Annotated in this window: 33 protein-coding genes and 32 pseudogenes (1 of these 65 running past the window's edge); 41 read left to right on the forward strand and 24 right to left on the reverse strand. The window is 49.2% G+C overall.

What is annotated here, in order from left to right; translation table 11 throughout:
- The 3 genes and pseudogenes from ACEPLT_RS22350 (at position 1) to ACEPLT_RS22360 (ending at position 2,873) form a co-directional block, all read left to right on the forward strand.
- The gene (locus tag ACEPLT_RS22350; protein WP_447088386.1) at positions 1–126 is read left to right on the forward strand and encodes a CPBP family glutamic-type intramembrane protease; all 126 of its coding nucleotides are present in this window, start codon (positions 1–3) and stop codon (positions 124–126) included.
- Between the two features lie 906 nt (positions 127–1,032).
- Positions 1,033–1,353, forward strand: a pseudogene (locus ACEPLT_RS22355) (IS3 family transposase); the annotation flags it as partial.
- Between the two features lie 119 nt (positions 1,354–1,472).
- Complete coding sequence (locus ACEPLT_RS22360) at positions 1,473–2,873, forward strand: ISNCY family transposase (protein WP_447088387.1); 1,401 nt, start codon at positions 1,473–1,475, stop codon at positions 2,871–2,873.
- Here the strand turns inward: ACEPLT_RS22360 and ACEPLT_RS22365 are convergent.
- From ACEPLT_RS22365 to ACEPLT_RS22380, 4 genes and pseudogenes are all read right to left on the reverse strand, one after another.
- Positions 2,854–3,303, reverse strand: coding sequence for an NUDIX hydrolase (locus tag ACEPLT_RS22365; protein ID WP_447088388.1), 450 nt, complete (start codon positions 3,301–3,303; stop codon positions 2,854–2,856). The two genes, ACEPLT_RS22360 and ACEPLT_RS22365, sit on opposite strands and share 20 nt — an antisense overlap.
- 91 nt (positions 3,304–3,394) lie before the next feature.
- A pseudogene (locus tag ACEPLT_RS22370) lies at positions 3,395–3,526 on the reverse strand (GrpB family protein); the annotation flags it as partial.
- Positions 3,523–3,591, reverse strand: a pseudogene (locus ACEPLT_RS22375) (type II toxin-antitoxin system RelE/ParE family toxin); the annotation flags it as partial. The pseudogenes ACEPLT_RS22370 and ACEPLT_RS22375, both read right to left, overlap by 4 nt.
- Positions 3,592–3,693: 102 nt before the next feature.
- A pseudogene (locus tag ACEPLT_RS22380) lies at positions 3,694–3,828 on the reverse strand (type II toxin-antitoxin system ParD family antitoxin); the annotation flags it as partial.
- A gap of 399 nt (positions 3,829–4,227) precedes the next feature.
- Here ACEPLT_RS22380 and ACEPLT_RS22385 point away from each other — a divergent pair.
- Positions 4,228–4,931: pseudogene (locus ACEPLT_RS22385) on the forward strand (IS6 family transposase).
- A gap of 92 nt (positions 4,932–5,023) precedes the next feature.
- On the opposite strand, the gene ACEPLT_RS22390 reads toward ACEPLT_RS22385, so the two are convergent.
- Positions 5,024–5,644 (reverse strand): DUF2913 family protein, encoded by a 621-nt coding sequence (locus ACEPLT_RS22390; RefSeq protein WP_447088389.1) that lies wholly within the window; start codon positions 5,642–5,644, stop codon positions 5,024–5,026.
- 122 nt (positions 5,645–5,766) lie between these two features.
- Entirely contained in the window at positions 5,767–6,672 is a 906-nt protein-coding gene (locus ACEPLT_RS22395) for a hypothetical protein (RefSeq protein WP_447088390.1), read from the reverse strand.
- Positions 6,673–7,109: 437 nt separating this feature from the next.
- Here ACEPLT_RS22395 and ACEPLT_RS22400 point away from each other — a divergent pair.
- The 6 genes and pseudogenes from ACEPLT_RS22400 (at position 7,110) to ACEPLT_RS22425 (ending at position 13,845) form a co-directional block, all read left to right on the forward strand.
- A pseudogene (locus ACEPLT_RS22400) lies at positions 7,110–8,278 on the forward strand (IS91 family transposase).
- A gap of 767 nt (positions 8,279–9,045) precedes the next feature.
- The gene (locus tag ACEPLT_RS22405; RefSeq protein WP_447088391.1) at positions 9,046–10,305 is read left to right on the forward strand and encodes a class-III pyridoxal-phosphate-dependent aminotransferase; all 1,260 of its coding nucleotides are present in this window, start codon (positions 9,046–9,048) and stop codon (positions 10,303–10,305) included.
- Positions 10,305–11,378 carry a zinc-dependent alcohol dehydrogenase gene (locus ACEPLT_RS22410; protein WP_447088392.1) on the forward strand — a complete coding sequence of 358 codons (1,074 nt, stop codon included), beginning with the start codon at positions 10,305–10,307 and terminating at the stop codon, positions 11,376–11,378. The genes ACEPLT_RS22405 and ACEPLT_RS22410 overlap by 1 nt, the downstream gene beginning before the upstream one ends.
- A complete protein-coding gene (locus ACEPLT_RS22415) occupies positions 11,375–12,013 on the forward strand; it encodes an HAD family hydrolase (RefSeq protein ID WP_447088393.1) in 639 nt (212 codons plus the stop codon). The genes ACEPLT_RS22410 and ACEPLT_RS22415 overlap by 4 nt, the downstream gene beginning before the upstream one ends.
- A 62-nt stretch (positions 12,014–12,075) precedes the next feature.
- Complete coding sequence (locus ACEPLT_RS22420) at positions 12,076–13,221, forward strand: MFS transporter (protein WP_447088394.1); 1,146 nt, start codon at positions 12,076–12,078, stop codon at positions 13,219–13,221.
- 45 nt (positions 13,222–13,266) lie between these two features.
- On the forward strand, positions 13,267–13,845 hold the full coding sequence (locus ACEPLT_RS22425; RefSeq protein ID WP_447088395.1) for a DUF1349 domain-containing protein: 579 nt from the start codon (positions 13,267–13,269) through the stop codon (positions 13,843–13,845).
- 84 nt (positions 13,846–13,929) lie between these two features.
- Here ACEPLT_RS22425 and ACEPLT_RS22430 read toward each other — a convergent pair.
- Positions 13,930–14,013 (reverse strand): annotated as a pseudogene (locus ACEPLT_RS22430) (IS6 family transposase); the annotation flags it as partial.
- Positions 14,014–14,351: 338 nt separating this feature from the next.
- Between ACEPLT_RS22430 and ACEPLT_RS22435 the strand changes: the two are divergent.
- Positions 14,352–15,046: pseudogene (locus ACEPLT_RS22435) on the forward strand (IS1 family transposase).
- Here ACEPLT_RS22435 and ACEPLT_RS22440 read toward each other — a convergent pair.
- From ACEPLT_RS22440 to ACEPLT_RS22455, 4 genes and pseudogenes are all read right to left on the reverse strand, one after another.
- A complete protein-coding gene (locus tag ACEPLT_RS22440) occupies positions 15,021–15,647 on the reverse strand; it encodes a hypothetical protein (RefSeq protein ID WP_447088396.1) in 627 nt (208 codons plus the stop codon). The pseudogene ACEPLT_RS22435 and the gene ACEPLT_RS22440 sit on opposite strands and share 26 nt — an antisense overlap.
- A 980-nt stretch (positions 15,648–16,627) precedes the next feature.
- Positions 16,628–17,413, reverse strand: a pseudogene (gene repA / locus ACEPLT_RS22445) (incFII family plasmid replication initiator RepA); the annotation flags it as partial.
- A 3,203-nt stretch (positions 17,414–20,616) separates the two neighbouring features.
- Positions 20,617–21,026: pseudogene (locus ACEPLT_RS22450) on the reverse strand (replication initiation protein); the annotation flags it as partial.
- Between the two features lie 210 nt (positions 21,027–21,236).
- A pseudogene (locus ACEPLT_RS22455) lies at positions 21,237–21,460 on the reverse strand (restriction endonuclease); the annotation flags it as partial.
- A gap of 429 nt (positions 21,461–21,889) precedes the next feature.
- Between ACEPLT_RS22455 and ACEPLT_RS22460 the strand changes: the two are divergent.
- A complete protein-coding gene (locus ACEPLT_RS22460; RefSeq protein WP_447088444.1) occupies positions 21,890–21,988 on the forward strand; it encodes a hypothetical protein in 99 nt (32 codons plus the stop codon).
- Positions 21,989–22,205: 217 nt separating this feature from the next.
- Here ACEPLT_RS22460 and ACEPLT_RS22465 read toward each other — a convergent pair whose 3' ends face one another.
- From ACEPLT_RS22465 to ACEPLT_RS22495, 7 genes and pseudogenes are all read right to left on the reverse strand, one after another.
- Positions 22,206–23,321 (reverse strand): CfaE/CblD family pilus tip adhesin, encoded by a 1,116-nt coding sequence (locus tag ACEPLT_RS22465; protein ID WP_447088445.1) that lies wholly within the window; start codon positions 23,319–23,321, stop codon positions 22,206–22,208.
- Positions 23,322–23,331: 10 nt separating this feature from the next.
- Positions 23,332–26,040, reverse strand: a complete 2,709-nt coding sequence (locus ACEPLT_RS22470; RefSeq protein WP_447088446.1) for a TcfC E-set like domain-containing protein — start codon at positions 26,038–26,040, stop codon at positions 23,332–23,334.
- A gap of 57 nt (positions 26,041–26,097) precedes the next feature.
- Positions 26,098–26,601, reverse strand: coding sequence for a CS1 type fimbrial major subunit (locus ACEPLT_RS22475; protein WP_447088447.1), 504 nt, complete (start codon positions 26,599–26,601; stop codon positions 26,098–26,100).
- Positions 26,602–26,637: 36 nt separating this feature from the next.
- Positions 26,638–27,339 (reverse strand): fimbrial protein, encoded by a 702-nt coding sequence (locus ACEPLT_RS22480; protein ID WP_447088448.1) that lies wholly within the window; start codon positions 27,337–27,339, stop codon positions 26,638–26,640.
- Between the two features lie 1,037 nt (positions 27,340–28,376).
- A pseudogene (locus ACEPLT_RS22485) lies at positions 28,377–29,276 on the reverse strand (IS3 family transposase); the annotation flags it as partial.
- Positions 29,277–29,297: 21 nt separating this feature from the next.
- Positions 29,298–30,332: pseudogene (locus ACEPLT_RS22490) on the reverse strand (transposase); the annotation flags it as partial.
- A 29-nt stretch (positions 30,333–30,361) separates the two neighbouring features.
- Positions 30,362–30,541 (reverse strand): annotated as a pseudogene (locus tag ACEPLT_RS22495) (integrase core domain-containing protein); the annotation flags it as partial.
- A 43-nt stretch (positions 30,542–30,584) separates the two neighbouring features.
- On the opposite strand from ACEPLT_RS22495, the pseudogene ACEPLT_RS22500 reads away from it, so the two are divergent.
- Positions 30,585–30,731: pseudogene (locus ACEPLT_RS22500) on the forward strand (integrase core domain-containing protein); the annotation flags it as partial.
- Between the two features lie 125 nt (positions 30,732–30,856).
- Here the strand turns inward: ACEPLT_RS22500 and ACEPLT_RS22505 are convergent.
- Positions 30,857–31,492, reverse strand: a complete 636-nt coding sequence (locus tag ACEPLT_RS22505) for a LuxR C-terminal-related transcriptional regulator (RefSeq protein WP_447088449.1) — start codon at positions 31,490–31,492, stop codon at positions 30,857–30,859.
- A gap of 475 nt (positions 31,493–31,967) precedes the next feature.
- Here ACEPLT_RS22505 and ACEPLT_RS22510 point away from each other — a divergent pair, with 475 nt between their 5' ends.
- Entirely contained in the window at positions 31,968–32,645 is a 678-nt protein-coding gene (locus tag ACEPLT_RS22510; RefSeq protein ID WP_447088450.1) for a transcriptional regulator domain-containing protein, read from the forward strand.
- A gap of 591 nt (positions 32,646–33,236) precedes the next feature.
- Here ACEPLT_RS22510 and ACEPLT_RS22515 read toward each other — a convergent pair.
- Positions 33,237–33,985: pseudogene (locus tag ACEPLT_RS22515) on the reverse strand (IS3 family transposase); the annotation flags it as partial.
- Between the two features lie 954 nt (positions 33,986–34,939).
- Between ACEPLT_RS22515 and ACEPLT_RS22520 the strand changes: the two are divergent.
- The 8 genes and pseudogenes from ACEPLT_RS22520 to ACEPLT_RS22555 form a co-directional block, all read left to right on the forward strand.
- Positions 34,940–35,107 (forward strand): annotated as a pseudogene (locus ACEPLT_RS22520) (inverse autotransporter beta domain-containing protein); the annotation flags it as partial.
- A 162-nt stretch (positions 35,108–35,269) separates the two neighbouring features.
- Positions 35,270–35,833, forward strand: a pseudogene (locus tag ACEPLT_RS22525) (inverse autotransporter beta domain-containing protein); the annotation flags it as partial.
- Positions 35,763–36,961 (forward strand): annotated as a pseudogene (gene mgtA, locus ACEPLT_RS22530) (magnesium-translocating P-type ATPase); the annotation flags it as partial. The pseudogenes ACEPLT_RS22525 and mgtA, both read left to right, overlap by 71 nt.
- A gap of 18 nt (positions 36,962–36,979) precedes the next feature.
- Complete coding sequence (gene mgtR, locus ACEPLT_RS22535; protein ID WP_447088451.1) at positions 36,980–37,072, forward strand: protein MgtR; 93 nt, start codon at positions 36,980–36,982, stop codon at positions 37,070–37,072.
- A gap of 10 nt (positions 37,073–37,082) precedes the next feature.
- Positions 37,083–37,169 (forward strand): magnesium transporter protection protein MgtU, encoded by an 87-nt coding sequence (mgtU, locus tag ACEPLT_RS22540; protein ID WP_251009858.1) that lies wholly within the window; start codon positions 37,083–37,085, stop codon positions 37,167–37,169.
- A 217-nt stretch (positions 37,170–37,386) separates the two neighbouring features.
- Positions 37,387–39,044 (forward strand): annotated as a pseudogene (locus ACEPLT_RS22545) (peptidase domain-containing ABC transporter).
- A gap of 559 nt (positions 39,045–39,603) precedes the next feature.
- On the forward strand, positions 39,604–39,912 hold the full coding sequence (locus ACEPLT_RS22550) for a hypothetical protein (RefSeq protein ID WP_447088452.1): 309 nt from the start codon (positions 39,604–39,606) through the stop codon (positions 39,910–39,912).
- 562 nt (positions 39,913–40,474) lie between these two features.
- On the forward strand, positions 40,475–40,834 hold the full coding sequence (locus ACEPLT_RS22555) for a resolvase (RefSeq protein ID WP_447088453.1): 360 nt from the start codon (positions 40,475–40,477) through the stop codon (positions 40,832–40,834).
- A 281-nt stretch (positions 40,835–41,115) separates the two neighbouring features.
- On the opposite strand, the pseudogene ACEPLT_RS22560 reads toward ACEPLT_RS22555, so the two are convergent.
- A pseudogene (locus tag ACEPLT_RS22560) lies at positions 41,116–41,605 on the reverse strand (transposase); the annotation flags it as partial.
- 87 nt (positions 41,606–41,692) lie between these two features.
- Here ACEPLT_RS22560 and tnpA point away from each other — a divergent pair.
- From tnpA to ACEPLT_RS22575, 3 genes and pseudogenes are all read left to right on the forward strand, one after another.
- A complete protein-coding gene (gene tnpA / locus ACEPLT_RS22565) occupies positions 41,693–42,022 on the forward strand; it encodes an IS66 family insertion sequence element accessory protein TnpA (RefSeq protein ID WP_447088454.1) in 330 nt (109 codons plus the stop codon).
- Positions 42,009–42,296: pseudogene (tnpB, locus tag ACEPLT_RS22570) on the forward strand (IS66 family insertion sequence element accessory protein TnpB); the annotation flags it as partial. The gene tnpA and the pseudogene tnpB, both read left to right, overlap by 14 nt.
- Positions 42,295–42,788 (forward strand): annotated as a pseudogene (locus ACEPLT_RS22575) (IS66 family transposase); the annotation flags it as partial. The pseudogenes tnpB and ACEPLT_RS22575, both read left to right, overlap by 2 nt.
- Before the next feature lie 282 nt (positions 42,789–43,070).
- Here the strand turns inward: ACEPLT_RS22575 and ACEPLT_RS22580 are convergent.
- The 3 genes and pseudogenes from ACEPLT_RS22580 to ACEPLT_RS22590 all read right to left on the reverse strand — a co-directional run.
- Positions 43,071–43,261: pseudogene (locus ACEPLT_RS22580) on the reverse strand (IS91 family transposase); the annotation flags it as partial.
- A gap of 79 nt (positions 43,262–43,340) precedes the next feature.
- Positions 43,341–43,622: pseudogene (locus ACEPLT_RS22585) on the reverse strand (IS3 family transposase); the annotation flags it as partial.
- A gap of 328 nt (positions 43,623–43,950) precedes the next feature.
- Positions 43,951–44,142: a hypothetical protein gene (locus tag ACEPLT_RS22590; RefSeq protein WP_447088455.1), complete on the reverse strand. Its 192-nt coding sequence runs from the start codon at positions 44,140–44,142 to the stop codon at positions 43,951–43,953.
- A 172-nt stretch (positions 44,143–44,314) separates the two neighbouring features.
- Between ACEPLT_RS22590 and ACEPLT_RS22595 the strand changes: the two are divergent.
- From ACEPLT_RS22595 to ACEPLT_RS22670, 16 genes and pseudogenes are all read left to right on the forward strand, one after another.
- Positions 44,315–44,630, forward strand: a pseudogene (locus ACEPLT_RS22595) (FtsX-like permease family protein); the annotation flags it as partial.
- Positions 44,618–44,749 (forward strand): annotated as a pseudogene (locus ACEPLT_RS22600) (IS91 family transposase); the annotation flags it as partial. The pseudogenes ACEPLT_RS22595 and ACEPLT_RS22600, both read left to right, overlap by 13 nt.
- A gap of 939 nt (positions 44,750–45,688) precedes the next feature.
- Positions 45,689–46,240: a fimbrial protein gene (locus ACEPLT_RS22605; RefSeq protein ID WP_447088456.1), complete on the forward strand. Its 552-nt coding sequence runs from the start codon at positions 45,689–45,691 to the stop codon at positions 46,238–46,240.
- A gap of 71 nt (positions 46,241–46,311) precedes the next feature.
- On the forward strand, positions 46,312–47,031 hold the full coding sequence (locus ACEPLT_RS22610) for a fimbrial biogenesis chaperone (protein WP_447088457.1): 720 nt from the start codon (positions 46,312–46,314) through the stop codon (positions 47,029–47,031).
- On the forward strand, positions 46,988–47,578 hold the full coding sequence (locus ACEPLT_RS22615; RefSeq protein ID WP_447088458.1) for a fimbrial protein: 591 nt from the start codon (positions 46,988–46,990) through the stop codon (positions 47,576–47,578). The genes ACEPLT_RS22610 and ACEPLT_RS22615 overlap by 44 nt, the downstream gene beginning before the upstream one ends.
- A 114-nt stretch (positions 47,579–47,692) precedes the next feature.
- A complete protein-coding gene (locus ACEPLT_RS22620) occupies positions 47,693–48,346 on the forward strand; it encodes a fimbrial biogenesis chaperone (RefSeq protein ID WP_447088459.1) in 654 nt (217 codons plus the stop codon).
- Positions 48,343–49,116, forward strand: coding sequence for a fimbrial biogenesis chaperone (locus ACEPLT_RS22625; RefSeq protein ID WP_447088460.1), 774 nt, complete (start codon positions 48,343–48,345; stop codon positions 49,114–49,116). Before ACEPLT_RS22620 ends, ACEPLT_RS22625 begins: the two co-directional genes overlap by 4 nt.
- Before the next feature lie 34 nt (positions 49,117–49,150).
- Complete coding sequence (locus ACEPLT_RS22630; protein ID WP_447088466.1) at positions 49,151–51,763, forward strand: fimbria/pilus outer membrane usher protein; 2,613 nt, start codon at positions 49,151–49,153, stop codon at positions 51,761–51,763.
- Between the two features lie 44 nt (positions 51,764–51,807).
- Complete coding sequence (locus tag ACEPLT_RS22635) at positions 51,808–52,923, forward strand: adhesin (protein ID WP_447088461.1); 1,116 nt, start codon at positions 51,808–51,810, stop codon at positions 52,921–52,923.
- A gap of 201 nt (positions 52,924–53,124) precedes the next feature.
- Positions 53,125–53,561, forward strand: a pseudogene (locus ACEPLT_RS22640) (helix-turn-helix domain-containing protein); the annotation flags it as partial.
- A pseudogene (locus tag ACEPLT_RS22645) lies at positions 53,561–54,040 on the forward strand (IS3 family transposase); the annotation flags it as partial. The pseudogenes ACEPLT_RS22640 and ACEPLT_RS22645, both read left to right, overlap by 1 nt.
- Before the next feature lie 16 nt (positions 54,041–54,056).
- Positions 54,057–54,281 (forward strand): annotated as a pseudogene (locus ACEPLT_RS22650) (integrase core domain-containing protein); the annotation flags it as partial.
- Between the two features lie 721 nt (positions 54,282–55,002).
- Complete coding sequence (locus tag ACEPLT_RS22655) at positions 55,003–55,614, forward strand: hypothetical protein (RefSeq protein WP_447088462.1); 612 nt, start codon at positions 55,003–55,005, stop codon at positions 55,612–55,614.
- Positions 55,615–55,827: 213 nt separating this feature from the next.
- Positions 55,828–56,007, forward strand: a complete 180-nt coding sequence (locus ACEPLT_RS22660; protein WP_447088463.1) for a hypothetical protein — start codon at positions 55,828–55,830, stop codon at positions 56,005–56,007.
- A 201-nt stretch (positions 56,008–56,208) separates the two neighbouring features.
- Positions 56,209–57,327: pseudogene (locus ACEPLT_RS22665) on the forward strand (IS3 family transposase).
- Between the two features lie 47 nt (positions 57,328–57,374).
- Positions 57,375–57,671: pseudogene (locus ACEPLT_RS22670) on the forward strand (IS3 family transposase) (its annotated part continues 743 nt past the right edge of the window); the annotation flags it as partial.

A 57,671-nucleotide genomic window follows, 5' to 3' on the forward strand; every position in this document is an offset into this window, starting at 1 on the left:
ATGACACTGATAGTACCCTACTATGAGGAGATCATATACAGAGGTTGTGCCTTCGGGATTATACACTCAATTTATAGAAAGAATCTGATCATTCCTTACGTGGTCACGTCTCTGTTTTTTGTCTAATGCATGAACAATATTATGATAGATTGGGTAAAGTTGTTGTTATTGTTGTGTTGAAAAGGGGTTAGACATGGTTCCGTTATCAGTACTGCCATACTGTATATGACCTACCAGTAATATCTGATGGACGGGCATTCACTGAATAAGTGTTTCGCCCGAATCTCGTCCCATCATGCAAACGTTTTATAACTTTCGCAGGGGCTTCTTCAGGTGCGCTAATGTCAGATTAATGGTAGACCATGAATCAGAGAATAAATTATGCTATTGCGAACACTTATCCTCGCTGCACTACTTATTACAGTTTTTACCCCCGCACATGCTTCTTGGACGACAATCGGTGCGATAGGGCCCATCCACTTGGTCAAAGCTGCCTAATCTAAATTCTGGATCATCAGGAAACAACAAAAAACAACCATGACGTTTATTCCGCAGACTCCCGAAGCATATGGGATAGTCCTGAGCTTGTATTATGCATATGAAAGGATGACGGTCATCTGTGATGGGACAACACAATCTCGTTCGTTTGGGGGGGAGGAGCGGGGGCATATGTCACGGTCTCTGTGAAGAATCCACCGCAACTAAAAGAATCCACTTCACTTGTAGTTGAGGATAAGGTAACTGACATAACTTCTGACGATATCGTCCTCTCAACTTATGGGCCTTACCTTATGTAACGAACAACGCTAACAATTCTGTGAAAGTATATGTGCCTGAAAATACATTGCCGGGAAAATATTCTGGAACTGCAAATGTGGTTGCATCATGCGAGTGAAAATACGCTGTTGTCGTTTATAAAATAGAAATGGGTTTGATGTAGCCCCCTGAAAAAGCAGGCAGTAGCTGTATCACCAGATAAGAAAACCAGTATTATCAATGGTTCGGAAGTGTCTAGATTATCGGTGGCGATTCAAGCGACGTCATACAGAGGGGCTGTCACAGGTAAATGCCAAACGGCTTTACAGGATAATGAGCGAGCATGACCTGTTGTTACTGCATGACAAACCGGAACGGCCGAAACCTAAGCATAAGGGTAAAATCGTGGTAGCGGAAAGCGATATGCGCTGGTGCTCAGACGGCTTCAAGTTCGGTTGTGACAACGGAGAAAAACTGCAGCTCACGTTCGCGCTAGACTGTTGCGACCGTGATGCCATAAACAGGGCAGCAAGCACAGGAGGTTATGACAATTCTATGATACAGGATGTGATGCTGAGGTCTGTGGCAAAGCGCTTTATTTAACATAACAATGATTGCACGAACTAAGTATGTAACAGCAAAGTTGTAATGTCCGCCTTGGGCTAAGTTAAGATGTACGTCATGTATAATCAACAAGAAGATCACCATGACGGCTCATGCAGCGGAGTTTTTCTACATTGGATGAAGTTAACCGACTCAAAATCATTCAGGATGTTGTTGATCGCCGTCTGACAACTCAAATAGCAGCTCAGCGTCTTGGCATCTCGGATCGCCAGTGCAGACGCCTTCTGTCGCGTTACCGTGAATCTGGCCCACTGGGTATGGCTAATCGTCGTCGCGGGAGACCCAGCAATAATCAGTTGCCTGATGGTCTTGCCCGGTATGTACTCAGTATTATACGTGAGCGCTATACCGACTTTGGGCCGACGCTGGCGTGTGAAAAGCTTGCAGAACTGCACGATGTCCACCTGTCCAAAGAAACTGTCCGGTCGCTCATGGTTAAAGCCGGTCTCTGGGTCCCCCGTAAGCAACGTGCGCCAAAAATTCAGCAGCCACGCTATCGCCGGGCCTGTTGTGGCGAACTGATACAGATAGATGGCTGTGACCACCACTGGTTCGAGAACCGTGCTCCAGCCTGTACCGCGCTGGTTTACGTTGATGATGCAACGAGCCGACTGATGCAGCTCCGCTTTGTAAAATCGGAATCAACATTCACCTATTTTAAGGCCACACGAGGCTACTTGGAAAAGCATGGTAAACCGCTGGCGTTATACAGCGACAAAGCCAGTGTATTCAGAATAAACAACAAAAATGCCACTGGTGGCGATGGCTATACCCAGTTTGGACGTGCGATGCATGAACTGAATATCCAGACTATCTGCGCGAATACCAGCTCTGCCAAAGGCCGCGTGGAACGCGCTCATCTGACGCTTCAGGACCGACTGGTAAAAGAACTCCGGCTCAGGGGAATTTCTTCTGTTGACGCTGCCAATGAGTATACTGATGAGTTTATGGACGATTATAACCGGCGCTTTGCCAAAGTTCCCCGACATGACTTTGATGTGCATCGGCCACTCGAACATGATGATGATCTGGCTGCCTTTTTCACATGGCGGGAACCGCGCCGCGTTTCAAAATCTCAGACGGTTCAGTATGACAAAGTGATCTATCTTATTGAAGACAGTGAAATCAGTCGCAAAGCCATCGGGAAATACATCGAGGTCTGGCACTATCCGGATGGCCGAAAAGAACTCAAGCTTAACGGTGTTGCTCTTCCCTACTCCACTTATGATCGTCTGTCGGAAATCGACCAGGGAGCTATCGTGGACAACAAGCGTCTCGGTCGTACACTAGAATATATTAAACTGGTTCAGGACAAACGCGACAATAATCGTTCTCAGGCAATACCTGCTGGCGATGGGCCTTCACGGCGTCGCAGGAAACCAACTGAAAAGAAATCCCAGCGGTCACTGAACGGCGACGATATGCTGGAAGCTTTGAAGGTTTTACAGAGTCGTTCTGATGAAATATTTGGATCTAATACTCAAAAGACATAGGGATTAATTCAGTAATATTACCAGGATATATTATATCCTGAGTCCTGGAAATCTCATCAATACTCCACCAATGGTGGCGACTGATAAGGGATTTTTCATTATCAGTCCACCCGTGAATGTGGATCTCTTCTTTATTGGAAAATATGACAAAAAAATGCTCTTCTGCCAGAGCAGTTTCCCCACTTGGAAGTGTCATTTCAAAAGTTCTTTGCGCCACACATTCCCCAACATCATCCCTGATAATACCTGTTTCTTCTTTTAGTTCTCTGATAGCAGCCTGTTCAAAAGATTCACCGTGCTCAACACCACCACCAGGCGTGGCCCAGTATGACTTACCTGCCAGTGCATCATTTGTATGAACAAAACGAAACAACAGTACTTGCCTGAAAGAGTTGATGATAAGTAATCGGGCTGAACACCGAATGCGCATATCTTACGTCCATAGTTAGCTAAAGAGATATATTCAGTTTAAAAAATAAGTTACAGATGTAAACAGAAACAGATGTAGTTTATTTAAGGTGCTAGTTCAGATGCTCCGCACCAATAAGCGCCATACGAAGATGTTTTTGAATGAAATCTGCTTTATAAATGCTGTATTGGTGGGGATCATTTTCACATAATAGCATCGCGTTTTTTTTCATTAAAGCGTACTGAGTGTATTGTCTCCCAGCTCCGCGCGATGCGTGCCGATGTCATGCATGGCCAGAACGTCAAACACCGCGGCTATACGCCCGATATACACATCCGCCTGAACAATCCCGAACTGTCGGAAGCCGTACTCTCAGATTGCTTCAAAATCTTCTTCTGTTTCGGTGTCAGCTCAATCTCTTTCATTTGCCACCCTGGCCCTGACATTATTCAGGAATGCATCCTTGCTCCATGGTTTCGCCTCGCCGCTGCTGATCCCTTCGGCCAGCAGATCGCGCAGTTCCTGAAGGCGCGACTCAGCCTGCTCAAAGTTCTTCAGCTGTCCATACCTGATCCCAGCCCACTCCTCGCAGCCATATTCGCAGTTCAAATCTGCTCACAAAAAACCTCAAAAAGTGCCAAAATCAGACGATCTTTAGCGCCCAACGTGAGTTTTCGTTCGACTGAGCATCAGACCTCAAGAAGAGAGGCCTGAAACTCACCTAATGGCTGATGGAGGCCTCAGAGTGGCTCTACAGCGAATTCTGATCCGCGCTACTAACCGCGCCGGTGGCTACCGGGAAAGAGGCAACAATGTCGAAGAAACGCAGAGCGAAAAACTACTTAACTCCTGAGCAAATTGCAGCACGTAAGCAGGAAGAACGGCACTGTTGCAAATATCAGGCAGTGGTAAACTGAACACCATCTTTTGCTGACGGAGCAGCACATGAATCCATTCAAAGGCCGGTATTTTCAGCGTGACATCATCTTGTGGGCAGTTCGCTGGTACTGCAAATACGGCATCAGCTATCGTGAGCTCCAGGAGATGCTGGCCGAACGCGGCGTGAATGTCGATCACACCACGATTTACCGCTGGGTCCAGCATTATGCGCCTGAAATGGAAAAACGACTGCGCTGGTACTGGCGTAATCCCTCCGATCTCAACCCGTGGCACATTGACGAAACGTACGTGAAGGTGAATGGCCGCTGGGCTTATCTTTACCGCACCGTCGATAGCAGGGGCCGCACCATCGATTTTTATCTCTCTCCGCGTCGTAACAGCAAAGCTGCGTACCGGTTCCTGGGTAAAATCTTCAACAACGTGAAGAAGTGGCAGGTTCCGCGATTTATAAACACGGATAAAGCGCCCACCTATGGCCGTGCACTTGCGCTGCTCAACGCGAAGGTCGATGCCCGTCTGACGTTGAGCACCGGCAGATTAAATACCTGAACAACGTGATTGAATGCGACCATGGTAAGCTGAAAAGAATAATTGGCGCCACACTGGGATTTAAATCCATGAAGACGGCTTACGCCACGATAAAGGGAATCGAAGTCATGCGAGCATTGCGCAAAGGTCAGGCAGAATCATTTTATTTTGGGCATCCCCTGGGCGAGATGCGTCTGGTGAGCAGAGTCTTTGAAATGTAGGGCCTTTTAATGAGACAAAAGGCTACCTCATCGCGAACTTTGCAACAGTGCCCTCTCCTCATGGTGTCCTTTAAATACCTGAAACAATCATATCATGCGGTTTTGTTAAGGTGCGCTCCGGAAACCTGACGGGCTACCAGCATAAACTGATGGGGCAGGGAGGCATCCTGTGCTGACTCTGCCTGCCAGCTACACCGGTTAAACAGCTTTACCACGCCCCCAACATTACCGGTCAGGCGCGTCAGCAGTGGATTTATCTGTCGTCCATCGTCGTCAAACGCCGCGTCGAGGTTAGTCCGCGAGAGATAAATGCCGTTCACGCCGGCGTTCAGCGCAACGGCATACCGGCCTGACCATTCCCGATCGCTCAGCAGGCGGTAATTCCACCTCATGTCTTTCGCGGTTTCCAGGGCATACGTCAGCCGGAACAGGTCGTTTTGCTCAGACAGTTCGCCGGTGCAGGAGCGCCAGAGATAATTCAGCTTGCTTGCCAGCTTCGCGCTGACGCCCAGCTGGCGTCCCTGTTTCAGAAGCCACTCGATATCGGGCGCCACATCACGCGAAAAACGTCGTTGCTTCAGCGCGGTCGCCAGCCAGCGGGTAAGAAAGAGATTTTCCTGTGCCGGTGACAGCGCATCTCCGTTCTGTCTGGCCAGCGCAAGCGCCACCAGGGCACACCATGCCAGATGGCCCGATTTTTCTGTCAGCGTCACTGAGTGCCCTTCTCCTTCTTTACTCTGTCCACAAAATTCTGGCGGGTTCCCGCTTACTGTCATACTGAGAGTATTTTAACCGGAACAAAAACAAAGTGGCATCCGGAACCGTCTGCATCCGCTCAGCGCATGGCCCAGCCGTAATGTTTTTCCGCATAATCGTACAGCCGGTAAGAGTTCTGCTCGTCGCCACCGATAAAAATACCGTTATCCATTATCCCCTCTGCCAGCCGCTGCGTGTACCGGTGCGCAGCCTCATCCAGCTCTGCCCGGCTTCCCCATGCCCCCTGTTGCTTACGCCAGTTCAGCCTCACGGCTTTCAGCAGGCGGCACATCTGCTGGCAGATAAAGTAGCAGGCAACGACGTTGCGCGCATCGCCCACAAAGACCACGTCGCTGTCCGGCCGCATCATTTCGTTCCACAGGTAGATATCGTAGCAGCCCAGCATCATGGCCACGCGTTTTGCCACGAAACCGCCATACCAGTAATACGCGGTGCGGGGAATGTTCAGCCGGCGGCTCCCGGCAATATTACCGGTATGGAATGTCAGCAGGCCGGACTCCGTCAGTTCCCGGACCAGCCCCTCCAGCACCCGGTGCCAGGTACCGGTTTCGCTGTGCTCAGACAGTGCTGAAAAGTACCGGCTGACAATGCCGGCAATCTGCTGCTCCGGCACCGCGGCATCACTTTCCGTCTGAAGGGACAGTTTACGACACAGTTCCTCGCGCTCCACCAGGGCATTCAGCATGGCATCCGTTGTCACGTTCTGTGCGGTGGCCAGTGACGCGACACGTTCACGCAGATCATCAGAGAGAAAGACGCCCGCCCCGACGGCGACCGCCGACGGTATCCTGACGCGGCGTATTACGGGCTTGTAGATTTCGCCGGTCTCTGGCCTGATTTTCAGGCCAGCCTTAAGCCAGCGGCTCAGCTCCTGGGGAAGGATATCCGGATTGTCCTTCAGAAAACGCGCCCGGTTTCCGCGCGTCGTTCCGTACACGCTGTCAATGTAATCGGTCAGCAGCACAACGATATCCACAGAAGTGTTTATAAACACTATCGCTTATATCATATGCATACAGGACTGGCGAGCAGTGCGCAGCCGGTCCACTGAATGACGCGGAGCGTCATGGAGGCGCCAGCAGGTGTTGAATATGGCTCTGTGAGTGAATGGCGCCGTAGCCCGGCGCAGCCGGTTACATTGTTGACAGGTTCCACCAATCCATCCCTTCCCCCTGGAACGTAGCGCCCCTTTGGGGCGAGCACGGCAGCGCTGCTGCCTCAACCGTCTTTTAGGTCCTGCCTCACCTCAACGCCGGTGCCGTCTGACAGCCCGACCGGTCGCTAGGTGGGACATGCCCCACCGCCGCGTTGACACACGCATAAAATGAGCACGCCTGTGGCGTGAGCCGGCTGGCGCCGACGCACTTTTCCTGCCCGATAACGCCCTGTAGACTCTGCACCATGTATATTCCGCGACCCGCAAAGCTGCCGTTCCAGCATGACGACGGCTGGAGCCGCTATCTCGACAAACACGGTGATACCCTCAGCGACTGGACCAAACTCGCCGTCGAGCGCATGCTCGCCTGCGGCACTTGTACCATGGGTGTTCGCCGCTACTGCTGTGCCTCACCGGATTGCACCCATGCCCGCTTTTTCTGCCAAAGCTGCAAATCCAGGGCCAGCAGTAGTTGTGGCCTCAAGGCCACCGAACAGTGGATCGCCGAACAGCAGCACATTCTGCCCGACTGCGACTGGCAACACATCACCTTCACCATGCCGCACCTGCTGTGGCCGTTCTTCAATAACAACTGGCTCCTGCTCAACGATCTGTTTCGCTGCGCCACCCGCGCCATGCTACGCTGGGCGCGCCAACAGGGGATCGAAGTCGGTATCTTCTGTGCGCTCCATACCTACGGCCGGCAGCTCAATCAGCACCCGCATATCCACGTCCCCGTCACCCGCGGCGGCCTTGACATCAAACACGGCACCTGGCGGCAGCTGTTCTTTAAAAAGAAAGAGGTAGAGCAAATCTGGCGCAACGCCGTGGTTTACCTGCTGCGCGACAACTACGCTCAAATCAACCCTGGAGGCCTGCCGGGCCTCGGTCATATCCGTAATGAAGATCGGTGGCACCGTTATCTGCATGCGCAATATCGCCGCGCCTGGAAAGTGCATTTTGCCAAAAAGACGCGCGGTGCCTGCGCAGCGTGAAATACCTCGGCCGGTACCTGAAGCGCCCGCCGGTGGCCGCTTCTCAGCTGCGCCACTACCGCGGCGGTGCCGTGGTCCATCAGTATTACGATCACCGCACGCAGCAACACAAACGCCAGAAAATCAGCCAGGAGGAGATGCTGCAGCGTTACGTCAGCCATATCCCGGCCCGACACTTTAAAATGGTGCGCTACTACGGCTTTCTGGCCAACTGCAAGCGCGGTTCGCTGCTGCCGAAGGTCTACGACGCGCTGGCGATGACGGTACGGGAAAAACCGAAGCGCCCCGGATTTGCAGTGCTGATGAAAGGCTTCCTGGGTACCGATCCGTACCAGTGCATCCTGTGCAAGGGCCGGTTGCGTTTTACCGGTGCCGTGGCGGTCGAGCATGCCACCAAACTGCTTTCTGACCGGCTGTAGCGGATGGCGAAAAAACGATGGCTTCAAACCCCTTCTCTGGATAAGTGCGCCTGAAAAATAGGTTTTAGCTTAAAAATACGGCAAAACTTGCATTTTCCCGTATTACTCTGCGACAGGCCGCACCATATGAGGTTCTTCCTTGACACAATGCATGGTTAGGAAACCCAATAAGGGTCCCATCAAGGTTCACATAGGCCACAATGTTAGACACGACATATCTCCTTTCGTCAATGAAGAGTCATTGAAAATCCTGAAGTGTCAACACCTATTGATTGTAAAAAATCGTATAAATAAAGTAAAAAAACAATTTTAAATGTGTGGTTAATCACATATACTGTTAAAAAAAAGTGGTTTATGTGAATGAAATTATGAAGGGAGAGATTGCGATGAAAAAAAGACCATGCACCAAGTAAAGAAGATTTAATTAATGGTACTGATTTATCTTCACTATCTATCCTCTTTTCACGTCAGAAAGCGTGACTGCAAATTCGCAACGCCCAGACCAGCGCGATCTGGGCGTTGTTAACCCTACTAACGCGGCGACTAGCTTAAGTACAGTCTTCAGTAAGAATGTGGCTATAATATCAAGCTTATCTGCCGCATTAAGTTAGCGCTTCAGGTCAATTGCGTTTGATAATAAATATTAACATCTAAGTTCATTGAATAATATAAATCCAAAAAAATATAATGCGCTAATACGGCGCCTTCCTTATCTTTTGTCCTGCAGGTAAACAATGTTAAGAATATAATCATATGGGAGAGTTAATATGAGCAGTAATCGTGATAACTTTGATGCAATGATCGGCCGTTTTAAAGGGGATGGTCCCTATTTGCATGATGGTGAAACTACTTTAATTGATGCGGCTTCAGGAACGTTCAACCTGCCCTTTGGATACACACACCCGCGATTGGTTAATAAGCTACAAGAGCAAATAGAACGCTGCGCTCATTTAAGTTCAGCCTATACTAAGCCGATGGCTGAAAATATTCTTACGCGATTAAAACCCTATTTACCAGCCGAAATAAATCGTATCTGGCTGAGGGATGTATCGGGCTCGGGGGCGGTAGAGGGAGCCATCCGCATGGCACAAAAGTATACCGGCCGCTCAGGCGTAATCTCTCTGTTCGCCTCACATCACGGCCAGTCGCTGGCTACGGCAAGCATCTCCGGAAATGCTTTTCGCCTGGAACATTTTGCTAACAATATCGAAGGGTCATATAAAATCCCGACGCCTGATAGCGTACTGGCCGACGCGGCCGATGCCAAAAGCGCGAGTGAAGAATTTATTACTAAGCTGGAGGATTCTTTCTGCTACGGCTCTACTGGGAAAGTGGCATGTCTGATCATGGAGCCCATACTGGGCAATGGCGGTAATATCGTCCTGCCGGAAACGTTCTATCACCAGATCCGCAAGTTTTGTACCCGACATGACATTGTCCTGATTGCAGATGAAGTTCAGACCGGATTTGGTCGCACGGGTACATTCTTTGCCAGCACAGGCTACGCCAACGCGCTTCAGCCCGACATAATTGTTTTTGCCAAGGGCGCCGGCGGAATCGGTATTCCGACGGGGGGCATCCTGATGAAAGAGAAGCTCGACGTCCTGGCCGCTTATGAGCACTCTAATACCTCCGGGGCTAACCCGCTGTCGCTGACGGCGCTACATGAAACCATTGCGATCATTGAAGACGAACAGCTGTTAAACAATGTGCAGCGTCACGAAGCCTATCTGCGCAATGCTCTGCTTGATTTGCAGAAAAAGCATCCGTTAATCAGCCGCTTGCGTGGATTGGGGTACATGTTTGGTTTTGATACTCCCAGCCCGGAAATCGCCGCTCAGGCGATTGAGCTGGCAGCCAGTCAGGGGTTGATCATTCGGGGATCGCGCTACGGTAAAGGCTGCGCCATTAAGATTCGCCCGCCGCTTGTCTGCGAACGCCGTCATCTTAACGAAATTATTCAAAAACTTGACCTCGCTTTCACCGCATTGGAAAGCGCGGATCGCCCTATGCAGGAGACCATTTGATGAAAGCCCTGAAATTTAACGCCGTGTGGGATATTACTCCCGTTGAAGTACCCTCACTTTCATGCATTGATGGTGATGACGTCATTGTCGCGATTGAAGTCTGTGGTATATGCGGTACCGACGTAGGTATCATCACCGGTGACTACCCGGTTGCCGTACCTGGCACCACAATGGGGCACGAATCAACCGGCACAGTCCTGGCGATCGGACCCGATGTCAGCCGTTTCAAACCCGGTGATCGGGTGGTGATCAATCCGACCTACTCCTGCGGTACCTGCCGCATGTGCCAGATTGGCAATATGAACCACTGTGAGCAAAAACACGGCACAGAAGCCGGTGTGTCTTACGATGGTACGTTTGCCGACCAGTATCGCACCAAAGAGAGCGCCTTGCTGGCGCTGGATGAAAACGTCAGCTTTGAGGCGGGTGCCCTGACTGAACCCCTGAGTTGTACCCTGACTGGCGTGGATAAATTAGATATCAAGCACAGCGCCCTGCGCGCCGCCGTTATCGGTGCAGGCCCAATGGGGCTGCTATATCTCTGGAGTCTGCACTTGCGCGGCGTCACTGCATTTATGGTAGAAAAAAACTCTCATCGCCTCGCGTTTGCTAGCCGCGTTTTACCCGATGGATGCCGCCTGTACACGGACTTTGCCGAAGCAATGGTCAGCGAATATGGCAACGACGCGCTGCTGGATCTCTGCGTCGATACCACGGGTTATCTCGCTGAAACCGTTTTTGCCCGACTGGCTCCGGGAGGAAAACTGTTGAATGTTGCGCTGAAAGACGCGACGGCAAACCTGGATGTTTTGAAAATCGCCGATAAAAGCCTCTCGATAATCGGATCGATCGACTCGCTAAATAACAGCTTTGAACGCGCCTATGCGTTAATTCGAGATGGCAAAATTCCGGCTGAGAGGCTGGTCAGCCACCGCTTTGCTTTTGATGACTATCAAAAGGCGTTTGCCACCGTCGGATGCGATATCTACGGAAAAACGTTGCGATCTATTACCGAACCAGGCTGCAAAGTGATGTTGCGCATTCGTTCCCAGGCAAAGGAGGAACAGGTATGAGTACCCTAGGTGTTATTTTCGATATCGACGGCGTTGTGGTCGACAGCGAACAACTGCACTTTGACGTCCTCTCCGAACTGCTTCCTGACCACACCTGCGGGGTAACGGCAGAGCAGCTGATCGGTCTTAGTCTGGAGGAGACGCTGTTGAAGATCGGAATTGATGCCGCACAGCATGGCAATCTAACACGCCGTATTGTCGCGGCGTATCAGGCCTTGCTGGGGCCTCGCTATCTGCGACCAGGGATTCTCGAACTCGTTCATGGACTGAGTGTACGAGGTATTCCGTTCGGCTTTGTCTCTACCGCGCCGCGGGATATTTGCCTGGCTAACCTGGCTACATTGGCGCTGCCACAGGAGCCACCGCTGGTTGCTGGCGACGATATCACCCGCACCAAACCCTGGCCCGATCCCTATCTGTCCATGCTGGCGCAGCTTGATGTTATCGCCGCACAGACAATCGTAGTGGAGGATACTGACTTAGGAATTCAGTCCGCCACGGCAGCCGGCATCAGGCAAGTCTATGCCTGGCCACACGTATTGTCCGGGAGCGAGCACTACCAGCAAGCACACGCCGTAATCCGCACGCTGAACGATATAGCCCCCTTCGGGGCAATGCTGAAGGCATCCGATTAATCCTCATTATTATCCGGCGCGCTGAACGCCGGATACCTATCTTTTCAGAGCGCGTACCTATCATGATGAAAGAACTAATATCCCACTCACTTACACAGGCCATAGGGGCAACGCGAAAAGCTTTTTTTATCGCCGGTTTAACGCTGGCAGCTTGGGCTCCTTTAATTCCGTTGGCCAGAGACCGAATGATAGCAGACAATGGCACGATGGGACTGGTGCTGCTGGCCTTTGGCCTCGGTTCCCTGCTGATGATGCCTTTATCCGGTATACTGGCAGCGCGCTTTGGCTGCCGCCTGATTTTTACTGTCGCTACGGGATTGGTGCTGGTAACGCTTCCGGCGCTGGTACTCGCTGATACCCCCTTATCTCTGGCCACATTCCTGTTTATTTTTGGAGCCGGTATCGGTGCCATGGACGTGGTCGTCAACATTCACGCCGTGCGGGTTGAAAAACTGGCTGAACGCCCGATCATGTCCGGGTTCCACGCGCTGTTTAGCATTGGCGCTTTCGTCGGCTCAAGCATTGTCAGCCTGTTATTAAGCTACGGCTTTACGCCGCTACTCACGGTCTGTCTGCTGATAGCCGGCGTCTTGCTGCTGCTACGACGTACTGCCTGCCGCCTGCTTCGGGAGCCGGAATCTACCGACGCTCCGCTGTTTGTGCTTCCAAAAGGGATCGTTATTCTTCTTGGCTTCCTGTGCTTCATTGCCTACATTATGGAAGGAGCAATGCTGGACTGGAGCGGTATTCTGCTGACCAGCGAAAATCACCTCGCCGCCCAACATGCGGGGATTGGCTATATTCTCTTTGCCTGCGCTATGACGGTAGGCAGACTGTCCGGAGATCGCTTGATTAAGGTCTGTGGCCGTTTTCGGGTTTTTCTTTTCAGTTCACTGATCGCAACGTTGGGCTATGGCTGCGCTATCGTCGGCGGACACCTGATGATTATGCTGGCTGGTTTTTTCCTGATCGGCTGTGGGTTATCCAACCTGGTCCCCATCCTCTTTACTGCTGCGGGCAGGCAGCATGTGATGCCCGGCGCGTTGGCCGTTGCAGCGATCTCCAGCATTGGCTACTCCGGCATCTTGCTGGGACCAGCGCTGATTGGGGCCGTGGCTCATCTGTACAGCCTCGTCGGCGCGTTCACTCTGGTCACGATACTGTCACTCTGTCTGCCATTGTACAGTAATATTATACGGCAGAAATAGCAGGCTAATCTCTGCCGTATAGTGATATTTTAAAAAGGAAACTAAATGCATCTTCAACAGGGCCAGTGGACCAATGAACCACCCGCATGGTCGCTGGACAGCGGCGTCCTGCGGGTATCCACCGGGCTGAATACCGATTTCTGGCGGGGAACGCATTACGGCTTTATCCGCCACAGCGGCCATTTTTTTGCCCGCGAAGTCGAAGGTGATTTCACCTTTCAGCTGTGCATTGAAGCGCAGTTTGACCAACTCTACGACCAGGCAGGTTTGATGATTGAACAGAACACCGAGCATTGGTGCAAAGCCGGCATTGAGTACGCCGACGATCGCTGCCTGATGAGCAGCGTATTGACCAATCCGCTGTCAGACTGGGCTACCGGCGTTTTCCACGGTAATCTCCACCGATTCTGGATGCGGGCCACGCTGGAGAACGGAGTGTTGCGGCTACAATATTCCACAGATGGTCAGGAGTGGCCGCTGCTGCGACTCTGTCCTTTTCCCGTCAGCGCGCGCCTGAGGGTCGGCGCGATGTGCTGCACGCCGCAGCGTGCAGGTTTGCAGGTCCGCTTCAGTGAATTTTCTCTCACCGCTCCGCTGGGCAAAGCGTTACACGATCTCAGCTAGCGCCGCGGTAAGCGCTACCCATGTTCGCCGCTGAGCTACGTCGGTTTTTTGCTACCGTTCATGGTTAGGAGATTGGATCGTATGCCAGTGCCACCGCAGTTGCTTCTCGATTTCTGGCGCGTACCGCTTAACCCAGCGGTAAATGGTAGTGTAATCGACGTTCACGCCCCCGTGACAAAAATCCCCCCGCTTATGGGGGGAATATGCTCGACCATTATTCCTTCAGAATGACAGAACTGGTGACAAAAGGACATCTACGGCCATTAAAAGAGGCGTCAGAGGAAGAAAATATTGCTTAACGTGAGTTTACCCTGTACTTGCAGAAGTTGACATTCTTCCCGTCCTTTAGGGCGGGAAGAATGTCAACGTAAATGGCTTTTATGGTTCATCTGTTGGTGCAAAATACGCGCAATCAAAATATCTGTATCACGGACCATATAAAAAATGGGGTAATGCCTCTGAATGGTTGGATTTTGTGATATCCTGCCAATATTTGAGGTATTTTCATGGCTACCGTAACTGTCCATTGTCCCCGCTGTGATTCTGATGCTGTTTACCGCCATGGTCTCAGCCCGACTAAGCGTGAGCGATTCCGTTGTTAGTGTTGTCGCCGTGTATTCCAGCTTACCTATGGCTACGAAGCCAGAAAGCCCGGCGTCAAAGAACAAATCATTGATATGGCTCATAACGGTGCAGGTGTCCGGGATACCGCCAGAACGCTAAAAATCGGAATCAACACCGTCATTCGGGCTTTAAAAAGCTCGCGCCTCGCCGGATAACTTCTTCTCCGGTCGTTCACGCCGACGTAGCACTTATCTGTGAAGTCGATGAGCAGTGGGCCTTTGTTGGCAGTAAAGCCGTACAACACTGGCTCTGGTACGCTTACAACACCAAAACAGGCGGCGTACTGGCCTACACCTTCGGTCCGCGCACAGATGAGACCTGCCGTGAGTTACTGGCCCTGCTAACGCCGTTCAGCATCGGTATGATAACCAGTGACAACTGGGGCAACTATGCCAGAGAAGTGCCGAAAGAGAAGCGCCTTACGGGCAAGATTTTTACGCAACGCATTGAGCGTAACAACCTGACGCTACGAACCCGCATTAAGCGTCTGGCCCGCAAAACGATTTGCTTCTCACGCTCCATCGAAATCCACGAAAAAGTTATCGGCTCATTCATCGAAAAGCACATGTTCTACTAATTGGATGCATTACCCCCAGCATCATGGCCACGCGTTTTGCCACGAAACCGCCGTACCAGTAATACGCGGTGCGGGGAATGTTCAGCCGGCGGCTCCCGGCAATATTACCGGTATGGAATGTCAGCAGGCCGGACTCCGTCAGTTCCCGGACCAGCCCCTCCAGCACCCGGTGCCAGGTACCGGTTTCGCTGTGCTCAGACAGTGCTGAAAAGTACCGGCTGACAATGCCGGCAATCTGCTGCTCCGGCACCGCGGCATCACTTTCCGTCTGAAGGGACAGTTTACGACACAGTTCCTCGCGCTCCACCAGGGCATTCAGCATGGCATCCGTTGTCACGTTCTGTGCGGTGGCCAGTGACGCGACACGTTCACGCAGATCATCAGAGAGAAAGACGCCCGCCCCGACGGCGACCGCCGACGGTATCCTGACGCGGCGTATTACGGGCTTGTAGATTTCGCCGGTCTCTGGCCTGATTTTCAGGCCAGCCTTAAGCCAGCGGCTCAGCTCCTGGGGAAGGATATCCGGATTGTCCTTCAGAAAACGCGCCCGGTTTCCGCGCGTCGTTCCGTACACGCTGTCAATGTAATCGGTCAGCAGCACAACGATATCCACAGAAGTGTTTATAAACACTATCGCTTATATCATATGCATACAGGACTGGCGAGCAGTGCGCAGCCGGTCCACTGAATGACGCGGAGCGTCATGGAGGCGCCAGCAGGTGTTGAATATGGCTCTGTGAGTGAATGGCGCCGTAGCCCGGCGCAGCCGGTTACATTGTTGACAGGTTCCACCAATCCATCCCTTCCCCCTGCAAGACCAAAACCCGCTGAAAGCAATATAGAAGCTTTTGTGCGGCGTCGGAGTGGTCACGACAAGGCGAAGCCGCAGTCGGGGCGTATCTCCGCGTTAGCGGGCCGTTAGGGCCGCTTACGGGCGTGTTACCCATTACTTTCAGCGAAACGACTCACCGCGACGAAGAATCTAGTTACAACATCCATCATTAAAAGCGACGTTGTTCCGGGCCTTTGGCCCGGGGCGGCCTCGCTTTTCAGTGGTGGGTCCCGGCTCAGGTGTCGCCGTTGTGCACGGTCTGCCGTTCTGATTGTTTTGTATGTTGTAACTATTCTCTCGCGACAGCGCCCGTTGCAAAGCGACGGGACCAACCTCTGCAGTTTCCGAACCGGCGCGGACGCGAGTCCGCTGCAAGGGCGGGCATTTTCAGGAGTCTGTCCACAGGTCAGGCGACGAACAGGTTATATATCTATATGAATGAAATAAAAGATATTTAAAAGAAGTACAGAGCAGGTTTTTAAAGGAAACCACGCACTTTGAAATCAGGTCGGCTGGCGCTCTATAAGCATAACGGTTGTAACCTTATGGAAAGGTCCCTTGCAGTTAATTGTGGGTAACTGAATCTGGCGACCAGATATGGCCACTCTGATGCAATTTCTGGCCATTCTGATGGCGGAATGGGATGAATTTCAGGGAGGACGGGCGTCATTTCGTGCAGAAAACCGTCAACGGGGGACTGTAGACGTGCGAAACCCTCCGGCGCCAGCCGGATTTTTCAGTCAGGTAGGTTATATGGAGACGGTGGCCAGCCGCGTGTAGTTGTTGCCACGCGACATTAGCATGCGCTCTTTCACGCGGCGCTCCAGCTCCCGCTTCATGGCATCAAGACCGCCGGTGAATCGCCCGCTGGCGTATTCCCGCGTCAGCTGTTGCTTCACCAGCGTCACAATGTCCTTACGGGTTCTGTCCCCGTCACGACGCGCACGGGCGCGTTTCAGGCCATGCTGTTTACGTTCGGACTGATAGCTGCGGAACCGTTCGCGCACAAACCTCCAGGACTTAGCTATCAGCTCGTCCATATCCAGTGGCTTCAGGCTCTGCTTTTTGCGCTGCTGGTTCTCCCATTCCACACGACTGCGACGTGCGGCCACAACAGCAACATCAGAGACGTCGAGCGCGGAGAACAGTGCCGGTGTGAAGGTGATATCGGTCGGGATGTTGCAGCCAATCTGCGGATCATACTCGGTGTGGTAGGTAATCAGCCCCAGCTCCGCCATAAACTTCAGTGCCCGCGTGGCGCGGGTGATGGACAGGTTGCCGTTTTTTGACTCGGTGGCCAGCCCGCACTCGATGGCCAGGTTGGTAATGGAGCGCTGTACCCGATTGGCCAGCGGATCGTAGTGGAAGCACAGCCCCTGCAGAAGCGCATCGATGGCCCGGCGACGCAGCAGAGGCGGCATCCGGTGACGCTTGCCCAGCGAGCGTACAAACGCCACATGGACGGAAAAATCAAAACGGGACGTGAAGCCTTCGGCTTTCGCCATCAGCTTACGACAGAACGGCAGGGTCTTTTTAAAGTAACTTGACCATTACTGGTTTTTCCCTTGAAGTTTTTAAAAGGTGAAACCCCTTCGGGCTGAGAAGGCCTGAAAAAAGGCGAGTATGTTTGAGTTCCCTAAGGAAGCCTTAAATTGTTTGCGTGTTTTTTTAAACAACTGCGCTTTTTACCCAGTTACGGTTCCCCCTCTATAAGCCTTTGGAAGAAGTTACGGCTTTGGACCTCCTTTTTTTGGGCCTCCTAAGTTTAAAGCGGAAATTTCCAAAAGGGGAATTAAATTTGTGAAATAGCATTTAAATTTTACCCAAAAAATTACCCAAATTTCGCCTCCCTTAAAGGGGTTTGAACAAATGACGACCCGATTAGTTTTAAATCATCCTTTCCCCCGCCAGCGACTGCCATCAATGGGCCTGCCCCAACCCCGGCATTCCAAAACCCAACCTTTGTATTTCCCACCCTGGGGGAAAATTTAAAGCCCGATCAACCGATGAAACCCCCCATGTTTTTCTGCAGATGGCAAAAACCCTTGTACCCGGGAAATACTGGCTTTCCCCAAAAATTCTTGCCGCCTGGCGGGTTTTTCCGGCCCCTTTTTCATGGCATACTTACTTTTCGGGTTTCCGGCAAGGGAACCCCCCCGGGGGCCGTTGAAAGCCCCACCGGGTTTTGCGTGCGACCCCGGTCTTAGCCCAGTGCGGCCTTTTTCCGGGCCCGTCTCGTGTTGGGGGCAATTTTTCCCGCGGGGCAAACCCACCAGCGGCCCGGCCCCCAAATTTGAGGTAGCTTTCCAGACGGAACCGTACCTACCACGGCCCTGTCGGGGGTTTTGTACGTCTTACAGCAGCCAGGGGGTAGGGTGGCCCCAAGAACCAGCAGCCCAGGCCTCAACGCCGCCATGTTCCAGGGGGGCCAGCCATTTTGCAAAAGGGGGAAAAGTACAGGGCCCCACCTGGGAAATTTTTGGCATTCGTCCTAAACGCCTTTGGGATCCCCAGGGTATACCCCGGAGCGGGGGAAAAGGGCCCCGGTCGGTTGGGCACAGGCCCGTAGGCGGTTTTTTTTGGGGATTTTGAGCCTTCGATCTGGGCAGCACAAGGGTTTCGCGGTTCTTTTCAGCCGTGGCCGGGGGAAAAAAAAAAGGGGGGGGAGAAAATTAAGGATATGTTTTGTCAAAAAAACCCCCACGGGCGCGTGTCCAGCCCGCTGAATCGCGTTTCGGGCATTCCTACGCCGTTCCGCCAGTCTGCTTCATAAACCCCCTTTTGAAAGGCACAAAAAAATTTGGGCCAGGGACTAAACTCCCCAGGTTGGGGGGATTCCCGCCGGGTTCAACCGCCGTCCTTTCCCAAAAGGAAATCCCCGGCTATTTTCCGCATCCCCGACAGGGGGTCCGGAATTTTAACGGGGTTAAAAGGGAAGGTTTTTGCCCAAAAAATCGCTTCGATCCGGCCAACCCCCGCCCCCCAAAATCAAGAAAAAATCTAAAGGGAGGCCACGGCGGCCCCCCAGTTTAATATAAACTCCCTTTTTTTGGGCCCCTGTCCGCCCCCCCTTCCATCAGGGAAAATCTGTACCACCAATTTTTTAACGAAAGAACCAGGCGGAATGGTTTCCCAAGGGCTGCCCCCCCCTGAGGATTTGGCCGAACCACGTTTTCAGGCAGGGCAGCAGCCGGATTTTATTCCAAATTTCCTTATTTTAAAAACCTTTTTAGTAAACCCAAGCCACACCGGGAATTTATCAAAAAAAGGGGGGTTTGCATGTGAATAAATTAATATTTCCCGCCTTTTAAAAACAGTATCCATAGGATGGGGGTACCCCCCGAAAACGGATTTTACCATCCTATCCACCCCGGGGTTAGGGAAATCTGAAAACGATTTGCCCCGGGTGGGGTCGAAAGTCCCCGGGTTATCCCCCGGCCCGGACCGGGGGCAGACGCATCCCCCGGGCCCCTTTATCGGGGGAAACCCGCCCCCTCTTTTTTTCCCCCTTTTTTTTCGGCAAACCAAATTCCGCGCCACGTTTAAAAAACTCCAGGCATTTTGGCGGCTTTGGGGGAAAGTTCCCAGTCCCCTCCGGCCCCTAAACCCGCGGCGTTCTGCATTACCGGACACTCCCGAAAAAAACCGGGTTCATGTAACCCGACCCAAAAAACCCAAATTCGGTCATCGGGGGGGCCCCCGGGCTCCGGGGAAAAAGCCGCTTTTTGTTGTTTTCTGTTTGGCTTAGCACCCCCCTTTCCTTAAAAAAGTCCTCGGCTTTGCTCAGAAAACAGGAGCAAACCCGGCGCCCCCCGGAGATTTTCCCCCAACGCACTGAAAAAGCCCTCGCCCGCAGAAAAATTAGGGGGTTTTTTTCTTGGTCCGTTATTTTTTTTTTTAAACCCCGGAAGGACCCCCAAAGTAAAAAAAAGGGGGGTTTTTCGCGCGCCCCGGGTCCGGGGGGTGAAAAATAAAAAAAGAAATATCTCCCCGAGGGGATAATTTTTTCCCCGGGCCCCCAGGGGGTAAAACCAACCGGGCAGAAAAAACAACGGCCAATGACGCACGTGGGGATCATTACAGAATGCTACCGGCACCGCGAGGTCAGGCTGCGGGAAACGAACACCCAGTGGGTCAGTGAGTGCGGCCTGCGCTTCAGAAAGGACACCGGCGCGGCGACCGGAAGCGGCGTCTGGAGTGCAAACCGCCTTGATTTGAAGAGCATCCGGGAAATTCAGTCTGGTGAATAAAAGCCCGTGCGCAGGCAGATGCTAAGGTTTTTACGACCAGGGCAGCAGGTAAAAAAAAGCAGGGTAATCAGTACAGTAAAAGTGCCGTTATACCGTGTCGCCCAGACATATTTATGTAACCGTTTGGCCGCTAAAATTCAGTACTTTTGCTGTATGAGTTAAAATTTTTATCCAGAATGAGAGAACACACTCACCCGGAAATATTCGCCGAACATCGTCGATTGTCGTCAAACATCGTCGATTGTCGGCTAAATTCGCCTATCTCCGCCAGGTGCAATCAACCACTGGCGGAAACCGGTTAAAAACAAGCATCAAACATAACCGTCTTTCCACATGCCCGGCTATACATAAATCCATACTGCTGCAAAATATTTGCCCTGAAACAAAATCCTGTATTCGAATGGATCAGGAGTAATCATCCCGCCGTATAATTCAATAATCTGAATCATTTGTTAGTTGCGGCCCAAACCATAGTTCTCAACTACCTATTTATTATTCCCATAATCTAAGTTGAGAAAATCAGCCAACCAGTCCAGTGTATAAAGTTCAGGCTGCCACACGGCAATTCTCCAGTGGCTATTGTTAGGATTTTTGCAGATGAGCCCCGAATACCCCGCATCAGCGTCCAATTTCTTACGTACCACGCTCTCCACGGCTGCGGCGTAGCGCAGTGGCTTAATCTTTATGTCTGGAGCGGTACGTATCGAGGTTTTCAGCGCGTATAACAGATGCGCGTGTCCGTTTCTGGGGTTTGTGAAGGTTAGCGTGGGCGCAGGTGCATTGCGGTCGCTCCAGTCGATAGCAGCTCCGCTCCGGCGCGATCAACATCAAATCCCAGCCAGAACATAGCATGAGGTTGGTTGAACTGAATGTATTTAGCCAGAATGGCGCGTTCTTTACGGGGTCTGAAGTCCAATGGAACGAAAACATACGCTAGTGAAGTAACTGTCTTATATATCAAAACATAATGGACATAGAAAAATGCCATTTTAAATGGAGTCTTTTTAATCGAAAAACGTCATTTAACGGACAGTGTTGTCTACTAATCGATTTTTCAGACGTTTATTTTTCGCTTAACGTATGTTTTCGTACGGTTGGCTCTCAAATCCCGCCACAGAGTATTAAGAACGCGCAGGGCGGTCTCTCGAACCACCTGTTTCAGCAAACATCTTACCCGCCTGGCTTTTGAGGTTCCTTCTTCCTGATAACGTTCATCATCAATATCGATGTTTAGCTCTTCATCAAAAAAAACCGTTAGCGTAAGGTTGGAAAAATCGAGTATCCAGCCCGGATCGCTTTCAAAAATGAGGTTAAAAGCCTCAGATCCTGCATTTTCAGTTTTACGCCTGCCTCCTGTTTTTTCATATTATAGCGGGATGACACCACCGGTGGTAATGAGTGGTAATGAGCATTAGCTTCGTCTGTTTCGACTTTACCTTTTTTCGGATCTCACGTGAAAAAGAGAAGAGAAAGTATATGTCATGCATATCCATATGCCAGGCATCTACATATGCTTTACCTATATAAACCTGTTCTGAAGACATATACTTCACCTATGCGGGAATACTCCTTTGCACACTCAGCATATGAGGAAAAACCATGCGCACAGTTTCTATTTTCAAAAACGGCAATGTTGATGACCAGACCGGACGTCTGGTGCTGGAACGTTACTATCCTTAATTTTCGCTGGAAGGCACCCGCAGCATTCCGTTGCCAGCAGAGAGCATTCTGACGTTACAGATTTTTATTGACTGCTCGCCTGTGGAAATTTTTGTTAACCAGGGCGACGCCTGCTTAAGCAGCAGAACTCATCCGCAGCCGGGCCAGCGCGATCTATCACTGTTGCAAATCAGGGCGTAGCCTTCTTTGAAAAGGCCGGACACTGGCGTCTTGAAAAATGATCCAAAGCATATAATTATTATTCTTTAGTATTTCACCATTTGCCAGTCGATCGTCCTTACATTAGCGTAAGGATAATCACGAAAAAAATTAAAACTCGCGAATCTTAAAAGGTTCAGGATTAATTTTCAGAAGGGAACCTTGTGTAAATTACAAAAGGCACTCCTCATCTATATAACTACTGCTGGGTAGTAGGTGTATAAATAATTTTTAGTTGCCCTGTATAAAATCCTGCATTTTTATTCGACAGAGAAAATGACGGTGTTATCAGCGTAATAGGAGCCGGAACGCATAAAGACACCCCGGGAACGCCGGGCAGGGCAACCTGGCGCTGAATATTTCGCTGATTAGTATTCTGCCAGACAATTTCTGTACCATTGGATACTGTCTGACTCGCTCCCGTGACCGGATTGATTACGGTCACCTCATAGTCCAGCCGGTTTGCCTCCTGACTTTTGTCTGCACCGCGACGGTAAACAGAGAACTGTCCGCCCGGACGATTACTTGCAGGAGAACCCTCATCAGAAAAAATAAGACTAACCTGCCGGCTGGTTGAATTGCTGCCGTCATACAGGCACATGTCGAGGCTGGCTGAACCGCTGGCGGTAAGGTTATTGCCCGTCCCGGGCCGGTTGTTAAGGTTCAGGTTTACAACCGGAGATGCTGTATTAAAACGGGGAAAATAAATCTGCTGGCTCCCCGTATCAGTTACATTGATGGTCAGATTAATGGTCCAGGTTCCTAAATTAACTGAGCTGCTATTACTGTTACGCTGATAAAGCATAAGGGTTGCTTTCCATTCCCCTCCGGTAAGTAACTTAAGCTGATCCCCCAGAATATGAAGATATAAAGACGCGGGACTAGAAGCTTCACAACTAGTATAGTAGGACATATAGTGGATAACACATCCATTACCCAGGAATCCTTTAACGATAAGCTCTTTGCTTACATTAGTCGACTTGTCAGTAAAACTTAGCTTTATATTTTGTCCATAATCCATCGACCTAGATTGATAACTTTGCATATAAGGAGAATTGCTACTAACGCTAGCACTGGTTTCGCACGCCCCGTTGGTGCTGTTCGTGGCAGAAGTACAGACCCAGGCATTCACGTTTGAGGGAATGGTACCAAACCCATTGTAAGGGGTTCCAGAAGTCTCATAACGCATAAAAACATAATCCTGCGGAACACCAGCCCTGTCGAATGTCAGAGAGTAGGAGCGATTAAGATCAGCTGCCTGACAAAAAGACATACCAAGTGTGACGATAAATATTACCCACAGCACCATTTTCATTTTTATTCCTCTATTTCGTAAAACTCGCGGTCGACAGACTTTCTCTCTCATGGTTATTAGCCATAAGCGCTACCTGACGCCGCTCCCTTTCGGGGATATCAGCAAAAGAAACATCGCTACAGTTCGTCACACCCAGCCAGCGAATAACATCCCGCACGGCCTTCACCTGCAGGGGACAAACCATGAATGTTTCTCCTTTCATCAGGTAAAGCTTTGTCACCGGGGAATCCGTTTCGAAATTCAGGGCCCCGTTCTCACCCGATGACCATGAGCTGACGTTCAGGGGAATGATGTTGGTAAGGGTGCGGTTACTGCTGTCTTTCATCCGCCCCATCCAGGTGTAACGGGGCCTTACTGAGATGTTTCGGCTGTAAACTTTTCCAGGTGGCAGGAAAATGCTGGCCGCTCCCGCGCCTTTATAGATTTCGCTGACAACACCTGATGAGATGTCAGTTGACTCCACGACTTTCATTGCAACCGACTGATAGCCAGAAAAGGTGAGTGCAGTCCTTGAATTGGCCTTGACATCGGTGGCAGCACCGTTGTCCAGTGAAACATTCACGGATGAAGTATCAGGCTCGTACGTCGAGTCTACCTTTATCAAAACGGCGGACGCAGGTACGCTGTTACCCCAGCGCCCCCAGGACAAACCATTATGGCCAGCGAGAAGAGACGAACTGTAATTTCCGCTGGCACTGATGCTGTTTGAGCTACTGCTTCGGTCGAATGTATTACTCAGAGTCAGACTTCCGGCGCCGGCTGCGCCCCCTGTCCTGCCATACACGCTGGTTGAAATCCCCTGAGAATTTGCGCCTGATAAGCTGACTCCAAGTTCATTTTCACCGCTATCATCCAGAAGTTGGCTGTAAGCAGCATTGACATTCATCTGCGAGGCGTTCCTTTTACTGCTTTGGTAGTTAGCACCCAGAGAAGCAAAGCTTCTGTTTCCTTCTGGTGATGCAGGTTGCATAAGCGAGAGATTAAAGGATATAAACCCTCCATGCTCTGAAGATGTGAAGCCAGAGTCATTCCGTACAAACGCGTTTATACTGGTGTTAAGATTGATACCGTTAAAGGTAAACGAACGGTTCAGACCACTTTGCCACGTTTTACTGACAGAGCGCGTGACAAATACCTGTTCCCAGGGGGCACCGCTGTTGCCGTTAAAATCCTGCAACTGATTGCGGTAAACATAGCGTCCCTGATTGCTGCTCAGAGAATATCCAGCAGTAACATACCACTGAGAAACAGGTACGCTGAGCATAGCGCTTAAACTTTTATAGCATCCGCTGTAACTTGAACTCGTCTTCTGACGGCTGTCACAGTTGTCGGATGTCATTTCATTACGATAAAAACTCAGAGAAAAACCATCGTTATAGCTGACCTGCTGTATATTACCGCGCGATCCTTCACTGCCGTAAAGGTAGCTGAAGCGGGTTGTAAGCAGCCCGTCCACCATAAAATTACTAAAGGCGTGGTCCCAGTCAGCCGCGCCCTCTAAGAACTGACCGGATTTCATGAGGGCAGCTCCCGCAGTCAGAGAAGAGAACTCGGTCAAAGGAATACGCAGTCCGGCCTGAAAGATCTGGGTATCATCAGACTGAGCGGGTGTGCGATGCGTATCCTGCGTACCGCCCTGCATAAACCACTGAAAAGAATTCGCCCCGTTGGTCCCGGATTTTGAAAAGGCTGTCTCCTCTGACCGGACGAGAGAGTTATCTTCAAATACACGAAGCGTGACAATGTAGCTACCGGCAGGGAAAGAACGCGTATCTATCTGCTGGACGCCACTTTTAAGGTAAAAGGATGTCAGCAGCTGATTGTTACGATAGGCGTCAACACGAGAATCACGTGAAAGTAACACGGTAATAGGTGAACCCTGTGATTGCTTGGCTGGATTCATCCAGACCGTGGAAGAGCCGGTACGGGCCCCTCTTATGCGGCCAATCGGTAACTGGCTGAGATTAATTCCTCCGCCATTGCTGCTGAAAATGTCACGAGAGTCCATAAGGCCGGCCTGCACATATACAGACTTAAAGAAGTCCTGCCTGTAATAAGCGTTATTGAGTTCCAGAGTCTGGTTGCCCTCACTCCGGTAACGCTGGCCCTGAAGGTTCCAGTCAACATTCGCAAAACCTGATTCCGTGACGCCAAGCGTACCGTTCCCCTGAAAAGAGACGTTTTGATAGTTACGGTCACTGACAAAAGTAATATTCTGCTGATGAATGAAAGCATTTTGCAGCCCCTCAGAGGTACGGTAGTAAGCATCGCCATTCTCTGATTTAACGAGAAAATCAGGAGATGTGAAGAGAAGCAATTTAGCGTTATTTTCATCATAAATAACGTCAATCAAGCCAGACTGTAAATAATCACAGCCAGTTGAATTACCTGATGATGAACACGAAAGATTAGTATTCCGTATAAAAGGTTCTGATAACCTCGACTTAAGCTTAGAGAGATGAATCTTATCAATAGTGATAATTTTACTTAATTTTTGGAAAAGTAAATCCGGATCGAGTACGTAAAGGGTGTCAAGCTTAGCCCTGACTTTGAGCATGCCCAAAGACTCGCCATACAACGTGGCTTCAACCCATAGGTTCTGTCCCTCAAGCAAATCCTCGAAACCCTCAGGCACTTTATTTACCGACAAAGAAGCGAGGGGGAATATTAGAATTGAAAGTAAGAGGAAAGAGCGTAGAAATTTAAAAGCAGTTTGCATACGATTTCCTGTGAAAATATCTGGGCCATTGGCCCAGATATAAGTCAGAACTAATTCTTAGTTTCCGGAAGTGGCTTGGGTGACAACGATATTAACAAGTCCAGAGTAATTACCAGCGGTAGTCACAGGGGCGAATGTTTTTTGAGAAATCACCAGCGGAAGTGGTGATGAACCATTTGTATTTACTCCACCCGGGAAAAGAGAGGCTGCAGTAAAGGTGCTGGCAGTCGTACTCAGCGCCACCCCATTGAGCGAGACAGCGAGTTCAATCGGGTTCGCCCCATTCTGATCTGTAAGTTTCGGTATGGCTCCGAGATTAATCTGAAGATTCTTCGTGGCGTCATTTGACCACAACTTGACATTATTTTTGTAAGCGACCAGACCTACGCCAGCCTGATATTGCATAGTAACAGTGCTTGGAAGAGCAGATCCATCGGCAAGGGTCAGAGAGACTGTGGGATCTACAGACGCCTGAACGGTGATGTTATTCTCAGATGCTTGTGAGCTGAAGGCAGAAGCAAACAGCAAAGAAACGATTGTGGCTTTAACAAAATCACTCATAATTATCTCCTGATAATAGATGTTGTAGGTAATAAATTAAAATCCGGAGCTCACAGTCAGCTCCTCAATTTTTCTACTGATGGGGTTAAAGTATTTCAGTTTATAAAAAACATTCACAGCGAGCCCCTTGACCGGAAGCAACTCATCCGGATAAATCGTCTTAGTAAATTTGCTCCATATACATTCCCCCCCCCTGGAGCAGGTGCCGAGTTCGGTTACAGGTATACGGATGGTGCCATTATTAATAAGTGCTTTCTTTCCGGAGTCATAAGTTACGCTGGGTTTAATTTCTGCCGGGAGAATATGGATCAGAGCTCCCCAAATAATACTGACCCCAACGTCAGCACTACTTTTCTTAGAATTTTCTGAAACCTCATTAAACTCATCTTCTGAGACAGCCTCAAAATAAACGCGCCATGTCGTTTCTTTCTCAGGAGCTTCAAAAGATATTAGGCGAACTATTCTTTCGGAACCCGGTGATAGAGCCAGCTTAACAGGTGTTACAGCCAGAGTGTCATTAGAAACATCCATAGCAACTTCCTTTTCAAAAGTTGTTCCAGGATGAATGATTTTTGTTTCGTATACCTTAATGAACTGAACCTTATCACTCTTTGAATTAATACTGATTTTAGCAACCCCACTCTTACCTACATCTAGTTCCATGGGGTAAACAAGCATATTTGCCTTCAACGTAGAACTGATTAGTAAAAGAGTTAACAAAGAAAGAAACTTAACCATGTTTAATACCTAATGTTAAATAAGAATTACCGGCATACTCAGTTAAAGAGAGTTACCAGAAACCTCCCTGAAAAAAAACCCACAAAGGTCAAGAAGTTGAAATTAAGCCGCTATACTACCTACCTCAAAACAATGTGGCAAATTTATTAATATTTACTTAATAATATCTGAAAATCGGGGTCGCCACACGATTTTTTAGTTTAATTAACTTGTATCAACTCTATGTTTTCATGTGTCTTTTATTGAACATAGTTGAGTGGCGAGTATACACTGAGGTAGTTTTATATTGCATGATTTGGGTTTGTTTGTTATTTAAAAAATTTTAGATGGTAAAAACTGGAAGATGTGAATTATTTTAAGTAAGAAGAGACATATTGAAGAAACCCCATTCTGCATTCAACGCAAGGTGAAATTAATCATCTTTAGAAATAAATGTATCTTGAGATAAAATGAACCACAGCTTATCAGTCTTCTTGATGATTTTTCATTAATAGTAAAATGTACGTTAGCTGTTACTTATCACTTCGAGAGCAGGCGTTAATTTTTTTCAGAGTATCTTCTGCTCTGTAACGGGCAAGGAGAGGAGCAGATAAGTATAGTGGATCACTTTTTTATGCGCCAGAAGGGTGAGTTCTTTATCTACTACATCCCAGAAATGTGTGCATAAAGAGGGAAATGGAGTAAAGCCTCTACTTAGTTCTTTAAGAATCAAATCTGTTTTTACTTAGCTCTAAACCCTCTCCACTCTGAAAGCTTAGCGCAACTTTTACTAATCTAAGCATACTCTCTCTGACTAAGGCCTGAGAGGGTCTAACATTAAAAAAATAATAACTTCACCTCCATTAAGTGAATAATTTGTTTATTTTTCTTAACTCCAGTTTTTGCAAAGCCGCCCAGCATAGACAGTAAAATATTTTCCTTTTTTTAAAGCGCAAGATTTTCCTTTTATTGCATCAATTAATGAAAACTAAAGCGCTATATATTAACCTAGCGTTATCGGATGGAAGTTTAAGGGACAATGAATCGCCACAGATAATCTAGACACTTCCGAGCCGTTGATAATACTGGTTTTCATATTCTGTCGGTGACATCTGATCGCTAGAACCATGCCGACGCTTACTGTTATAAAACATTTCGTTGTAATCAAAAATATCGCTGCGGGCTTCTTCCCGCGTTCCGTAGATCTTTTTCTTTATCCGCTCGCGTTTCAGTAACTGAAAAAAGCTTACTGCAACCGCGTTATCGTGACAGTTACCGCGAGGGCTTATACTCCCTTCCAGGCCGTGTGATTTCAGGAATGACTGCCACTCATGGCTCGCGTACTGACTGCCTGGTCCGAGTGAACCAGTACCTGTCTTTGCGGATTACGCCGCCATACAGCCATCAGCAGTGCGTTCATGACAATATCCTTTGTCATCCGTGATTGCATTGACCAGCCGATAAATTTTGCGTGAGAACAGGTCAACAACCACAGCCAGATACAGCCAGCCCTCGTGAGTCCTGATGTAGGTTATGTCCGTTACCCAACGCTCATCCGGAGCGTCCGGATTGAACTGTTGCCGGAGCCTGTTGGGCGACACGATACTGGCCTCGCCTTTACGTGCCCGCGGGCTCCGGTATCCGAGCTGAGCCTTTATCCCGACACGTTTCATCAGTCGCCAGACTCTGTTCACTCCGCACTGTTGCCCGCTGTCCCGCAGATCCAGATGGATTTTGCGATAACCATAGACTCATCCCGATTCCAGCCAGAACTGTTTAATCTGTCCTGTCAGTCTCAGGTCTGCCTGATGGCGTTGTGAATGCGGCTGCTGAAGCCAGGCGTAAAAACCACTGGGATGAACATCCAGCACCCGCCAGAGCAGGCGAACAGGCCAGCAGCAGGTGTTGTCACGGATAAAGGCGTACCTCAGTCGGACAGCTTTGCGAAGTAAGCTGCGGCTTCCTGAGAAACTCCCGGTTCAAACATGTAATTCAGGATCCTGCTGGAGAGAGTAATCCAGTGATTTTGCTCTTCGCTTAAGCCCATCGAGTACGCGACTACGGTAGCGCTCTTCATACTAATCCGCACCAGGATCGGCATATTTCTGACCATACTTCAGGGCATTGTAGAACAGTATTGCCAGTTTTCTTGCTGTTACAGTGACTGCTTTTGCTTTCCCGATACGTGATGATAATCGACGATAAAAAGCACCCAGCGCGGTATCGCTCCGGCCAATTGTTGTGGCTGCCAGACTGAGTGCCGCAGCAATTCGACTGGATGAATGCCGTGTTTTCGAGGACAGCAATTTTCCACCGGAGATCTTATTTCCCGGGGACAAACACAGCCACGAGGTAAAATGGCTCGCATCCGGCCAGCAGTTCATGTCAGTACCGCATTCTGCAATGAATTTTAGTGCCGGATAAGGTCCGAACCCATGTATCTGTGTCAGATCTGCCCCCGTAATTTTCCAGAGTAATGGTCTGACATCAAAGGAAAGCTGATTGGGTTGCTTTGTACGATGTCTGGAGGAGGGCAATACCCCTTCCTGCTCTTCAATTCCGGTACTGAGCTGCAATAATGAGGTTTCGATTTGAACATCACATTCGCGGATCTTTTCCTGGTTAAAATCGAAAAATGCCACCGACTTTTCAAGTGCAAAAAGATGCTCAGGCTGCCAGTTTCCTGTCAGTGCCTGCCGAAGTACTTCTGGCGTCTTTTTACATCTTACATCGCGATACTGGATCAATATTGAAGGATCGCGCTCACCACTGACGATAGCTCTGACGATTGAAAGACCGGTAACGCCAGTGATATCCGATACAGAATGATTTAATTGCACATTCATCTGCATCAGCACCTTCTGTATATGTTGAGTATGCGCAGCCCGGTATTCAGTCAGGCGTTCCCGTTGCCTCAGATAAGACCTGGGTACAGAAATGTCGTGCCCAGGTCTGAAACTGGCACGGAGAAGACCAAATGAATGCAACTTCTGGAACCACTGGGCATCGTTGACTGACCAGCCCCCAGGATTAGATACAACCTTCAGTTAGTAATGTCGGTTGGTTTTTCTTCATATTTTCCGTTTCGCCAGCCCGCGGCAAATTCAGCCAGAGTCTGGTAGTTCAGAGATGAATGTGGATGACACTCGATATAATCCTGCCGTCAGTCATTACTTGTTTTCCGGGCATGAAGAATATCGCTGAACCACTGTTCATTCAGACATTACTTACATCGGGGTGTGTTAATCAACGGGGAGCAGGTCAATATCGCGTTCATGCCAAAACCGGATGTGAGAACAGCACTGCAAAACCTTGCAGCAGCGTCCACGCATTACAATGAAAACCATCCGCACAGCGCGCTGGGATATCACTCCCCAAGGGAATACCGGCGGCAACGGGCATCGTTAATTTAAGATACAAAAGCTGTACGAAGATAGCGGGTCAAGATCATCGGTCATTATTCCTTTACGCTGGCTGAACTGGTGACAAAAGGGCACCTTCGGCCATTAAAAGAGGCGTCAGAGGAAGAAAACATTGCTTAAAGTGAGTTTTCGTTCCACTGAGCGTCAGACCCCTTCAACAATAAATATTTTAATTTATAGGCTTGAGCAATGTGTTGGTAACTTTTTGCCGACATTTTCTTTTTTATATTTGACACATGAGAGGATAAGGTCTTTTTTTCAATCTTTAATAACTTGCATATCACTTCATTCCTTACACCATTATCTTTTAATCTTAATATATTCTTTTCCGAAACTGTTAATTGATTTATGATATGATCTTTCAGATAATCATTCTGACGGAACCTATAATTATTTTTTAATAGTAAAACCACCCCCTTACTCTCTACAAAATAAACGTTATCACTTAATTTCATGGGGTTTTCAGCCACTGGCCACCTCATGTTTGATACTATTATAACTCTTGTTTTACACGACTCCCACTTTTTATCCTCCATTATCAGTGACAACACCTCTAATAAATCACTCCTCCAATCCATGATTACAAAATCATATTTATTAGCCAGCATGTCACTCTTGAAAGTTGCACCTTTCATCTTCCAAGACGGGATGTAAAACTTTACTTGCATCATACTATATAAGCCCAACTTCATATATTCACAACCATAAATATATAGTAATTTTTTCTTTAGTACATCCGATATATAAGCCATCTTTTCTTATACCTTAAACTCATTAAACACGAAATTACTGCAGTTACAGGAATTATGTATAGATATGAATCGCACCATTTTCCTAAAAAAAAAGTTATACACAACAACAGGAAATGAGTGAAAAAACATAATAAATCCACCCCTTCTATTTTATTTGCTTTCTTTGCAGCGCATCCTCCACACTTAGCTTCAAGCTTATGAACAATACCATCACAAAGTTTACAGTGGTCATATTCATGGCGAATTAATGCCTTATTTTTATCCACATCATTTTCATTAATCATTCGATCCCCCCATTCAAATCCATCAAATTAAAACGGAATTATTGGAAATTTGACAGGGAGGAATTTTTTAAAATAAACTCCTCCCTTGAGTTAATAAAAAAAAGGGGTTATTCAGTGCATTACAACCTCTGCACCTGCCGACCCTGGTAAATTTCTCAGCTCAAAATACAATAATCAACACAGGAGGATGTATGTATATTGACTTTGCATGGGAATGCATACGTAGAAATCAAAACTACATTGACGATTGGTGTATCTTCAATGCCTACAAGCAAAAGAAGATACTTAGAACAAGTATGTTAAAAAATTTAAAAAAAAAATGGGGCCTTATAGATTTCATAAATCCAGTAGAAGGAAGCTCGAGAGATGTTTTTTGGTGCGAAGATAAAAGTTCGAGAAGCATTAGAGTTAAGCTTCATAATAAAGGACACTTATCCTCTGATAAAATCCTTTCATTAAATAACGGCGTCTCAATCAATCGCCTTCATGTAAAAGGTGAAGGATACTGCCTAAAGAGATACAACTGTTTAGGTTATAGCCAGATTTTTATAGACGAAGATGATTTTTATAATATTAGTTGTGACAAATACATATATTTTGAAATTATTGATGGAAATTTTGATAATATTACAAGATTCATAAGCAATAGTTTTCAACCATCCAATCCTTGCGTTGACAAAATGAGAGCTCTTCTCATGTATGATAAACATATCCAGGGATTATCACACAAAGAAATAGCTGATTGTATTTATGGAAAAAAAATAACTTATAATGAATGGGAAACCGATGGCTGGTTACGAGCAAGGATAAGATATAAGCTTAAAAAAGCGCGCATGCTTATATCAGAAGGATTTGAAAATTTTATTTAATATGAATTGAATTCTTAAACTTAATCAGGGAGATAGTAAATACCTCAGGTGTGTGGGGGGGGGGGGGAGTTACTGAGTGTTTTTTCTTTAATCAATAATAAATAATAATTAAAAGTAAAGTTGCTTTTAACATTATCTTCCTATGATATTCATAAGGTATCTTACAGACGACTAGGAGATCTAAATGCGTACTAGAATTTTTCTTCGATTTCCCTTTTTTTTAGTATCCAGCTTTACTTTTGCTGAATCCAGTGAAAGCAGTGTAACTAATAGATGTGACTCAATACTACAAAGAGTGCAGACATCTTGTTCTGGGGGGGATAACTGGGGGGCTTGCTTTGGCGATCAATTATCTGCACTTATTAAAGGTTGCTTTTAGCGCTTCAAGTTAATTTATGTTGTAAACAACACCAGGTTCTTTTCAAAAGATAGCCAGAACTTGTTTTAAAGAAAACTCGTGTATCTCGATGATAATTTACACCAATACTGGCTTATCTTTTTTCAAAATTATAAAATATCTCTCTCTACTTAAGTAATTCTGTTTGTCGTTTGTTTAAAAAATGCAGTTAGGTATGAATCGCCACGGATAATCTAGACACTTCCGAGCCGTTGATAATACTGGTATTCATATTCTGTCGGTGACATCTGATTGCACGAACCATGTCGACGCTTACTGTTATAAAACATTTCGATGTAATCAAAAATATCTCTGCGGTCTTCTCCCCGCGTTCCGTAGGTCTTTTGCTTTATCCGTTCGCGTTTCAGCAACTGGAAAAAGTTTTCTGCAACCGCATTATCGTGACAGTTACCGCGACGGCTCATACTCCCTTCCAGGCCGTGTGATTTCAGGAACGACTGCCACTCATGGCTTGTGTACTGACTACCCTGATCCAAACTGTTTTTGGAGATTACGCCGGCATACAGCTATCAGCAGTGCGTTCAGGACAATCTCCTTTGTCATCCAGGATTGCATTGACCAGCCGATAATTTTGCGTGAGAACAGATCAACAACCGCAGCAAGATAAAGCCAGCCTTCGTGGGTCCTGATATAGGTTATGTCCGTTACCCAACGCTTATCCGAAGCATCCGGATTGAACTGTCGCTGGAGCCTGTTGGGCGACACGATACTGGCCTCGCCTTTGCGTGCCCGCGGCCTCCGGTAGAGTCTTTATCTCGGGACGATTAATGAGTCCCCAGACTCTGTTCACTCCGCAATGTTGCCCGCTGTCCCGCAAGTCCAGATGGAGCTTGCGATAACCATAAACGCAACCGGGCTTCAGCCAGAACTGTTTGATCTGTCCCGTCAGTCTCAGATCTACCTGGTGGCGCTGAGAATACGGCTGCATGCAACTGAAGGGTAATCTCGATCATTAACGTGAAACCCCATCAAACTAATCATTCTTAACCTTCCTAGAGCTAAGAACAAAAAATAATAAAATTCATACAAATTAAGAAAAATAATTATCGAGATATTAGAGGTGGTTTTAAGCATGAGTAATTAAATAAAAGTAAATTTCAATTTCATTGTAGCATGTTTTTTTCTGCCTATAATTCTGTTCATAAAGATAGACAATAGGCTCAATCTGATCTCTTTGCGCAGCAACGAACTGATACTGACCACCTGTCATATTATGGAGCAAATCAATTAATTAAATATTTACTTTTAAATTCACGTCCGAATCTTAAAACGCGTTATCAACTACTGCAATTACCTTCGTTAAGGCCTCTCGAGTGGTGAATTACAATCATTGCCCTCTTAACTCGTAAGGTTAGTCAATCAAGCCTGAATGAAAGGGGAAAATGAGTGACCTGTATTCGTTGACCACCACAAACGCCACTTTCCACCATTGATGAATGTTTAAATGGAGTACATTCTGTGAAGAGTCTTTGCAGGGATCATATTCCCTTTCATATCAAACTTTTTGGCTGGCTAAATATCGTTGTGCAGGCAATCTTTCCGTTAGCGATAACATTTATACCTGCCACCGCCGGAGCGAGAAATGAGAGCCATTTTTTTGAGAATGTCGCGCAGACATCGTCACACACTCAAGTATATATTTTGGGCGAAAATGAAACTATTTCCTCCGTCGCTGAAAAGTACAATATATCGATTGAGGCTCCAGGCAAACTAAACCAGCTACGTACCTTCGCGCACGGATTTCGCCACCTGAAGCCGGGGATGAGTTGGATGTTCCGCTTGCAAAACTGCCCGAAGTTCAGTGGAATACTGAGCCATCGGCTTCCGTGACTGGCCATGAGGACAGCAGCGCGCAGAGGCTGGCTATGCCTCTCAAACTGGCAGTTTCCTCACTAACAGGCCCACTGCTGATGTGGCAGCATCCATGGCCAGGGGGATGGCCTCAGGTGTTAGCAGCAGCGAAATTCAGCACTGGCTGAAGCATTTCGGCACCGCCCGCGTGCAGCTGGATGTGGATAAAAACCTTTCTCTGAAAAACTCATAGCTGGACCTGCTTGTCCCTTTTTACGAACAAAAGGACAGGCTTGTCATCACTCAGGGCAGTATTCACCGTACCGATGAACGCATGCAGTCGAAGCTGGGGGGTTGGATATCGCTGGTTTCCTGATAACTGGATGCTGGGGGGGGCGTTTAGTATTGGCGTGATTCTATTAAGATCGGTACTAACAGCTACTACCGCATCACAAACTGGAAAAATTCGCCGGATCTGGAGGGTTATGAAGAGCGTCCGGCGAACGGCTGGGATGTCCGTGCTCAGGCTTGGCTGCCATCATACCCCCAATTTGGCGCCAGAATGACCTATGAACAGTTTTACGGCGATAACGTGGCTCTGTTTGGCAAGGATAAAAGACAGAAAAATCCACAATCCATAACTGCCGGCTTTAATTACACCCCAGTCCCCTTACTTACAGTCAGTGCGAAACATCGTCACGGGAAATCCGGTTAGAAAGACACACGGTTTGGTATAGAGACGAACTATCGGTTCGGAGTGCCATGGCAGAGGCAGGTCGACCCGGACTCGGTGGCTGCCATACGCAGTCTTGCTGGCAGTCGCTATGACCTGATTGAACGTAACAACAATATTGTTCTGGAGCACAGAAAGAAGGCGAGCATTCTCCTGAAAACAGCGGACAGGTTGACGGGCGCCGCTGGTCGCAACTCGCAAGCTGGACGATTACACTCTGACCACGCCGCTGTGCACCGCCGATGAGCAGGGACTGACGGTTGAAGGGATGCTGACTTTCCTCGATCCGCCTAAAGAGAGCGCGGGAAAAGCCATTGCCGCGCTGCGCGATAACGGCGTGGCGGTGAAAGTGCTGACCGGCGATAACCCGGTGGTCACGGCGCGTATTTGTCTGGAAGTGGGCATCGATGCCCACGGTATCCTGACCGGCGCCCAGATTGAAGCGATGACGGATCGCGAACTGAAGCGATGACGGATCGCGAACTGAAGCGAGAAGTGGAAACGCGCTCGGTATTCGCGAAGCTGACGCCGCTGCAGAAATCGCGCATCCTGAAAACGCTGCAGAAAAACGGCCACACCGTCGGCTTTCTCGGCGATGGTATCAACGATGCGCCAGCCCTGCGCGACGCGGACGTAGGCATTTCGGTCGACAGCGCGGCGGATATCGCCAAAGAGGCATCGGATATCATTCTGCTGGAAAAGGATTTGATGGTGCTGGAGGAGGGGGTAGTCAAAGGACGTGAGACCTTCGGCAATATCATTAAGTATCTGAATATAACCGCCAGCTCAAATTTCGGTAACGTCTTCTCGATACTGGTGGCCAGCGCGTTTATCCCGTTCCTGCCGATGCTGGCGATTCATCTGCTCATCCAGAACCTGATGTACGATCTCTCCCAGCTCTCGCTGCCGTGGGACGAAATGGACAAAGAGTTTCTGCGTAAGCCGCGCAAGTGGGATGCGAAGAATATCGGCCGTTTTATGCTGTGGATTGGCCCGACGTCGTCCATTTTTGATATCACCACCTTCGCGCTGATGTGGTACGTTTTTGCTGCAAATAACGTTGAGGCCCAGGCGCTGTTCCAGTCCGGGTGGTTTATTGAAGGACTGCTGTCGCAAACGCTGGTCGTGCATATGCTGAGAACGCAGAAAATTCCGTTTATCCAGAGCCGGGCGACGTTGCCGGTGCTGCTCACCACCGCGGTGATTATGCCGCTCGGGATCTACATTCCGTTCTCGCCGCTGGGAGCGATAGTCGGACTGGAGCCGCTGCCGCTGAGCTACTTCCCGTGGCTGGTCGCGACGCTGCTCTGCTATTGTCTGGTAGCACAGGGCATGAAGCGTTTCTATATCAAACGTTTCGGTCAGTGGTTCTGATGATGAGGAGGCGCAGAGATGAATCGTTCTCCGGACACCCTCACCGCGCTGATATTTTTCCTGATGGGTCTGCTGGTGCTGCTGCGGGCAATCTGGCAAATCCTGTTCTGAAAGGGGCGCGATGCGTAGAGGATCGCTGGATAAAGTCTTTATTCAGGTGGCGATTATTGCGGCCATCATTATTCTGCTGACAATCTGGATTAGATAAGAAACTTTTTGTCTCGCCTGTTTGCCGGGCTGCGGCTAACATCTTGCCCGGCAAACCGTTCACGTACAGGAAATTGAAATTCTTTCAGCTCTGGAATGTAGTGGTTGAAATTAAACTATTGCTTGATTGGTAAGCCATCGAGGCTCTGAAAGATCACTAAAAAAATACAGGCCGGAAATTTCGGCGGTTCCGGCGTAAAACCCCAGGGAGAAAACAGCTGCCCCTCATCCGACAGACAGAGTCTGCGGAATGTGGTCTGGCATGTCTGGTCATGATGGCCTGCTGGCATGGTCTGCAGACAGATTTATCCACCCTGCGCGAACGTTTTAGTATCAGCACACAGGGGATGACCCTGCAAAGACTGATGGAGTGTGCGGCTGGTATCCGGTTGTCCTTCCGGGCCGTCCGTCTGGAGCCGGAAGACCTGAAATCCCTTTCTCTCCCGTGCATTCTCCACTGGAACATGAACCATTTCGTCGTGCTTTATAAAGTTCGCGGGAGCAGGCTGGTGATCCACGACCCGGACAAAGGGACGATAACGCTCTCCCTGCAGGATGCAGGCAAACATTTCACCGGTGTTGCGCTGGAGCTGACGCCAGCTGACAGGCAGGACACCCGGGCTGCTGGCCGCGATGTCGCGCATCATCGTTTTTGCCTTGGCGCTGGAAATCCTTATGCTGGGTAGTCCACTTATCAACCAGCTGGTAATTGATGAAGTGCTGGTTGCCGCCGATCGAAGTCTCCTGACCGTTATAATCATTGCCCAGATGCTGCTGTCGCTGGCCCGCCAGTGGGCCAGTATCACTCTGTCCGTCAATTTTAACATGCAGTGAACAGCCCGGGTTTTCCATCATCTGGTGCGTCTCCCTCTGGGCTGGTTTGATGCGCGCAGTAAGGGAAGTATCAATGCCCGTTTTGAGGCCGTGGATACCATCCAGGAGGAGCTGACCACGCAGGTACTGGAAGGTATTCTGGATGTGTTGCTCGTGATAACTGCGCTTTGTATGATGCTGCTGTACAGTCCGGGAATGACGCTGATAGCCGTCCTGGCAGCTATTATCTACGCTGTGCTGAGGGCGCTGTGGTATCCTTCCCTTCGACAGTCGGCAGAAGATGCCTGGGATGCAGCAACCAGGGAGTCCGGGCATTTTCTTGAAACACTCAACGGGATCCTCAGCCTGAAAATTAACGGTGTGACAGCGCACCGTGAGGCCGCCTGGCTGAATCTCAACGTCACCCGCAGAAATACGCAGTTGCGGCAGAGCCGTCTGCTGATGTGCTATGACATTGCGCACACCTGACTGGCTGCGTGGTATCGGCGATCATATTGTGGAAAGGTGCCGGTGAAGTGCTGGACGGCACATTTACCGTTGGTATGCTGGTTGCTTATTTATCTTACCAGATGCGTTTTTCTTCGAGTATCAGCAGCCTGACCGATAAGTTTTTTTCCTGGCGTATGCTCGATATCGATAATGAACGTCTGGCTGACATTGTGCTGACCCCGACCGAAGACCATCAGCAACGACCCGTTCAGGAAGACAATAACACTTCTGTCTTCCCGTCCGTATTCCGGGGGGGTGTGACTGACAATGTCCGTTTTCCTTTATCCCTTGAGCATATAACCTTCAGCCACAAAGGAGGAAATAAACCTATAACCCGTGGGGTTTCGCTGACACTCCACCCTGGCTTGCAAGGGCGTTGTACAAGAAACCGGGATTTCTGTGACTGGATGAAGCGACCAGCCACCTTGATGTTGAGAGCGAGGTTCGGATAAGCCAGACGCTACGTCAGCTGTGGCTGCCTGTCCTGCTGATAGCCCATCGTCAGAAAACCATAGCATCTGCAGATCGTGTTCTATATCTGGCAGACGGCTAATTTACGGAGCTGAAGCACAATCGCACCACCGATGATAGCGATCCGGGCCAGTGATCTTACTGATGACAGGCAGGTCAAAAATCAACCTTAACGTACAATAATTTTCGATATCCAAACTGCCCCTTAAGGTGCACTTCACAGTCTTCAGAATTTTTTAATGCCATATAGTCTCGCCTTAACTTTGCTATCTAAGAAATTATTATTTTCAGGGAGTTTTACATGTTATTTTTTTATATATAATAGATCTTTAATTTAATAACGAATCATCTATTTTTATTTAATGTGGTTGCATAGAGTTAATATAACGGTTAAAAAAACATACATATCAAGGTAGTTTGATATTCTTGTCGCTTTCTTAAAGAAATCTTTACACCCCGGGTAGATGAGATGTTAAGCTAACAATGTAGTCTATTGAAACTGATATTCTATTAAACTGTGGTTAGAAAAATCTTTAATTATAAGTTCAGCTTTCTTTTCATGTTTTTTTGTGTTGAAGTGAGTGAATTAATTATAATATAACGTCAAAAACTCCAAATGTTAAAGTAAATTCGAGAAAATTATGAGCTATAATATTCTTACTGAGGATGAAATTGATTTCATCTGTACAGAACTGGAAATGCTTAATGAAAAGCTTTATAATAAAATTAAATTTTTAATTGCTGATGCTGAACGTTCATTCACAGATGAAGCTCAAAAGAGAGGTTTTAATTTCGCACATAACCCGGCTAATTCTGGCTACCTGACTGCAGGCATCATCCAGAATTTACTCGATTGTTTGAGTCAGAACGACAAGTTGATAGCGACTTTAATTCTGACAAATGAGGCAAGAAGGCTTGGTGTTGTTATTAGCCCCCACATCCAGAATTGAATACCGGATAATGTAGTTAAATCTTAGATTAGTATATGTCATTCTTGCGGATAAAAATTCAATTCATCCGATGCAATGCTGTTTGTTATTTGGGTTTCGAAAGTCCTAAGTACATGAAAGATAATCTGTTTTTAACATATATTTTAAATTATATTCTTTTCTGTGCAGAGGGTACGCCTGTTCCTACGTTATAAATTCTGCAAACTCCTAGGTTTTAACCTAGAGCAAAAGTTCTTTATCAGTTATAAGCGCCATGAACAGGTGTTGGCACAAGATTGCCTGGTTCGATCGCCGCCCCGCTATTTATTCCGCGGAGTCCAGGTTATTCTCCGTATAAGGGGAAAAATCCGCAAAACGGATCGCAGGCGGATCCGGTGAGGATCGATTTATTTCCGTGGTTTTCGCTGGACTGCTAGGGGAAAATACGTTCCATACCATCGACAACTGAGATTGAAAATTTGACTCTCTGCCCAGCGAAATCCCGCACAATTCACGCAGCGGCGTCACTGAGCACAATCTGCACAATTCTGATGCCGCGCGCTACCTTGACTATGAAAGCGCGGTGGCGCTGCGTAATCTCGCCGCCGCATACGGCACCGACATGCCCCGCTACCTGCAGGCCCCCGAGGTGGCGGGGCTGCTGGCTAAGATGACCGATGTCCGCAAACGGCTGTTCATCGACGCGCTGTGGAATACCGGCGGCCGGCTCAACGAAATTCTGCCGCTGGCCCGGGAGGACTTCGTGCTCGACGATCCGCTCACCAGCTCGCCGTTCGTGGTGCTGCGCACCCTCAAGCAGCGCGGGCTCGAGGAGGCCGCTCGACGAATGAAGAGCAGCAGGCGGAGCGGGACGCGGAGGCGGAGGCGGAGGCGGAGGCGGAGGCGGAGGCGGAAATTAAATACAACCCGCCGCGGGCGGTGACACTCATCGATCCGGAGTTCGTGCAGCGGCTGAGGGAGTGGTTTGCGACGGTGAAACCGCCGGCGGGCGCCCGGCTATGGGGCATCAAAAGCGAGGACACCGCGCGCAGCTGGATCTTGCAGACGGTCTCGGCCGCACAGTGTGACGGTGTCACCTTCTCCGTCCGGCCGGTGACGTCTAGGACGTTCATGGTTAGGAGATTGAATAGCATCTTTGAGAGCGCCTGACCATGATTTTATTGCACCCCATCCCTTTTATGACGCGGTTATTCATCAGTATATTTTTGCGGAATGCGCCTTCAAGTAGCGGCCGTATTGTGCCTGCAGATAGCGCCGCCACTGACGCTCATCGCGGATGTGACCCAGCCCCGGCAGGATGCCGGGCATGATGCGGGCGTAGCTGTCGCGCAGCAGGCGGATAACCGCACTCCGCCAGATGGTCTCCACGGCCTTCTCTTTAAAGAAGAGGCTGCGCCAGACGCGGTGCTTAACGCGCAGGCCGCCGCGGGTGACGGAGACGTGGATGTGCGTGTGCTGACTGAGCTGCCGGCCGTAAGTGTACAGGGCACAGTATAGGCCGGCCTCAATACCCTGTTTACACGCCCACTTTAGCATGGCCTGGGTGGCGTAGCGGAACAGGTCATTGAGCAGGGGCCAGTTACTGTTAAAGAACAGTCAGAGCAGGTGTGGCATGGTAAAAGTGATATGCTGCCATTCGCAGTCGGGCAGAACGTGCTGCGGCCCTTGACTTGCAGCTCTGGCAGAAGAAACGTAAGCATGCGGTGAACTCATCTTCCAATTGTCTTTTGGTACGTTAGCATCGGTTTTCCCTCCTGTTATCTGGTTATTGAGGAACATCATGCAGGAACGAAAACCCTATACGCTTAAAGAAAAAAGACAGCATGTTGCCAACTGGCGCGCCAGTGGGCTGACCCGTCAGCAGTACTGCGAATTACATGGCATCAAATTTTCCACTTTCCGGGAATGGCTGCAGGATACCAAAGCGGAACGCAGGCTTAATGACTCAGGGCTGATACCCGTACATATTGCTACTGCGCAGCCCGTCGCTCCAGCTCCTCCGGTCGTCAACGACCCCGTCATGTTGTTTTTGCCCGGCTGCATCCGTATGAGTTGTCACGCCACCCAGCTCACCGATGTCTTCAGAGCGCTCAAACATGCTGACGCCTGAGAATGTTTTCCTGGCGGTCAAACCGATGGATATGCGGCGCGGGAGCGATACGCTGACCCAGTATGTCCAGGACGATCTGAAATCCTCCTGGCACGAAGGCGCTGCGTTCGTCTTTACCAACAAGGACCGCTCACGCATCAAGGTTTTACGGTGGGACAAACACGGCGTCTGGCTGTGCGTTCGTCGTCTGCATAAAGGACACTTTCGCTGGCCTCGTGCGGGCGACAAAGCCTGGTCTCTCACTCAGGATGAATTTAACTGGCTGATTACCGGCGATGGCTGTCAGACAGATCGCAGCGTTGTACCGACTGGAGAAGAATATCCGGCATCGCCCGGCAGAAAAGATCCGCCAGTGGCGACAACGCTACTCCCGGCCCATTGTCGACAAACTGTGGTTGTGGCTGGAGCAGCAAAAAGAGGCGTGCCCGGAAAGCTCCGCGCTGGGTAAGGCCATAAACTATATGCTGAAACGACGTGAAACGCTCAGCCGCTTCCTTGATGATGGCTCGCTGCCGCTTGACATCAATCGCTGTGAGCGCGCCATCTGGCCGGTGGTGATGGGGCGTCTAACTGGCTCTTCGCGGGTTTACTGGTGGCAGGAGTTCGTGCAGCGCAGATCATGAGCCTGCTGGAAAAAGCTAAAATGAATGGTCTGGAGCCACATGCGTGGCTGACCGACGTACTGACACGTCTGCCCTCCTGGCCAGAGGACCGCCCGCATGAATTACAGCCGTTCCCGACGTACTGCTTCGCCAGTCCTGAGTGATGCCCCCGCGCAGTATCCTGATACCCTGAGCGATTATCCCGTCCTCCGCACTCTCGCCCCTGAGACAATAAACAGTCTGCAAGACTGACGGCGCGCGGCTTACAGCACAAATCGATGCCCTCAGCCCTTGGCTCAAACACCTGACGCAGAAATCCGGAGACCCGAGGCATCACTACTGCCTAAGTACTTGCTGGCCTAACCTTGTTGACCCGAAATCACCGTAAGCAGGGGGCTATACATGATCACCCCCCAGCCGTCAATGCGAGTTCACCGCAACATTACGAAGAAACGGGAGTGGATACAAGGGAGGTACAGCAGTAGCGGCGGACGCCCATAGTGCAGGTACCGCAGGCAAGCATGCGCTCAACACAAAGTCGGGTCCACTGGCTGACGCTGACGCCGTGTTTTTCGAGGTAGCGGTTCCAGCCGTCTTCAACGGTGAACAGCTGCTTTGCCGGGCGCGGGATATACATGGGGCTGGTTATAAAACGGTGATCCGGCCATGCAAAGTACCGGAACGGCGAAGCCGTGACGCTCGCCCCATAAGGGCGCTACGTTCGATGCACCCGGGCGAAGAAGCGGAAGCGATCAGTCGCCAGCTCCTTATGGCGTCGTCTGCGTTTTACGCTCAATTCATTAGGGTGGTAAATAGGATATATCCGCTTGTGGTTGACGTGAAGGCCTTCCCGACATAATAACTGTCAGATGCGCCGGTAACCAAAACGTCTTCGTCCAAGCGACAGTTCTGTGATGCGCCCTCATAAATGCGCATCAACCGCAGGACGCTGAGATCTAGCCGCAGGTCGCCAGAGACAAATCTATAAGCCAGCAGGCACTATCGCAGTATCTCACTGATTCAGCGCATAAGCGAACGCCTCGCACAGCAGGGATTTATTTCGATAACGTCACGTTTTTTCAACCAATAGCATATGCAGGGATTCAAGCAACGGCGTACTCCGGGACTGCCGGGCTGCAAGCAGCTCTGTTGCGCGAAGGCGGCCTTCATTCTACCTGAATCTCAGCTATTTAAAGATGATGTTATCGTTAAGTTCATCTCCACATATCAATTTGTATAAATTTTCATATTTGTTAAACACAGCACTTACCAAGAAATAAGGGCACAAAACCTTTGTGCCCTTATGCCAAAAAATAAAATAAATTATTACCAGCAACCTTTTATAGCTGCCATTATTTGTGCGCCCATACAACCGCCCCAGTTATCGCCCCCTCTGCAAGCGTTCTGTACCTGTTCTAAAAGAAAATCACATTGCGGGTTCTTACCATCAGAAATCATAGCAAAAGTGTTAGAGGAAGATAAAATAGCCAGCATTAAAAGAATATTTTTTATGTTCATGTCACTAATCTCCTGTTGCCTATGAATAGCCTTCAAATTCTACCCGCCGCTAAAAACGGAAAGCAATATTTATTTTTCTTTCGATGTGTAGTTAAATGAAGAAAAAGATAAAACTAAAGATAAAAAAATTAAATCGCCCTTTTTCTTCAGCGAACGCTCATATCTACCTATTCACGAAATCGGAGTACGCAGACGGTAGGCGCGAAACGCAGCGACATTATTCAGCAGTTAATGATTGAGGCCGTACTGGTTTGCCTGATTAATGGCGCTTTAGGCATTGCGCTGTCTTATGACGTAGACGCGCTCTTTACTGCCTTGGCGGGGAAAATGTTCACGGCTATATATTCGTGGCAGACCGCCAGCGCCGCGTGTTCTGTTCAACCTTAATAGGCATGATTTTCGGCTATCTCCCCGCCCGCAAGGCGGCAAGGATGGACCTGGTGGTTAGCGGGTTATCGACGAACGGAACAAATTCAAAAAGGCCGTGAAGACCATCTGGCGGACCGCCGTTATCCGCCTGCTGCGCGGCAGCTACGCCCGCATCATGCCCGGCATGCGGCCTGGGCTGGATCACATCCGCGATGAGCGCCAGTGGCACCGTTATCTTTAGGTCCAGTATGGCCGCTACTTGAAGGCGCATTCCGCAAAAATATACTGATGAATAACCGCGTCATAAAAGGGATGTGGTGCAATGAAATTCATGGTCAGACGCTCTCAAAGATGCGATTCAATCCCCTAATAATTGATCGGTAATGACGATCATGTATTTTATTTTGATAGGTTTTTCCGATTATAATTTGTATTTCGATCGTTACAAACAATTTTATTGCCGTAATTAATAACTTTATAGTGCAGATAAATTGTTGTTTGGAGCCTCATTGTACAGGGCGTAATTAATGGATGAGAAAATTAATAATTTTAACTCCTATTCGTACTCTAAAGGGGTATTCACCAAAAGGGTTAAAGAGCTGGTTGGCGAATTCAAGATGCTCGTCAAGAAGCATAAGCAAGTAAGATCATATTAGTTAAGTGTAAGAAAAATGCTTAATTTGACAGGTGTGAACTTAATTAAAATCACTATAATTAATTTTTTGTGTTTCATTTTGATTTGATTTTTCATGGTGGTCTTTTAAGAGATGAAGGTCGCTCATCAATTTATGCATGCTCGACATTGGGGGCGGTAATTTTCTGTCAATGATGGGTGTTATTATAAATACATCCTTTTAATATACCATTTATCTTCACTATTGCGGAATACCATTAGAGGTGATAACTGAATCGAATGGCGTTCGTCCGATAGAATAAGGAATATATTTTTTCGATAGATAATCGGTTATTAAACATGATATTTAGAGCATTTGCCCTTTGTGTGACCAGCACTGTTCTCATGGGGAGGGATGCCCTCATTCAGGGTCGCCAAACAAATATTTTAGCATGGCACTAGTTGATACCTTGTGCTCGTGCATGTAATTCATGTCACTGCCGTGTTGACATGACTCTTTCCGGATGACCGGAATTCATAAACTGTAAATTTGAAGGAACAAGTATGATGCATAAAACGTCTTTGGCATTAACACCTGCTGCGTTGTTATTACTGATAGCGTCCGGAACTACTCAGGCTGCTAGCAATGCCCAACTGACCGTCACGGCCAATGTGGTGGCGTCTACCTGCGATATTTTACTGTCCACTAATAATCTAGATCTAGGTAACCATGCACAGTCCATGTTTACTTCGGTGGCGACCCCTGTAGCCGCCAGCAACAAGACTTTTAAAATCAGTCTGAACAACTGTGATGCGCCAGCGGCATCGAAAGTGGCCAGTGTGGCAATCACCGGCAAGACGTTGGGGGGATACCCTACATTGTTCAACACCACGGACACCAACACCGGCATCACCTTTAACAAAGTCGGGTCTTCTGAGTATCTGAAATCGGGCGACGAACTGGTTTTGGCCTCTGCTGATGGAGAGTCGCCAAAAGCGGCAGATTTCAATGGTAAGAGCCTTAGTCTGCAGGCAGGTCTGGCATCCAGTGTGACCAGCGGGATTGATATTGGTGCCGTTAGCGCCCCGGTTCTGTTCAGTTTTGCCTACAACTAATGACTCCGTTTGCAGATTAGCGTGAGCTAGTCTGCCATTATCAGACACCAACAGATAACCGGAGTCAGAGCATGAACCGACTTTTTCTTGTCACTGCTGCGCTGATCACCTGCCTGGCGCTCCCCCTGACCGCGTCGGCTGAAGGATTTGGCATTAATACCACCCGCCTGATTTATCCACAGGGGGAGCGCAGCATCACGGTAGTTGTACGCAATACTTTGTCGAGTCAACCGTATTTGGTACAGGCCAGTGTCAGTAATTCCCGTGATGGCGTGGCGCCTTCAGAGTTCTTTACGGTCACGCCACCACTGTTTCGTCTGGAGCCCAACAGTACCAACCATATCCGCATTGCTGGCTATACCAAATCGTTGCCTACCGACAGGGAGTCTGTGTTCTTCTTCCACACCCGCGCCATTCCGGGCAGCATTGCTCCTGCCAATGACAAGCCTGCTGCCGGTGTGCGCGGTAATGTGCAACTGGGCGTCGGCAATAGCATCAAGCTGTTTTATCGTCCAGCAGGGTTGAGCACCACCGCTGCGCAAGCCCAGAAAGGGTTGCATTTTTCCCTGGTTAACAACGGGCTGCGGGTCAGTAATCCTTCGCCGTATTATGTCAGCCTGGCCGGAATCAGCGTGACGGGGCAGCCTGTCAAACTGGATACGCCCGGGGCATTGATGTTGTCGCCCTTTGGTGAATATACCTACCCGACGACGGTGAAGACAGGAACGGTGCAGTGGAAAACCATCAATGATCTGGGAGGCATTGATGCATTTATTTATGCGCTACCTTAATGTCTCCGGCAGTACGATTTTGTTGCTGGCCTGTAGCCTTCCGTCGTTATCTGTATCCGCCGTGACCTTGAATTTTTCCGCCAACATCGTACCGACGACCTGTGATGTCTCATTGAGCAGGGATGCGCTGCCGTTGGGGACCGTGCCTCTGGCCAGTCTGCGTGCTGGGGGGCGTTTTGCCGAGCAGGCAACCCGGATAAACATCAGCAACTGTGAGGGTAGCCCGGTGGCGAACGGCAGACGCGTTGCTGTCAAAGTCAGCGGAGAGGGGGTGAGACTGGCTAATGGTCAGTGGGTTTTCCGTAGCAACGAGTCGGAGGCAACCGGAGTAGGAGCACTCCTTGAAGAGGCTCGTTCTGGGGAGCAAAACGTCGTCGTGGAAAATGGCGATTTTCTTATTAACGCAGAGATGCTACCTGCATCAGGTAGCACGCTAGGGGCCGACCTGTTAGTAGCTTTGACCTGCGGCACTACAACGGCACAGTGCAAGTCCGCCACCTCCGGGAGGCTTATCGCCCGTATCCATTTTGACTTTGTCTACCACTGAGTGCCTGACATGACCTATGTATTGATTTACCTATCTCGGCTGACATGTGCTGGAATGCTGGTCGCTCTGTGGAGTGCCGAGGGGTGTGCGAGCGACGGAAAAGGCGGCGTTAGCTTGAGCCAGACTCGCGTGGTATTGACGGCCAATGACCCAGCCCAGAGCATCACGATAAAAAATCGTGGGCAGGTGACCTACCTTATCCAGAGCCGGGTGCAACGTTCCCTTGACATCGTCGGGGAAGTGCCATTCATCGTGACGCCGCCGTTGTTTCGTCTGGGAGCTGATAGCCAGAATTTACTGCGTATCATTCAGCAGGGTGACGCGGGGCTTTCCCCAGACCGTGAGTCGCTGTTCTATCTGGCGGTAACGGTGGTGCCAGCACAGGCCCTACCGAGCGCTAATGAGAACGAAACACAGCTGTCGGCCCAGGTTTCAATGGGGTTTCGACATGTCATCAAGTTACTTTATCGGCCACAGGGGCTGGCGATCTCCCCAGAGTTGGCATATTGCCGGATACGACTGACCCAGACCGCAGACGGTGTACGCCTAGATAACCCGACGCCCTATTATCTGACTTTCGGCCACCTGAGTTTTAACCAGCAGGTCATCGACCTTGACCGTCTGCCGTCGATGCTTGCACCGCATGGCAGTCAGACCTATCCCGTCACCGAGCCCGTCAACCAGGCCGAGTGGCAGTTGATAACCGACTACGGCAGCCTGTCCCCGCGCTGCCATGCTCCTGTTCCCACCCCAGAGGAGAAAGCATGACAATGAAACGGTTACGGTTTCTGCTACTGGCACTGCTCTTGGGAGGGCTGAGCATCGGCAACGTTCGGGCAGCGACGGCGGAGCCGCGCGGAATTTCCTTTTACGTACTGCGGGTGGTGTATCACGAGCAGGCGAAGAAAGGAGTCACGCTGACGGCCTACAATAAGAGCGAACATCCCTACCTGATGCAGTCCTGGGTACGTGCGATAGATCCGGAGACTGGCGGTGTAGATTTTGGGGCAACGGGGAAGGCACCTGTACCCTTTATTGTTATCCCTCCATTGCAAAGGCTGGAGCCGGGTGGGAAGTTGATCCTGCGTATCCGCCGCATCGGCGACACTCTTCCTGTGGACCGGGAGTCGGTATTCTTTGTTTCGGTGAAGGCTATTCCCTCTCAGATCAGGCCGGATGTTGCCACAAAACAGACTTCACCGGCCCTAGGGCAAATGACTCTGACGGTGGTGAGCAACCTGAAATTGTTTTACCGCCCGGACGGATTGGCTGCTCGTGCGGTTGCAAATGTGGCTCCGCAACTGCGCTTTCGCTATGACGGTCATGATCTGATTGCGGAGAACCCATCACCGTACTGGCTGACATTTTCTCGGCTGAGCATCGGCGACCAAGCGCTAGACAAATCGGCCCTGCGGCTGATGGTGCCACCAAAAGGAGAGCAGCGCTATCGTCTGCCCACAGGAGCCCACGGCCCTGTAGCTTGGCAACTGATTGATGAAGATGGCTGGGATACGCCGCGTCAACAACAGTCCCTGTGACACAAATGTTCATGATGTGATAGCTAAATTGACAATGAAACAGCATACCAGAAACCTATCCTGTGTACCGTGCTGCCCCCGTTTGCTACTGCTGATCAGCAGCTTGTTGCTGTTCGAGGTACTTCCGGTCTGGGGGCGGGATTACTTTGACCCCGGCTTGCTGTCCCTCTACGGTAGCCCTACGACGGCGGTAGACCTGAGTGCCTTCGAGACTGCTGGCCAGATACCGGAAGGTAGCTACCTGGTGACGGTGTACGTCAACCAGAACGAAAAAGGTCAGCAGACGGTAATGTTTGACAAAACGGCGGATGGCGAAGTGCAGCCAGTACTGACACCGTCCTTTCTGCGCGAATTGGGCATCAATACCGATGCCTTGCCCGCATTTGCCGGTCTGCCGCAGGATGTTCCGATCAGCAGCCTGACAATGCTTATCCCGAGTGCGGAGGTACGTTTTACCCTGGCTGAGCTGCGCCTAGACTTGAGTATTCCACAGGTGGCTATGCAACCTAATGCGAGCGGGCAGGTTGACCCGGCGTTGTGGGATCCGGGTGTCACGGCCATGATGCTCAATTACAGCTTGAACGGAGGACGTAACTGGCAGTTTTCACAAGCGGGACACGAAAGCAGTGAGCAAACCAACCTGTTTGGCCGCATTCATATCGGCCTAAACTGGGAGAACTGGCGAGTGCGGAGTGACATCACTCACACCCGCTATGAATATAGCGGTGGCGGGCAATCAAACCGGAGCGTTCGCAGTACTCAATTCATGAACACCTACGTGCAACGGGATATCCAGCACTGGCGTTCAGAGATACTGGCGGGCGAGAGCAGCAGCGGGAATGATGTGTTTGACAGTATCCCTTTTCGCGGGGTAAGGCTCAACTCCAACGAAGACATGCTGCCCTACAGCCTGCGAGGATTTGCCCCGCAGATTTCCGGTATCGCTCAGAGTAATGCGCGGGTGACGGTCAGCCAGAACGGTAACGTTATCTATCAGACCTTTGTGGCTCCGGGCCCCTTTGTGCTGGAAGATCTGTCCCAAACTGGCCAGGGAGGGGATCTGCTAGTCACTATCAGCGAGGCCGATGGCACGGTGCGTACCCAAACGGTGTCATATTCATCGTTGCCGATGATGCTGCGCCCGGGGGCGTTAAAGTATGAAGTCACCGCCGGGAGCTATAACGGCGGAATAACCCAAGCGTCCCGGGAGTCCAAATTCGGGCTGGGTACATTGATGATGGGCCTGCCTTACGACATAACCTTGTACGGGGGGGGGATAGTGGCACAGGACTATCTGTCGATGGTGTTCGGCAGTGGGGTGTCGCTACGAACACTGGGGGCGCTGTCGGCAGATGTTACCACCTCTAGCGCGACATTACCCAGACAGGCCGGGAGACAGCAGGGGGCTTCCTATCGGTTGCGCTACGCCAAAAGCCTGCTCGACACAGGCACCTCAATTGACCTGGCAGCCTACCGCTATTCGACCCGCAACTACTTCAGTTTTTCAGACGTGAATAGCTTGGGTTATCAGTTAAGTGAAGGTCAGGTTCCGTGGGCGCTGGATCGTCGGCGTAGTAGCTTCCAGCTCAGGCTGAGTCAGCAACTGGGCCGTTTGGGAGCAACCTACCTGATAGCGTCGCGGGATGACTATTGGGGCGGGGACCGGGTGAACAACACGCTGTCTGCGGGATACAACGGTAGCTATCAGGGAGTGAGTTACGGGATAGCCTACAGCATTAACCGCACCAAAAGTGACGGAAGCTGGCCGGAGAATCGGCAGCTAGCGATGAACGTGCAGGTGCCGTTTAGTTTGTTCAGTTCGGGATCGGTGGCCAGGCGCAGTTATGCCAATTACCAGCAGACTCGTGACAACCAGGGGCAGGTGCAGCAACAGATGGGGATCAGCGGGACACTGCTCGAGAACAGTCAACTTTCCTACAGTGTTTTGCAGGGGGTTAACAAAGGTGAAGGCAACAACAGCACCTCGTTGAGTGCGGGTTATCAAGGTAGCAAGGGGCGGCTGAATCTGGGTTATAGCTACGCCAGCCATTACCGTTCGTTGAACATGGGGGTTAGTGGCGGTCTGGTGGCGCACCCAGAAGGTGTGACGCTGGGTCAGTCGCTGGGCAATACGGTGGCGATAGTGAGTGCGCCGGGTGCTGGTGGGGTTGGCGTGAGCCGTGGCGGTATCCAGACGGATGGCCGGGGCTATGCGGTGGTGCCGTACCTGTCGGACTACCAGAAGAACAGTATCAGCCTGAACCCGACGACGTTGCCGGACGATGTGGATATCACTCAGTCGAGCCTGAATGTATATCCGACCAAAGGTGCGGTGGTGATGGCGAGTTTTAGCCCGCGAATCGGCTATCAAGCACTGGTCACTCTGCGAAAGGGTAATACTACGGTGCCATTTGGGGCACTGGTGACGGTGGTTGACACACTAGGTAGCGAAAATCATACCAGCATTGTGGGTGACGGTGGGCAGGCATACCTGAGCGGATTGCCGGAGAGTGGTCGATTGCAGGTGGCGTGGGGGACTGATGTGGAGCAGCGGTGTGAGGCTGTGTTCAGTCTTGCTGATGCCGCACCGGCCCAAGGTAACCCAATACGTCAATTGCAGGTGCGCTGTGAGGAAACTGCATCATAAGCAAACGGCCTTGCAAATGTCTGAAGAAATAAGAGAAATATTGGATGAAAAGAATTTTTACTGTCATCGCCCGGTACATGACCGCGATGGGCTTGGTGCTCCCTGTGATGATATTGCCGCAGGGACAGGCACAGACTTTTACGATTGGTAAGGGCTCGGGAATTGTCCTTGAAGGGATACTGCCTTTCAGCGTGACGGGAACTGTCACGCCTAAAAATTCAGGTCTAGATTATCGGTATGATGGGGTGGCAGCTTTCGGAAGTCTAAGCTCAACATGTATGAATAGCAGTATGTTAAAGCAGATAGGAGGCTATTTGGCGTTCCCTATAGGAAACGGTCTAGGAATTATTCCTCGAGCTACGGTGAGTGCGACTTACGAGTTGAGTGACGGCACGCTCGAAACGATGTCTGGAACGATTGGATTACCTGAAACTCGGGGCAAAACCTCCTCGGGATATGACATTACCACGGGTCCTGGCACTGGGTCCTGGTGCCTGCCGCCGCGAATGAATGACTACAGTAATTTTTATAGTGTTAATCATGAGAATACGGTTTCAGCCGAAGGGGATTGGACTCTTGTTGCTGACGGAACTCAGCAATCAACGATAATGGACCTGGGGAATAGTCATTTGTTTTTTGTTAGTCGTATGGGACGTAGTTATATTTGGAGAACTCTAATAGCTAAAGGAGCGAATGATATTCGCGTTTCAACTTTGGAATGTACAGTGGATACCCCGACCCAAATTGATTTTGGTACGGTACCGTACTTAAACCAGCCCGGGACTGAACTTGCTATAAAATCCAATACTCTTTCGACCCAGTGTAATCAGGACGCAAGCGCTACCATAAACACCAATATCAACTTGCAAATACGCAGCCTGTCTGGTTTTCACGAAGGAAATACTAGCCATTTGGCGTTGAATCAGGGCGGAGGTTATATCACTGGCGAAATCAGTAACGGTGTTACTGGCAGCGGTGTGTGCTCTGCCAATACCGGAGTGGTGTTTGACAGCCGCGCGATAACGTTAGGAACCATTTCCACCGAACAAACGAGCCAGTCTTTGTTTCATGAGGTCACCTGGCGGCTATGTTCCGGTGGTAGTGATTTACCCACAGGGCCGGTTACGGCGTCAGCGGAGCTACTGGTTACTTTCAACTGAGACTCGCTCAAGTAACGTATTTAGAAAAGTCAATGTGGCGATTCAGATTGGTACAACCCGGTCAGCCCCAATCGAATCAGTAAATCTCGTAGAAATGACGGGTACAGTACGCAAGTGTTACCAACGGTGCAAAACTGATCCACCCCAGCGGTTGAAAATTGATCTGGGGGTTAATCTGCTCCTCTGAATACAGGGGAGCTTATGATCACTTTTGAAATTCGTATGGAAATTAAAGTCCTGCACAAGCGGGGAATGAGTATCCGGGCCATTGCCAGGGAACTGGGTATTTCGAGCAATACTGTCTGCAGCCACCTGAAAGCCAAATCTGAAAAGCCGCAGTATTAACCACGCCCGGCACCATCATCACTGCTCGATGAATACCGTGATTACATCTCTAAGCGGCTCAGCGATGCGCATCCCTACAAAATCCCGGCGACCGTTATTGCCCGGGAAATCATGGAGCTGGGCTATCGTGGAGGGCTTACTACCCTGAGAGAGTTTATCCGCAAACAGACCCTGCCAGCACAGGCAGAACCGGTCGTTCGCTTCGAAACCGAGCCTGGACGGCAGATGCAGGTTGACTGGGGACCATGCGAAACGGCAAGTCATCCCTGCATGTGTTCGTCGCTGTTCTGGGATAACGGACATAACCTACATCAGGACCCACGAAGGCTGGCTGTATCTTGCTGCGGTTGTTGATCCGTTCTCACGCAAAATTATCGGCTGGTCAATGCAATCCCGGATGACAAAGGACATTGTCCTGAATGCACTGCTGATGGCTGTATGGCGGCGTAATCCCCAAAAACAGGTGCTGGTTCAATCGGACCAGGGCAGTCAGTATACAAGCCATGAGTGGCAGTCGTTCCTGAAATCACACGGCCTGGAGGGAAGTATGAGCCGTCGCGGTAACTGTCACGATAATGCGGTTGCAGAAAGCTTTTTCCAGTTGCTGAAACGCGAACGGATAAAGAAAAAGATCTACGGAACGCGGGAAGAAGCCCGCAGCGATATTTTTTATTACATCGAAATGTTTTATAACAGTAAGCGTCGGCATGGTTCGAGCAATCAGATGTCACCGAATGAAAACCAGTATTATCAACGACTCGGAAGTGTCTAGATTATCCATGGCGATTCAGAACGGATTTATTGAGAGTTTTAACGGACGCTTTCGCGATAAGTGTCTGAATGAACACTGGTTCAGCGATATTCTTCATGCCCGGAAAACGAGTAATGACTGGCGGCAGGATTATAACGAGTGCCGTCCCCATTCATTACTGGATTACCAGACACCAGCTGAATTCGCAACAGACTGGAGAAACAGGAAATATGAAGAAAAACCAACCGACATTACTAACTGAAGGTTGCATCTAATCCTGGAGGCAGGTCACCGCGACAACAAAGTTTTTGTCACCTTCGCATAAAAAATAGAGCGTTTCCTGAACTAAAAAAACAGTCAGAATTTCAGTACTGACAAAATTAATCGGGTAATTAAAGCTCATAGCCTCTGCCTCCCAAGAGAAAGACGCCCCAGTCTCCAAAAATGACTGTTTACTTGATCTCGTAAATTTTATCAATAAAGTTATTGTCTGGAATTTACGAAATAGATTTCTTGTTGGGTTGGTTCATAATCTTTCATGTTCCCTCCGGTTGACAACAATAAATTTACAGCAAATTATACTTAAAAACTCATTTTTGTTTATTTAATATTACTTTTCTTATATTTTATTTATTTGCACACCTTGATTGACATTGGAAGGTTATTTGCTTTAAAGTCTCTTAAAATAATAACATATAGAATGTTAAACCAAGGCTTGTATATTATAGAGGTTCAGTTAAGTTAGATTAATCACACAAACGCATTGAATTCTAATTGATTATGAAAAAGGTATATTGCTGACTTAACAACTTAAGTTGCCTTAGTTAATCGAAATTAGAATGAAAACTTAATTGTTAAACTCTGTGCTTATAATATAGGCGAAGCTAAAAAATCTCAAAAACGTCACTGCAATTATTGGTAATTTTTAAAACTGCTGACGTTCTGCTTTTAGGCTGAAAATGAAGGTAAATGGAATCCAAGCTATGAAAAACTCTATCAAAACATATTTAATTACTGATGATCAATATCTCTTGAATGCTATTAAACATTGGATTCCAGTCGAGTGGTCCGGTGATAGTATACCTTTCTTGTTTAAAATTAAAAAACAAAATAAATTCTTCATAATTATTGACAGCAGGATCGCCAGAAAAGATTATATGAGATTTAAAGAAAAACACCCTGACAATGTTTTTGTTCTATTTATAAATTTTTCAACCATGAGATTAAAGGCAGATAATGAATTTTATGATAAAAAAATCGATGGGAATACTGACTTGGTCATTTTTGTAACAAACTTGAATGTATGGATTCAAGAGCATTATCGAAAGAAAGTTAAATGTAGTAATATTGTGCATATAACTAAAAAAGAAAAGAAGATATTTTATTATTATATCAAATATAATTACAACATTAGATTGGTTGCTCGGATTTTAAACTTAACAGAAAGAAACACCAGGAATCATCTATGCAATGTAAGTAGGCGTTTTGGTTTTTCAAATTTCCTATCGTTTCTTATATTTAATTATTCAGCTTGTATTACAAGTTTAAGCACGGAGTCTGGCGCAGCCTCTTCTTTAAAAACTGTCCATGGGTGAAACCCCGTCCTGAATCTCAGAAACTCCCCGGAAAAGTTGGCAGGAGAATTTAGCGAAGGAAGCAGCCGTCGGCCTTTTGGTGGTATGACCCCGTAAAAAAACATGATTCAGGAACTGTGGCGGAGCCGACAGTGGTAACTTTGATCCTGTTCAGGAAGGTGATTTCTCCGTCGTCCCCTCCTTCGTTCGTAGAAAATGAGCAAGGAGATTTCCATGAAAAAATCCTCCCGAATGACTATTGTCCATCCTCATGCTGCGGGCGTTGATATTGGCGCTGAGAACCACATTGTCGCCGTACCGCCTGATGCTGACACCGAGCCTGTCAGGACTTTTCAAAGTTTTACTGGCGATCTTCAACGGATGTCTGACTGGCTCAAACCTGTCACATTATGACCATTGCCATGGAGTCTACCGGCGTTTACTGATTGCCTGCTTTTGAAATCCTTGAAGCAGCTGGGTTCAAGATGATGCTCGTTAATGCAAGAAACGCAAAAAATGTTCCCGGTCGCAAGACCGATATCATGACCTGCTCCCCGTTGATTAACACACCCCGGTTTAAGTAATGTCTTCATAAGCCACATGAGGACAACCCCCATGAAGAAGCGTTTTTCCGACGAACAGATCCTCAGTATCCTCCACGAGGCTGAAGCCGGAGTTTCTGCCCGCGAGCTCTGCCGCAAGCACGCCATTTCCGACGCCACCTTTTACACCTGGCGCAAGAAGTATGGCGGTATGGAGGTGCCCGATGTTACGCGGCTTAAATCTCTTGAAGAGGAGAACGCCCGCCTCAAGAAGCTACTGCCGAAGCCATGCTGGATAAGGAGGCACTTCAGGTGGCTCTGGAGCGAAAGTACTGACGACAGGCCAGAAGCGGGAAGCCGTGGTGTTGATGTGTGATGCGACCGGTCTGTCGCCACGTCGTGCATGCAGGCTTTCAGGTTTGTCCCTGTCGACCTGCCGCTATGAGGCTCAGCGTCCGGCAGCTGATGCGCATTTATCAGGGCGCATGACTGAGCTGGCACTGGAGCGCAGGCGTTTTGGCTACCGCCGCATCTGGCAGCTGCTGCGTCGGAAGGGACTTCACATCAATCACAAGCGGATATACCGTATTTACCACCTTAATGAACTGAGCGTAAAACGCAGACGACGCCGTAAAGGGCTGGCACCGAACGGTTTCCGCTTCTGCGCATGGATGCGCCGAATCTTAAATGGTCGATGGATTTCGTTATGGACGCTCTGGCCAACGGTCGCAGGATCAAGTGCCTGACCTGTGTGGACGACTTCACGAAGGAGTGTCTGACGATCACCGCTGCTTTCGGTATTTCAGGCGTTCAGGTCACGCGTATTCTGGACAGCATCGCGCTGTTTAGGGGCTATCCGGCGACAATAAGAACCGATCAGGGCCCGGAATTTACCTGCCGCGCACTCGCTCAATGGGCCCTTGAGCATGGTGTGGAACTACGGCTTATCCAGCCAGGTAAGCCAACGCAGAACGGATTTATTGAAAGTTTTAACGGACGCTTTCGCGATGAGTGTCTGAATGAACACTGGTTCAGCGATATTCTTCATGCCCGGAAAACGAGTAATGACTGGCGGCAGGATTATAACGAGTGTCGTCCACATTCATCTCTGAACTACCAGACTCTGGCTGAATTTGCCGCGGGCTGGCGAAACGGAAAATATGAAGAAAAACCAACCGACATTACTAACTGAAGGTTGTATCTAATCCTGGGGGCTGGTCACCTGGCTGCCGTAGCCCTGGTGAACCGGTTGTTCCGGCATCCGAACTGGCCTCGTCAATGAAGCAGGTCAAAGAGCTTCAGTGACTGCTGGGCAAGAAAAAAATGGAAGTTGAGCTACTAAAAGAAGCCGTCGATATTGGCCGCCAAAAAAGTGGATAGCGCATGTATACTTGTTGACAGAGAATGGCGAATAAGCTTCGTCAGCTGCTGCCTTCGGATCTTACGTGCGCAGCTTCATACCCGGTTAAAACTTCCTGACAGCTGGCAGGGTCGCCGACGAAAACACCAGCCGGATGATAGTGATGCTCTGTTGTG

The sequence above is a fragment of the Enterobacter sp. fkY84-1 genome (assembly GCF_052974705.1).

Coding starts and splice junctions, on each gene's coding strand:
- ACEPLT_RS22350 (WP_447088386.1), top strand. CDS start 1: ATGACACTGATAGTACCCTACTATGAGGAGATCATATACAGAGGTTGT.
- ACEPLT_RS22360 (WP_447088387.1), top strand. CDS start 1,473: ATGCAGCGGAGTTTTTCTACATTGGATGAAGTTAACCGACTCAAAATC.
- ACEPLT_RS22365 (WP_447088388.1), bottom strand. CDS start 3,303: ATGCGCATTCGGTGTTCAGCCCGATTACTTATCATCAACTCTTTCAGG.
- ACEPLT_RS22405 (WP_447088391.1), top strand. CDS start 9,046: ATGAGCAGTAATCGTGATAACTTTGATGCAATGATCGGCCGTTTTAAA.
- ACEPLT_RS22410 (WP_447088392.1), top strand. CDS start 10,305: ATGAAAGCCCTGAAATTTAACGCCGTGTGGGATATTACTCCCGTTGAA.
- ACEPLT_RS22415 (WP_447088393.1), top strand. CDS start 11,375: ATGAGTACCCTAGGTGTTATTTTCGATATCGACGGCGTTGTGGTCGAC.
- ACEPLT_RS22420 (WP_447088394.1), top strand. CDS start 12,076: ATGATGAAAGAACTAATATCCCACTCACTTACACAGGCCATAGGGGCA.
- ACEPLT_RS22425 (WP_447088395.1), top strand. CDS start 13,267: ATGCATCTTCAACAGGGCCAGTGGACCAATGAACCACCCGCATGGTCG.
- ACEPLT_RS22465 (WP_447088445.1), bottom strand. CDS start 23,321: ATGAAAATGGTGCTGTGGGTAATATTTATCGTCACACTTGGTATGTCT.
- ACEPLT_RS22470 (WP_447088446.1), bottom strand. CDS start 26,040: ATGCAAACTGCTTTTAAATTTCTACGCTCTTTCCTCTTACTTTCAATT.
- ACEPLT_RS22475 (WP_447088447.1), bottom strand. CDS start 26,601: ATGAGTGATTTTGTTAAAGCCACAATCGTTTCTTTGCTGTTTGCTTCT.
- ACEPLT_RS22480 (WP_447088448.1), bottom strand. CDS start 27,339: ATGGTTAAGTTTCTTTCTTTGTTAACTCTTTTACTAATCAGTTCTACG.
- ACEPLT_RS22505 (WP_447088449.1), bottom strand. CDS start 31,492: ATGGCTTATATATCGGATGTACTAAAGAAAAAATTACTATATATTTAT.
- ACEPLT_RS22510 (WP_447088450.1), top strand. CDS start 31,968: ATGTATATTGACTTTGCATGGGAATGCATACGTAGAAATCAAAACTAC.
- mgtR (WP_447088451.1), top strand. CDS start 36,980: ATGAATCGTTCTCCGGACACCCTCACCGCGCTGATATTTTTCCTGATG.
- mgtU (WP_251009858.1), top strand. CDS start 37,083: ATGCGTAGAGGATCGCTGGATAAAGTCTTTATTCAGGTGGCGATTATT.
- ACEPLT_RS22550 (WP_447088452.1), top strand. CDS start 39,604: ATGAGCTATAATATTCTTACTGAGGATGAAATTGATTTCATCTGTACA.
- tnpA (WP_447088454.1), top strand. CDS start 41,693: ATGCAGGAACGAAAACCCTATACGCTTAAAGAAAAAAGACAGCATGTT.
- ACEPLT_RS22590 (WP_447088455.1), bottom strand. CDS start 44,142: ATGAACATAAAAAATATTCTTTTAATGCTGGCTATTTTATCTTCCTCT.
- ACEPLT_RS22605 (WP_447088456.1), top strand. CDS start 45,689: ATGATGCATAAAACGTCTTTGGCATTAACACCTGCTGCGTTGTTATTA.
- ACEPLT_RS22610 (WP_447088457.1), top strand. CDS start 46,312: ATGAACCGACTTTTTCTTGTCACTGCTGCGCTGATCACCTGCCTGGCG.
- ACEPLT_RS22615 (WP_447088458.1), top strand. CDS start 46,988: ATGATCTGGGAGGCATTGATGCATTTATTTATGCGCTACCTTAATGTC.
- ACEPLT_RS22625 (WP_447088460.1), top strand. CDS start 48,343: ATGACAATGAAACGGTTACGGTTTCTGCTACTGGCACTGCTCTTGGGA.
- ACEPLT_RS22630 (WP_447088466.1), top strand. CDS start 49,151: ATGAAACAGCATACCAGAAACCTATCCTGTGTACCGTGCTGCCCCCGT.
- ACEPLT_RS22635 (WP_447088461.1), top strand. CDS start 51,808: ATGAAAAGAATTTTTACTGTCATCGCCCGGTACATGACCGCGATGGGC.
- ACEPLT_RS22655 (WP_447088462.1), top strand. CDS start 55,003: ATGAAAAACTCTATCAAAACATATTTAATTACTGATGATCAATATCTC.
- ACEPLT_RS22660 (WP_447088463.1), top strand. CDS start 55,828: ATGAAAAAATCCTCCCGAATGACTATTGTCCATCCTCATGCTGCGGGC.